Consider the following 57,671-nt stretch of genomic DNA (forward strand, 5'->3'; position numbering starts at 1 on the left):
ATCAGAGACAATGCCGCAGGTAAAGGGGATAATCCATGCCGCAGGAGTGTTGGATGACAGTGTGATATTAAACCTTAATGCCGAGAAATTCAGAAATGTCATGAAACCAAAAGTCTATGGCACATGGAATCTACACAGGAAAACATCTGATATGAATCTCGACTTTTTCGTATGTTTTTCATCGTTAGCCGCTATGACAGGCTCTAAGGGACAGGGTAATTACGCCGCAGCCAATGCCTTTATGGATGCGCTTATGCGGTATAGGAGAACTTTAGGGCTTCCCGGCCTTAGCGTCAACTGGGGAGCATGGGGCGACACGGGTATGGCTTCAAATCTTAGTGATACTGAAAAGATGCGTTTACGCCAAACAGGTGTTGGCACTATTTCAACTGAAGATGGTCTAAAACTGCTTGAAGACTTAATCACAGAGGGTGCAACAAATGCCGGAGTGTTCCCAGTGGACTGGAGCAAGTACGGAGCAGAAGTATATAGTGGGAAAATGCCACCATTTTTCGATTTTGTAAAGGTTAGCGATATAACAAAGTCCTCCGCAGATATTGTCGATTTTTCAGCTGATAATTTCAATAAGGTGTCGCAGGATGAGCAAATACAGCGGATTACGGATTATATAAGAGAACGGGTATCGGCGGTACTTGGTATGAAGCAGCCTCAGGATATAGGCTTGCGGGTACGTCTGTTTGATGCAGGCATTGATTCTCTTATGGCTATAGAGCTAAAGAATCGTCTTGAGTCAGGTTTTAAACTTTCGCTTCCTGCTACCCTCGTGTTTGATTACCCCACAGTTGAGGCCCTTACTGAGTATATCTGCCGAGAGCTTGGAATTTTAGAACAGACAGAGGCAGCGGATAGCGAATCGTCAAAAGACATCGAACTGGATTCATTACTTGATGATATAGATACAATGAGCGATGAGGAACTAATGAAGAGATTCAAAAAGTAATCGTTATATGTTACAATGGCAAAGAGCTTATTTGTTGAAAAATATTATTGAACTTTTACAAAATTAAAACAAAAACATGGAACAGGTAAAAATCAAGGTAAATTTGGTAGGTTCTAATGAGGAGCTTCTTGTAACTCTTAAAGAGAATATTACCGATGATGGCTATAGCGTATGGCGGGGTGCCGAAAACGGCTCATCTATAGTAATTGACGAAAACAGAAACGGAGCCGTAATAAACGTTGAAAAAAGTGATAATATAGCTACCGATACTGAAGGTATTATTACCGAATTCCTAAAACTCAGGAATCAATCTAACGAAACAGCCTCATCAGGAATTGAGCCTACAGATGAGGGCTCAGTCAAAAGTGAACCGCATCCATACGACCCTGAAAAAATAAGAGTAGATACTAAACCATTTTCTTTAAAACAGACATATGAGCTTATTGAAAGTGGAGATATAGATTTATCCCCTGATTTTCAGCGCCACTTTGTTTGGAAAGAAATCAAGAAACAGTCAAGATTGATAGAATCTATAATGCTTAGAATCCCAATCCCTGTGTTTTATCTTTCTCAGGACAATGAGGGCAGATTTCAGGTTGTTGACGGACTGCAACGTCTTACAGTTATCAGACGATTTATAAACAATGAATTTGCGTTAAGAGATTTGGAATATCTTACAGATTGTAATAATTGTTTTTATAATTATAATAACGGTGGAGAACCAAAAAAGATATTGCATCCCAAATATACAAGAAGAATTGAACAAACCCAGCTGATTTTCAATATTATTGATCCACAAACCCCTTTCAGAGTCAAGTATGACCTTTTCAGAAGAATAAATGAGGGCGGCACGCCGTTAAATAGTCAGGAAATCAGAAATTGCATGGCTAAACCTTATATTAGGAAATTTATTGATGCACTTGCCAACTCTGAAGATTTTATAATGGCAACGGATAACAGCATAAAACCTTTAAGAATGCAGGATCAGGAAATGGTATTACGTTTTATCGGTTTTTATTATATAAAAATATTAGGGAAATCAAGTTATAACGGAGATATGGAAGATTTATTGGATAAAACTCTCGATAGTTTAAATAAGGAAAATGAACATGTATTAAATGAAATCAAAGAATCGTTTACAAGAGCCATGAAAAACTCTTCTCATTTGTTTGGCAAGACTGCATTCAGAAAATGTTTGCCAGAGCACATAGCTGACGGCGCAAGAAAGCAGTTTTTAAATAAGCTATTGTTTTTGACATGGTCTGTTTCTTTGGCGCAATTTGATACTCAAAACATTGAAAAAAACAATGATGCTAACTGCCTTGTTATTCCTCATGCCAACGAACTTCAAAGGAATAATGATTATACTGATTATTATTATGCTTTAACTCATGCGACAAATGACAAAAAAAATGTGGATTCTGCATTTGAAAGAGTGCAATCTATAATTAAACAATACATAAGGTACTAAAATGCTGAAAAAACTAACAATAAATAACTTTAAGTGTTTTTTAGATGAAACAATATCATTCAAAGATTTAACAGTATTAGCAGGCGCTAACGGGGTTGGTAAGTCAACTGTTATTCAGGCTTTATTGATCATAAAGCATACGCGTGAAAAATATCTTCGTTATAATTTTAAAGATTGTCCATCTTCAAAATCAGACTTTGCACCAATAGAGCTAAACCATACATATATGATGAATCTTGGTAATGCGGAAATGGTTATAAACTCAAAATCAGAAATAAAAGAAATAAAGCTTTCATATTGTGCTGATTCTGATTTTAAAGCTGATTTTGTATATGGCCTCGTACCAGATAAATTAATAATATCATTTAAGAACTTACAACAAAAATTTAAAGGTAATACAAATCCAAATGATGATCCTTTTGTTCAAACTGATTTTAACTATCTAAATGCAGAGAGAATAGGTCCAAGAAACATTCAATCCATGGGGTATCAGGAGTTTATAAATACCGGCTATCAAGGCGAGTTTACAGGACAGGCTATATCTACAGCTGAAAATAAAAATCTTACATTGAAAAAAGATGATAAAAGACTTTTTAGACCAGAAGATAACGAAGAGATACAGCTTGCATTAAGAAAACAGATTGAACAGTGGATGGACTTTATAATACCGGGAATACGTTTGAACGTGGAATCGTTTCCGGCAATAAATACTGTAAGAGTTTCACTTAAAAAAGAGGGAATGGATACTGGATTTTTACATCCAAACAATATAGGATTTGGGATAACGTTTGTACTTCCTATAGTGGTTACAGGACTTATTGCTTCAAGAGGCTCTATGATAATAGTGGAAAACCCTGAAGCTCATTTGCATCCTTACGGGCAATCCAAAATAGGGCAGTTTTTGGCTGCTGTTGCATCTCAGGGAATACAGGTGGTAGTAGAAACGCACAGCGAACACGTTATAAACGGCATAAGAGTAGCTTCTTTAAAAAACTTTATTACACCGGACAAAATATGTATCAACTTTTTTAGTCACAATAAAGAAAAACAAGCACCGGATATAACTGAAATTACGGTTGATGATGAGGGCGATCTTTCCAAATGGCCTCGTGATTTTTTTGATCAGGAGGAAAGAGATTTGGCAGAAATCCATAGACTTAGAAAAAAGAGAAAATCTAACAATATATGAATACTGTTTTTTATTTATTCAACAAGTCTTTCAAAAATATCAACAATCTAACAATTGAAGAGCTTGGCGAAAAAATTTATGATTTTTTTGAATTGTGCGATAACATAAAAGATTCCGGTGATGAAATTTTCAAAAGTAATTCTATATATGAGGAACAGTTTTTTGATAATTATGCGCTTTATGAGATAATGTATAAAGAGAGAGGAATAGCGCTTAAACCTGAACACAAGAGAGCTTTATTAAAACTTGATCACATTACTAAAACCTCCTTTAATGATGTTCAGATGACCGAACAATTAAATGAAACTACAGAAAGTAATTTATATGGGCTTCTCTGCTTCAATAGAATTGAAACTCCAGATAAAATTGACTCCAGACTACTTATCTCTGTACAACAAGATTGGTATTCTTTTCATAGATATTATTTATACATTTTTTATATTTCTGAAGAGAGCTTTTTTGAAAGATGTAGAAAATATTTCCCTGAGCTGTTTTTTCATGAAAGAAATAGATATGCGCTAAAAACATTAAGTGGCGGCCTTGAGCTCTTCTCAGAAACAATAGTATCTCATTTAGAGAAGCTGAACGATGAATTCAGGAAATATTATAATTATCAGTCCATAGCTCAATCCATTGATAAAATAATACAAGCATTTTGTTCGGCAAATAATATCAAAGGCTCATTACAAGGGGAAAATCACGATCAACTGTATTTTGAGTTTTACAATACCCAAACAAAAACCCTCGAAAAGATATGCTGTGACCCTCATTTAAAATTAAGAACGCCTGATAGACCTGGCAATACCCAAAGATATGAAAACCGTATATATTTCCATCAAGGGAAAAAAGGCGTACAAGGTGGAAAAATACTGATAGGCCACATTGGTGAGCATTTATAGAATGCGGAGTTAACTACAAGGAGATTATGACTGATCTATCAAAACGAATTCAGGGGATGTCGCCTGTTAAGCTTGCTTTTGCGGCAGAGCAGATGGCATCCAAGTATGAGATACTTAATGCCGAACCTATTGCCATAATAGGGATTGGGTGCAGGTTTCCGGGCAAGGCCAATAATCCGAAGTCGTACTGGACACTTCTTAAATCGGCAACAGAGGTAAGAACAGAGGTTCCGGCAAGCAGGTGGGATATAAATGAATACTACGCCTCTGACCCCGATGCTCCAGGTAAGATGTACTGCCGATACGGTGGTTTTCTTGATAACGTTTATGATACCGATGCGCACTTTTTTGGTATTTCTCCAAGAGAGGCTGTAACGATAGACCCGCAGCACAGGCTGCTTTTAGAGGTCGCATGGGAGGCGCTGGAACACGCCGGAATCCCTGCCGAAAAACTTTATGGAACTCCTGTCGGGGCTTTTATAGGGGTTAGCACTTTTGAATATGCGGCAGTAAAGATAGGGTTAAACGACCCAGCCAAAATAGACGCCTACTACAGCACCGGAGGATATCTTAGCATGTGTGCCGGGAGGTTGTCCTATACGTTTGGTTTTACCGGGCCCTGTATGTCAATAGACACAGCCTGTTCCTCCTCTTTGGTAGCGGTGCATCTGGCCAGCCAAAGTCTCAGGCGCAGGGAGTGCTCGCTTGCTCTTGCCGGAGGAGTTAATCTGTTACTTTCCCCCGAATTAAGCATTAGTTTTTCAAAGGCGCGGATGCTCTCCCCTGAAGGCCGCTGTAAGACTTTTGATGCCGGAGCGGATGGTTATGTGCGCGGCGAAGGGTGTGGCGTTGTAGTTCTAAAACGTCTTTCCGATGCGCTCTCTGATGGAGATAACGTCCTTGCGCTAATCAGAGGCAGCGCTGTTAATCAGGACGGACCTAGCGGCGGACTCACTGTGCCTAGCGGCCCTGCTCAGGAACGCATAATACGCAAAGCACTTTCTGATAGTGGTGTGGAACCCGCAGAGGTCAGTTATATAGAAGCCCACGGCACAGGCACATCACTTGGCGACCCCATAGAGGTTGGAGCTTTAGGAGCAGTTTTTAAAAATGTAAAAACAAAATCCGATCCGCTTTTAATTGGTTCAGTTAAAACTAACTTCGGACATCTGGAGGCTGCCTCAGGTGTTGCAGGGCTTATAAAAGTAGTGCTTTCTATGCAGCACGGGAAAATCCCACCGCATCTGCACTTTAAAACCCCAAGCCCGCACATTGATTGGGCAGCTTTACCCATCGAGGTGGTTTCAGGCGGGCACACATGGAGCGGTAGAAAAATTGCCGGAGTAAGTTCCTTTGGGGCAAGCGGAACAAACGCTCATGTGGTATTGGAGGAGGCGCCTCTGCATAAAAAAACGGAGTCCAATCTCAATCGGCCTGTTCACATACTAACCATATCGGCTAAAACCGATGAATCCCTCACTGAGCTAAGCAACCGATATAAAGAAATATTGCAATCCTCAGACGTTACGATTAGCGACATTTGTTATACGGCAAACGTTGGACGAAATCATTTTGCCAAGCGCAGATTTGCCATAGGTGAAACTGCTGATGAGTTTATTAACGGGCTATCTGAGGCACAAGAAATACAGTTACCAGATGAACGTCCTAAGATTGCATTTCTTTTTACAGGACAAGGCGGACTTTCACAAAACATGGGACGCAGCCTTTACGAAAGCAGCCCTGTCTTCAGAGATACCCTCACAGAATGTGACAGGATATTGCAAAAACACATGGATGTGCCGCTTTTGGAACTGATGTACGGAGGAGTTTCAACTGAGGTTCTCAATGAGACAAGGTACGCTCAGCCTGTTCTATTTTCTCTTGAATATAGTTTATACAAGTTATGGCAATCGTGGGGAGTTGAGCCGGGAGCATGTTTAGGCCATAGCATAGGTGAATATACTGCTGCTTGTGTCTCAGGAGTGTTTTCGCTTGAGGATGCTTTAATGCTTGTAGCTCTGCGTGGACAATTAATGTGGGAGGCCCCCGGAAATGGCACAATGGCAGCGGTGTTTGCAAGTGAAACTTTGGTGCTGGAGGAGTTATTTTCTGATGATGTCTCCATAGCAGCGGTTAATGGCCATGACAGCATTGTGATTTCAGGACTTAAGGATAGTGTAATGGAAACGTGCAAGCGTCTTTCAGAGCGTGGCATAAAAAGCAAAGAACTTATAGTCTCACACGGGTTTCACTCACGCTTGATGGAGCCGGTATTGGAGAGTTTTGCTCAAACTGCTGACAAAGTTGTCTATCACAGAGGCAAAATACCTGTTGTATCAAACGTAAGCGGAGATTTTTATCGCGGCGAGGAATTAAGTACCCCCTACTGGGTTAAACACCTTAGAGGCACAGTCAGGTTCTTAGCAGGCATTGAAACACTATATAGGGACGGTTACCGGGTGTTTTTGGAGTTGGGCCCTGGAACAGTGCTTCTTGGCATGGGCAGAAGGTGTGTTGATGATAAAGCAACTGCATGGCTTCCATCCTTAAGAGCGAGTCAGAATGACTGGCGGCAAATACTAAAATCCCTCGGAGGACTATACGTCTGCGGAATGGATATAAACTGGAGAGATTTTAACGCTCCCTACGGCTATAAGAAAGTTACAACGCTGCCAACATATCCATTTGCGCGCAAACGATATGAAATAGACAGATCTACAGCCTCTAAGGTAAAAGAGCTAAAGTGGAAATCTCCCGGTATAAAAATGATGCTTCCCATGAGCACGGAGATTCGGTTTGAGTCAGTCTTTAGTGCCGTAGTTCCGTCTTATATCCCCGACCATCGTATATTCGGCAAACTAATAGTTGCCGGAGCGTCTCACATCTCTATGGTGATACAGGCTGCAAAAGAGGTCTTTGGCAGCGGACACTGTAAGCTTGAGGATTTTGTTTTTCAGCAGCCAGTTGTAGTTCCGGAGGACGGCACGCTAAATCTCCAACTTATCCTTACTCCGTTACAGAAAGATGTTTACACGTTTCAGTTGGTAAGCGCCTCAAGTAGTGACATTGGTAACGAGTCATGGAGCACACATATAACCGGTAAACTTGAAAAATCAAGCTCTGAGGCTCTTAGCTCACATGAGGTGATGCAGATTGATAAAACAATTAAAGGCTGGCAGGAAATTAATATAGAAGAATTTTACGAGGAAATAAATAAATCCGGTCATCACCTTGGAGCGTCTTTTCTTTGGAATAAACACATTTGGCATCATAAGAAAGAAGCCTTTAATAAAATGCAGTGTCCTCAGTTTGACGGCAATGCTTATGAATATCTCCTTTACCCAGGGCTCATAGATTCCTGTGTGCACTTTTTTTGTGTGAATGGCCCTGAGGCGGTATTTGGTAAAGAAACGGCAGATACCTTAAAGCATGAGTACATCTACATACCTTTTTCCATAGAATGCGTGGACTTTTATCAGCCGCCAACTTCAGGGCATACACTATGGTGTCATACAATATTTAATGATAATGAAAAATCCATTAAAAGCATAACCGGTGATATCACACTCATTGATGAAACCGGACAAGTGATAGCGCAATTTACAGGGTTTACTGCAAGACAGTTTAGCCGTGCCTCTATTGCTTTAGATGAGTCACATGAGGATTTTCTTTACGAGACAGATTGGGAAAGAAAAGAGATTGAGCAAAATTCTGAGTTACCGGCAATTGACGGTACATGGGCGATATTTACTGACAGAGAAGAGGTTGGAACGCTCCTGTCATCCCTGCTTAAAGAAAACGGTTTAAATAGTATCACTGTAAGACCCGGCACTGCATACAGAGAGCTTTCCAACAGTGGAGGCTATGAGATAAACCCTCAGTCTGCGAGCGATTTTGAGAAGTTCTTTTCCACAATCGAAAAACTCTCCGGTGTTGTTTACCTATGGAGTGCCGGAGTGGTTGATACAAAAGACGAGCAGGGCAATATTGGAGTTATTACACTACTTCATACAGTACAAGCACTTGTAAAACATGGCAACGCAAAGCTTATGATCATAACCCGCGGAGTGTGGCCTGTTTTGGAAGATAAAGACACCAGCACAGGTTTTTGGCATTCGCCGGTGTGGGGTTTTGGGCGGGTAATGTTTCTTGAACACCCGGAACTTACCGGCAAACTGGTGGATTTAGCAGCAATTACCGGACAAGACGAAAATCTGTTTCTTTACAATGAACTGTTTTATGGCGGAAAAGAACAACAAACTGCTATGAGAGATGGCATCAGATACGTTTGCCGCCTTAAGAGACGTAAGGCTAAAAGTGCCGGCAGAGCGTCAGCATCTGAAAACACGGCACTAAGGCTAACTGAGTACGGCAGGCTGGATAAACTGGAGTTAAAGCCTGTTGGAAGAGAAAATCCCTCTGAACACGAGGTGGAGATAGAGGTAAAGGCAGCAGGGCTAAATTTCCGTGATGTTCTGAACGCTCTCGGAATGCTCAGAGAGTACACCGGCAATAAGGCAGCAGAGGATGTAACGTTAGGCTTTGAATGCTGTGGAGTTGTCAGCCGTATCGGTACAGGTGTAAAAGACATAAAACCCGGCGATTCTGTTATAGCAGCGCCGGTAAACGGAGCATTTTCAACCTACACTATAGCCTCATCATCGTTTACAATGCTAATGCCTGAAAACATTTCATATGAGGAGGCTGCCACTATACCAACATATCTAACCGCATGGTATGGCCTGATAGAGCTAAGCGGGCTCAAAACTGGCGACAGCATACTGATTCATGCAGCGGCAGGGGGAGTGGGGCTTGCTGCTGTAAACATTGCAAAGATGGTTGGAGCGGATATTTATGCTACTGCAAGCCGTGGCAAATGGGATTTTTTAAGGGCACAGGGCGTTAATCACATAATGGATTCCCGGAGCCTTGATTTTTCCGATGAGATAATAGCTCTCACTCAAGGACGTGGCGTCAGTGTCGTATTAAACAGCCTTAACGGCGAATACATCCCTAAAAGCCTTAGGGTGCTTTCAAATGGTGGACGTTTCATTGAAATTGGCAAAATTGGCATATGGACTGAGGAGGATGTAAAACGTCTCCGGCCAGATGTGTCATACTATACATTCGACATGGGCGAAGTATCGCAAAAAAAACCATCCGCTGTAAGAGACATGTTACAGCAAATTTCATCTCATGTCAGCTCAGGAGAGCTAAACCCCCTGTTTCATAAGGTGTTTCCGATTACCGATGCTGTGTCGGCATTCAGATATATGGCGGCAGCAAAACACACCGGAAAAGTGGTAATTGACACATCAGCAAAAACAGGATTTATACGAAATGATGCAACGTATTTGATTACAGGCGGACTGGGCGCTCTGGGACTTGAACTATCAAGCTGGCTTGTAGAAAGGGGAGTGCGTCACATAGTGCTGACAGGCAGACGTGTGCCAGGTGAGAAGGCACGTGAAAAAATCTCCCGTCTTGAAGCACAAGGAGCCATTGTTGTGGTAATTTCAGCCGATGTCTCCTCTATGGATGATGTTGAGCGGCTTTTTAGTGCCATAGCTAAGACGATGCCGCCTCTACGCGGGATAATACACGCCGCCGGAGTGTTGGATGACAGTATGATTTTAAATCAGAGTGTAGAGAAATTCCAAAAAGTGATGGCTCCAAAAGTTTCCGGCACATGGAACCTGCACCTGAAAACGCTTGATAAGAATCTCGACTTTTTTGTTTGTTTTTCATCGGTTGCTGCCCTGATTGGGTCAAAGGGCCAGAGCAATTACGCTTCTGCCAATGCCTTTATGGATGCACTGATGCGGTACAGGAGAGGCTTAGGGCTTAACGGCCTAAGCATTAACTGGGGAGCGTGGGGCGATGTTGGCATGGCCTCACGTCTTGGAGAGACTGAAAAGGCGCGGTTAGAGCGGCAAGGAATAGGGAGCATTCCACTTAAAGAGGGCCTAACGGCACTTGAAACTTTCATTACTGAAAATGTTGTCAATGTCTCAGTGTTGCCAATAGACTGGGGCAAATACGAAACTCATGTGTATGCAGGGGAGATGCCGCCATTTTTTGACTCTGTAAGAAAGGTGAGTAAAGAAGTGAAGCCAACCGTAAATGTTTTAAGTTTTTCGGATGAACTTATCAAACTGCCAACGGATCAGCACTTAAAGCAGATAACCGCCTACGTAAGACAACAGGTATCGGCAGTGCTGGCACTGGAGTCATCGCAGGAGATAGGTTTGAGGGAGCGGCTTTTTGATGCAGGCATTGATTCTCTGATGGCCATAGAGCTAAAGAATCGTCTTGAAGCGGGCTTTAAACGCACTCTTTCAGCAACCCTGGTGTTTGATTATCCCACAGTTGAGGCTCTTGCAAAGTATCTGTATGATAGTTTCTCCGCTGTACCGGATAAACCAATTATAAAACCAGAAGAACAGCAGCCTGATGAGCTATCCTCCGACCTGTCTGATGACGACATAGCGCGGCAATTGGCAGAGGAACTTCAAGACATTGACAATAAAAAGCGCTGATAAAACAGTCTAAGAACTAATCGTAGTCGGTCAGTTTAATTTTGGGCTTACCGATTTGGACAATACCAATTACACTTTTATTCTTACCTTTTAGGTTATAATTTTATATAACTTATGACAAATTTGATTTTTCGATAGAATAAATGTATCGGGAGGTGAGTATTGAAGCTTGATGAATTAAAGATGAAATATCCCGTAGGATTTGAAAAAGCAGTTCATATCACTAAGGATGAATTGGAACAGCAGATTCGTTTAATGGCGGCACTTAAGATGTTTGAACTCGGAAAGATATCATCCGGCAGGGCTGCGGAACTTGCTGGTATGTCACGTGTTGAGTTTTTTGAGGCTTGTGGCAGATATCGTGTAAGTGTTTTTAATTATTCCAATGAGGAGATTGGAGATGAGCTGAAAAATGAACTTGATACTATAGAAAAAATTTTCAAACTATGAAAGTGATTTCAAATACAGGACCCATTATTGCACTGGCAAAGATAGATAGATTATCACTTATTAAAAGACTATTTGAGAAGGTCTTTATACCACCTATGGTCTATAAGGAGTTATGCGCAAAAACTGGAGACGAATGGGAGTCAATTGAAGAGGCTTTAGATGACTTTATTGTAGTTAAAGAGCTTCCCTTGGTAGATGAATCAGTCAGACTAACTCTCGCCGATCTTGATGAAGGTGAAAAACAAGCTGTAGGTCTTGCCTCCGTAATAAATGATGAAAAAATACTGCTTATGGATGACAGAGCGGGAAGAAAGGCTGCTCAAAAACTAAATATAACAGTGACAGGAATTGTGGGTATACTACTTGCTGCAAAAAAAAGAGGACTAATACACAAGGTGTCGGAGATTCTTGAGGCTGTCAGAGAAAACGGATATTGGCTTTCAAATAAGGTAATTGAGGTAGCTGCAAAACTCTCTGGTGAATAGATAAAAAAGAGCTTTTTTTTCGAGGGCAGGGCAATCTCATCTTTAATAAGTTCAATACGAACATATTTTTGCATTTCACTATAACTATCGTAAATATGATACCTATCTTCATTTTTATATATTTTCCAAAATGCAATACACTATCTTTTCTGGAGAAATCATAAGAACTTATGTTACAGTGGGGTAAAAAAAGGAAAGGTGGAGGGAGTTTCAGAGGAGATTCTCTTCCCTGAAACCCCTTCCACCTGTTTGGAGGATTGTGTAGGGGAGTATTAAATAAGGAGGGCGGGGGAACCCTCCTTAAGATGTTAGCATTCTACGCTGTCATACTTGTAGTGCTTGTACTTGAAGTTGAACCTGTGATTCCTTCTATCAATGCCTTATACTTGTGAAGCATGCTTTGCTGTGGATTGGCATCATTTAGCTCTTTTGCGCTTAATTTACCATCTCCGTCAGTGTCAAGGCTTTTGAATAAGTCACTTGTAATGCCGGCTGCTGTTGCTTCTTTAGAGCTTAAAGAACCGTCTCCGTCTGTATCAAACTGACTCATCATGGAGGATGTCGCCTGATTTATCCGCTGGCTGTAATAAGCATTTGTCAGTTCGTCCGCTGTTACATAACCATCACCATTTTTATCTATAGAACTAAAGGCATCGCTTGAAAGTCCTTTAGCTGTGAATTCCGTGGACGATAATTTGCCGTCTCCATCTGTGTCAAGACCGCTAACTAAATTTTTTGCATCACTATTTATAGAACTTTCGTCCGTCTTCGCTGCACTTGATAAGTCACTTAAAAATGAGCTTGTGGATGAACTGGAGGATGTGTTTCCTCCTAATGCATTCAAAAAATCATACGGTGATAACCCTGAACCAACTGCACCTACTGTTGACATATTAACCTCCTTTTAACGTTTATCTCTATCATTCCTGTCTGTCTTGCCTTCACTTTACAACTGTTATAATATTAGCAAACATCATGCCAAACCAGTGGATATGCGGGTTTATAGTATTTTACGAATGAAAGGAAAGATAAAAGAATATTATGTGAGGCAATATTTTCCAGACAACTCGGAAAGAATTTCCCGACTGCAACTCGGTATAAATCTACAACTTAATAAGTGTAAGCAAAAAAAAAGAGAGAAGATACACTCTTCTCTCTCTCATCTACGGATAACATCAAAAATTATACACAATTAACAGAATTCACACATGCTCTACCTTAAACGCAACCTCCGCTTTTACTCTGAAGACATCAACATTCTCATCCTTCATTTTAACATCGAACTCAGTAACCATAATACGTGTGATGCCTCTTAGGGTTTTTTGAGCTTCTTTGATTACATTCGTTGTTGCCTCCTCCCAGCTTTTGGGGGACACTCCCACTAATGTGATAATTTTAGAAACCATTTTGCCCCTCCTTTTTTAAGTGTTTTTAAGGATGTCGAGCATAAGGCTACTGGAATACGTAAGGTGAACTTTAAATCCTGCGTGAATCTGCTACAAAAACCACCGCTCTCTCTCAAAACCGGTAAAGTGTGCGAAGATTGCCATTTCTGCATGCCTAATTAACCTAAAGACTTCAATTTCTTCTACAAGCAGATTCAAGCTGTTGTTTTGCTTCCTCCGCTATGGTGTTTTTTGAACATTTCTTTAATGTCAATAACACCATTCATTACCCCTTGCCAGAAACGTTTCATAAAGTAGGTAAATTTTTCCATACCTACCTCCTTTTACCCTCCCTTTTAGTGGTTAAACAACTGAAGAGTATTATGCAGAAAAATAATCTCCGCACTTATATTATACAACAATACTACAACGATTATCTTATTTTTTTGTCAAGCTATTAAAACAGCCTGGGATTACGTCTTTTTAATGCTGCACAACAACCCTCTTAACCGGTAAGAACCAAAGGCAGGGTCATAGGGGGGAGTATCTGACGTTAACACATTGGCATTGGAGCGAAACAAGGAGTCCTCATCGGGGGCAGATGCGGTAGAAATATCCTCAGGAAACCACCAGCCATGCTCCACACTTATAACTTTGGGAGCAATATCCACAGTAACTTTTGCTGTCATGCGGATTTCTCCGCGGGGGCTCGACACTGTCACCCGATCACCATCTGCCACTCCGGCTGCCTTAGCGGTTTCCGGATGCAACTCAACCAGCGGGTCAGGATGGCGCTCTCTTAGTCCCTTTATTTGTCTGTGCTCACTGTGGAAAAACTCACGGCATCTGCCGCCGGTTATTAACACATATGGGTAGTCATTTAATAGCTCCGGAGTGCTAACAGGACTTTCCGGAGGTTCCACATAATCGGGAAGAGGAGCATAGCCCATCCGCTTTAACACTGAACTATAGAGCTCAACTTTTTTTGAGGGCGTACGAAACCCTTTTGTCTTGTACTTATAATACTCATGCGGCGGACAATGTGACCCTTTTTTAGCAAGCTCTTCAAACCCTGTTCCAATATTGCCAAGCTGATGGTTAAATATGTCCATGTAAGACATATCCTGAGAGGGCAGCGACAGGCGTTTAGAGAGCTCATCTATTATCCACTCATCCTGCCGTGCACTGTAGTATGATGTCAGAGCGCGCTGAGCATAGACATAATTTTCAACAACAAGCGGTATTCCCATAAGATGATTAATTTCAGGCCAAAAAGCAGCCGGCAGCACATAATCTGCCTGAAGTGCAGACGGAGTCATAAATAAATCTGTGGCTACAAGCAGGTCAAGTTTTCTAAGCGCCGATAAAGTCCTTTTTGGATTTGACACGGTAAGAAGCGGATTGTTACCAAATAACAGAAGCGCTCTCACCCGGTAGGGAATCCCCTCATCAATAGCCTTAAAAAGCCCGGGGATGTGAGCCGATGGCATGTAGGCACGCCAGCCGCTTAATAGTTTAAATTCCTCAGCGCCAATCCTTTTTTGCGAAGACTCGGCTGGAAGTTTATCTTTTAACACGGGATAGTTCTTAAGTATATTCATTCCTAAAATATCACCGCCGGGGACATCAAGATTACCGGTAATTGCCCGTAAAATTGCAACGGCGCGTACTGTTTGAAGAGAGTTAGAGTTTTGCTCTAAGCCTAAGCCCCAATCTAAAATGCCAGGTTTTACAGAGGCATAAATCTCTGCCGCTTTCTCTATGTCTTTAGCCGCTACCTGAGTTATCCCCTGAGCCCACGCAGTTGTGTACTTAGACACGTGGTCTTTAAGCTCACTAAAACCAACAGTGCACTGCTCAATAAAATCGCTGTCATAAAGATTCTGTTTCATTATGTGGTTAATCATGGCAAGAGCAAGGGCAGCGTCTGTGCCGGGTCTTAATGGTAGCCAGAGTTTACACCTTTTCCCTGTTTCTGTCCTTCTTGGGTCAACCGAAATGGTTTCACACTCACCGTGCAGAGCCCTCATGACAGCCGGAGCAAGCTCTCCGTCAGCGCTTGTTACAAGCGGGTTATGTGCCCAGAACAGGATACACTTTGGCTTAACGCTGCCATAGTAATCCCCAACGACAAAGCCGCCATAGGTCAGATGGCTCACCGTTATCCGCGGAATAAAACACTGCGCAAGCCCTGGCTCATACCAGTTAGGGGTGCCAAGGGCGTTAGCAAAGCGAACCACGTGCATGTAGTGGTGGCGACCGGTGCCCTGGCCAATAGCAATAGTTTCAGGGCCGAAAGTGCTTTTTAACTCTGAGACTTTCCCTGATATTTCATCTAACGCGTCATCCCAGGAAATCTCTGTCCATTTGTTTTGGCCACGCTCTCCAATTCTTTTTAGGGGAGTTTTAAGTCTGTCCGGGTGATTTGCTATCTCGTGGGCTTTAAGCCCCTTTACACACATATAGCCGCGGCTTATGGGAGAGTCTGGGTCACCTTTGACTTTAACTACCTTGCCATTTTCCACATAAACAAGAGCGCCACAACCTCCGTGGCATGAACGGCAAACGCTTCTGTGTATCACCTCAAATCAACCTGTTAATTTGAAATCGAAAATCCGGTACTTGAACTTTTCTTTCCATGCTTTATAATGTCTAAAACATCGGGGGTCAGGATAATTCCGCTTTCAGCCGAAACTATAAAACCCAAAATGCTTGATACTCTGGTCAGGCTGGTTACTACGTCAGCCATAAACGTAGTCGGCACAAATACAATATCGTTAGACCTCAGGTAAATATTTTGAGTCATATCACCTTTAAATGCTTTTTTTATGTCAAAGGTGGCAGTCTCACCTTCTCTTACCACTACAACACCGGATTTATTAGCATTCGTACCAAACCCGCCACATTTAACTATCGCCTGAAGCAATGTCATGTTCTCCTCCATCGTAACCACACCGGGAGTGGTAACCTCGCCTGCAACAATCACCTTATGGCTTGAAAGAGTAGTTGGATTGACCATTACCATTGGATTTACTATATATTCCTTAAGCCGGTCTGCCATCTCAGTTTCAAGGGTTTTTACGGTTTTACCCCTGACATCCACATCCCCAATGAGAGGAAAGCTGAACTTGCCATCTACGCGTACCCGTATGCTGCTTATTGTAAGGTCGTCATGTCTGTGGACTTTGACAGAGAAAATGTCGCCAGGACCCAGAGTAAACTCCGGCTCTTTCTGCAGTTGAGCATCAAGCGAAGTGTTATCGCTGAGGCTGTTATACGCACTAAATTTGGATGATTTTGAGGGGGTTGAACAGCTGAAAAGTAAAAAAATAAAAATAAGAAGCAGAAGCATTTTAGCCGTAAACTCTGATATTTTCGTCATAATCAACCCCTTTGAAGCATGATATTAATACCGGATGCTACCATAAAAACAGTGTTTAGTGCAAGCGGTTTGAACACTGAGTGGTATTACAGACAGGCTAAACATCCTTACTTTTTCAGATTCTTGATCGCTGAAGCTGCTGCTTTAATAAAAAAATGGATAAGCCCCTTATAGAAAAAGATTTTTTTCCGGTAGCCTAATTTTTTTACAGAAGCGCCCTCATGGTGAATTGCTGCTGCATCTTTACAGAGCCCGATTTTATAATCTGTGTTTTTATAAAGCCTGTAGCACCAGTCAACATCGTTAAAGAAAATTGGAAATCGTTTTTCATCCAGCTCTCCAACCTGTTGCCAGCAGTTGCGCCTTACCAAAAGGGCAGATGCCATAGGCTGCGGCACCTCCTCCGTTTGCAGATGTTGCTTGTGGGTGAGTTTCCACTTTTTAAATCCTCCAAGCTCCTCTATCCCAACTTTCTCTAAAACAATAGAAGCAACTGAGGGAAACCTTCTGCAGGAAATCTGAAGTTGCCCGTCAGGATAGTACAAAAGAGGGGCAACAGCTCCCGCCCATAGCGAAATCTTCAAGAAGTTAACTAACTTTTCAGTTGTATCAGGATATAGCGCCACATCGTTGTTTAACAGAAATATATACTGACCGGAAGATGCGTTGACCCCCTGGTTAGTGGCCTTAGCATATCCTAAATTAGTATCGTTTCTAATCCAGGTGATTTCCTTAAACTCTGCTTGTACCCTCTCCTGGCTACCATCTGTTGAGGCGTTATCAACTACAATTATCTCTTTTTGAAATGTTCCAACTGATTTCTCTATGGACTTAAGACATTGCATGAGGAGCTCTGCGTGGTTCCAGTGAGGTATGACAAACGATACGGTTTCCATTAAAACTCCGAGGAAAAGTACCTGTCAGCTTTCTTTCTTATGCAAGAGCGTGTTATATATATCCTGAAGCTGTTGGAATTTCATATTCTCAGGGTCTATTCCATTTATTCGGGTGATGAATTTCTCGCATTTAAACAAATATTTGTCATCCCGTCCCTTTTTCTGCATATACCCAAGCGTAGCTCTCAGAGCATTTAGATTTATGACGAAATTTGAAGTCATCCCATCAGCAGCCTTTTCAAACAGATCGATAGCTTCTATGAACATGCCCTTATTAATCAAATCAACGCCCTTGTTGTTGATACTTATGATTTCAGCCTTAGTGTCTGCTACAAAGGCAAGTCCCTCCTCACCCATACCCAAATCCTTAAAAGTTTCCTGTACCTGACTGAGCACGCCATCATCGGAGTGGTTGTTTCTAACGACACTTTTCATCATTTCCATGCCTTTGTCTTTTTCGCCTGCCGCAATAAAAGACTGGGCTATCTCAATGGCAACATCAGGAGAAACTCTGCCATCAAGCTTAGTGTATATTTCTTCAGCCTGTTTTAATGACTCCACAGCCTTTTCCTGTTGCTCAGATTCAGAGTAAATATGGCCTTCTATAAGAATCGCCTGAAGCAGAACCTCGTCATTGCCGGGAAAGTCCGCCCGCACCTCGCTGACCATATCGAGGGCTTTACCTGCATTACTCTTCTTAACTAAAACCTTTGCAAGCTGTGTGTAATCAGAGGCATCCTTAAAGAGAGATGTTTTCCCAAGCTTAACGGCAGTTCTTAATGATGTCTCTGCTTTATTGAGGTCTTTATTTTTAAAAGCAATGTTGCCCAGTGCCCTTTGCCTGAGTATTGCCTTAGGTGACTGATGCACTGCCTCTTCTAAGGTTCCCTGAGCGCCCCTTGTGTCACCCAACCGCTCAAGTGACTTAGCAAGCCAGTCATAAGCAGGTATAAACAGGTCATTTTCAATAATGAGTCCTTTAAACGTGTCACGGGCCTCGATGAATCTTTCTGTAAAGTAGTACACCTTTCCTAGATTATACACTGCCCATAGCACTCTGTACATATTCAACACCTGCAGATAAACCTTTTCTGCCTCAGTGTAATCAGGCTTCAGCATATTGACCTCGCCCTTTACCTTTAAGATATCTAAAAGCTGCTTAGGATATTTCTCCATTAACTTATCACATAAAACGAGCGCCCTGGAATAATCCCTGCGGGATATTGCCTCATCTATATCGGCAAACATCTTTTTCTTCTCATCCACGGCTTTTATCCGCTGCACAAGGGAGGCGCTTGTAAAGGGTTTTATCAGATATCCGTCCGGATGAAAGTCCATCATACTCATAACCATATTAATTGTGTTTTCAGCCGTTATCATTATAAATATTGTGGAAAAACCGACTTTATTATTGTATTTTAACTCTTCAAACACTTGTTGGCCATCTTTCTTACCATCGCCCAGATTATAGTCACAGAGGATTATATCATAGTGTTTGTGGGAAACTTTATTGACGGCTTCGGCTCCATCCTCGGTTGTTTCAACAAGCTTAGCACCAAGCCCAAGCAGGCTTCTTCTTAAATAGTCCCTGAATTCCTTGAAATCCTCAATTACAAGAACTTTTTTCTCTACCAGGACAAGCTCTTTTGCCTGTTCTCTGCTGTATAATACTCTTCCCATTTAGTTAATTTGAATCACTCTGATTTAATTTATCGCTCCCTGTATGAATAACATAAGCCAACCCGTAACAGATCACCTTCAATACCAAAATTTATCCCCCTTTGTACGCTTTGATATTATACATAAAAAATAAATCTTTTACAATGGCTGCCGAAAAAAATTGATAAGGTCTTATGGAGAACTAATTTGCCGGGTTTTCTTTACAGCTTTCTTATTTATCAGGTTTTTTGTTATACTAGGGGCTGTGGATTTTTTGAACCTTTCAAAATTCCGAAGGCCAGGCAGATACATTGGCAATGAGGTAAATATAACAAAAAAAAGAGGGCTTGTCAGATTTGCCCTGTGTTTTCCTGATCTTTATGATATAGGTATGTCTAATCTGGGGCTAAAAATCCTCTATAAAATCATAAACGACATTCCCTACGCCTCAGCCGAAAGAGCTTTCAGCCCGTGGATTGACCTTGAGGAATACCTGAAACGAGAGGGCATTCCTCTTATGACTTTAGAAACTGCCACCCCGCTCAATAAATTTGATGCCGTAGGATTTACACTTCAGTACGAGTTGTCGTATCCCACAGTCCTTAATATGCTCTCTATGGCCAATATCCCAATAAAAGCCGGGCAACGTAACCACACACACCCAATTGTGATAGCCGGAGGCCCGTGCACTGTTAATCCGGCGCCGGTTGCCGGATTTTTTGACGCATTCGCTATTGGAGATGCCGAGGATTCAATAAAGGAAATCACCGAGGCAATTTATCTCCATAAATCAGAAGGAGATGGCAAACGTGAGAGTATCCTTAAGGCGCTCTCTGAAATAGAAGGAGTTTATGTGCCCGGGTACTCATCAAAACCTGTTAAGAGAAGATACATCCTCAATCTTAACGACTCCCCGTATCCGTGTGCATTCCCCGTTCCATTCACTGAAGTCGTCCATGACAGGATAAACATAGAGATCGCAAGGGGTTGTAGTTGCAGCTGCAGATTTTGTCAGGCCGGTATGATTTATCGTCCGGTTAGGGAACGTGACCCTGAAACAATTATGAGGCTTGCTGCTGAATCTGTTGCTGCAACAGGCTATGACGAGGTGTCCTTTACCTCTCTGAACTCAGGAGATTATTCAAATCTGCCCTATCTGCTTAAACTTTTTAACCGTAAGTTTAAAGACAAAAATATTTCGTTTTCATTACCATCCCTTAGAGTAAGCTCTGTAACAGAGGATGTCATAAGGGAAATCAAGGTGGTGAAAAAATCTGGCTTTACGATAGCCCCTGAGGCAGCCACCTCAAGGCTAAGGCTTGTGATTAATAAGGATTTTGGGCAGGAGGATTTTGAACGCACCCTGTACTCCATATTTAAGGGTGGTTGGCTTAACCTTAAAATGTACTTTCTCACAGGACTTCCCACAGAGACCGATCAAGACATAGAGGCAATCCCAGGGATGGCTGCAGAGGCTATGAAAATTGCCAGAAAACACACCGGACGCTCTGTAAACATTAGTGTTGCAGTGTCGCCCTTTGTACCCAAAGCTCATACGCCGTTTCAGTGGTGCGGGCAAATTCCAATGGATGAAATAAACAGAAAAAACAGTTACTTAAAACGGGCACTTTCCCGAAAAGGGCTCAAATACAAAGGGCATGATGAAAGAATGGCACTTCTTGAAGCAGTCATTGCACGCGGAGATGAATCGGTCTCCCCGCTTATTGAGGCAGCCTGGAATAGCGGCGCAAGACTCGATGCGTGGACGGAGGTTTTTGATTTCAATAACTGGGCTAATGCTGCCGAAAAAACAGGACTCGATTTAAATGCTCTTGCTGAAAAATCCATAAAGCCAGGGCAGCCCACTCCGTGGAGCATAATTGATACCCAGGTAACGGATGATTATCTAAACAAAGAATACGAAAAGGCTCTCTCAAGTGAAAAAACTGTGGACTGTAAACTTACTTGCAACGCCTGCGGAGTGAAATGTAAAAGCGGCCAGTTCCTCTCTGATGTCAAACCCGCCGAAATATCTGACAGAACACCTGATTCATTCAAAACCCGGTATAATCCGGTAAAAGTGCGGATAGTGTTTTCTAAGACAGGAAACATGAAATACCTCTCACATCTTGAGCTCCTGACCACCATACTGAAATCTCTGCGCAGGGCTCAGGTTCCTCTTGTTTATTCAAAGGGGTTTAATCCCTCCCCTAATGTGGCCTTTTCGCCGGCGCTTGGCGTAGGAGTGTCCGGGGAGCGGGAGTTTTTTGATATGGAGGTTACACCTCCTTTTAATTTAAACCGTTTTAGAGACATTATAGCTCAAAACATGCCTCTTCCTATAGCAGATATGTTTTTTATCCCTCTAAACACACAGTCTCTCTGTAAGTTTATAACAGCCTACAGGTATGAGATTAAAAACATCGGCTGCAGTACTGAAGACATACAAAGCCGGATAAACACAGAGGAAAACAGGTGGATTTTACCTATACTGGTACGATTTGATATAATTAATGGTAACCTTGAAGTGCTGCTAAAAGACACAGACAAGGCGATGGTGAAATTATCAGCTTGTGTAAAAGCATTGACAGGTAAGGAGTTAGAAGATGTGGATGTATCAAGAAAGGCTATGTACGGCTGGCAAAGTGACTGGGTTGAACCCACTCAACAAGTGCAGGGTTAAGGAAACAGATGGCAAATGAAATCATAATAAACCACACCCTTGATGAGGTACGGGTGGGGGTGTTAGAGGGCGGGCAGCTTGTTGAGTTTTATGTGGAGCGAAAAAAAGAAGCCAGCATGGTCGGCAATATTTATAAGGGCAAAGTGGTAAAGATACTGCCCGGTATGCAGTCGGCATTTGTGGATATTGGACTGGAGAAAGCCGCGTTCCTTTATGTAGCCGATATTAAAACCGAATCAGAAGATTTTACAGCTTTTTTAGAAGAGACCGATGTTCCGATAGAAATTCCAACACGAAAAAGCAGAGGCGAGCTTACAATCAGCGAACTTATTCAGGAGGGACAGGAGGTAATAGTACAGGTATCAAAAGATCCGATAGGGACTAAGGGTGCCCGCAGCACTTCTTACATAACAATTCCCGGGCGCTACCTCGTGCTTATGCCGACAATCGAGCACATTGGAATATCCCGCCGGATAGAAAACCCCGAGGAAAGACAGCGGCTTCGTTCCATCGTGGAATCAATAAAACCTAAAGGGTATGGCCTTATTGTTAGAACAGCAAGCGAGGGCGCCAATCAGGAGGAACTCCAGCATGATATGGAGTTTTTGATGCTCGTTTGGGATAACATTCACAAGAAAAAGGAGAAAGTTTCCGCCCCTGCGCTATTGTACAGTGATTTAGACCTTAGCTTCAGAAGTGTCAGAGACCTACTCAGTAACGATGTCGAGCGCCTTGTCATTGACTCAAAAGACGAGTATGAAAACATACTTGATTTTGTTAAGAATTTCTTCCAAAAGCTGCTAAATAAGATAGAGCTTTATGACCGCAAAGAGCCCATTTTTGATGCCTTTGGCATAGAGCTTGACATATACAAGGGGCTTGACCGCAAAGTGTGGCTAAAATCCGGCGGCTACATCGTGATAGACCAGACGGAGGCCATGACGGTTATTGATGTAAACACCGGTAAGTATGTGGGCAAAAAGGATCTTGAAGATACGATATTAAAAACAAACCTTGAAGCCGTAAAAGAAATAGCGTACCAGATACGGCTAAGAAACCTGGGCGGCATAATCATTATAGACTTCATAGACATGGAACTGCAGGAAAACCGTGACAAGCTCTATCTTGCCTTTGTTGAGACAATGAAAAAGGACAGAGCCAAAAACACCATATTTAACGTATCGGAGCTTGGCCTGATTCAGATGACAAGAAAGCGGATACGGGAAAGCCTTGGACGCACACTTTGTGAAAGCTGTCCGATGTGCGAAGGAAAGGGGTTTGTCAAATCCGCTAAGACGATAAGTTATGAGATATTTAGGCGATTAAAGAAGGCTCCCATCCACAAGGGCGCAAAGGTGGTTATATCGGCCCACCCCATAGTGGCAGACTATCTGTCTGATGAGCAAAGGGCTGGCCTTGAGGAGTTTGAAGTTACCCATGATGTAGCGGTAATAGTAAAGGCAGATTCGCGGTTACACAGGGAAAATGCAGAAATATCCGTGGTATGATTCAAAAGTCAAATCCCGATCTTGCAGATGAAACAAAATATTCAACTCTGGTTTCTTATCTAAAATCGTTAAAAAGTGTTGTGTTAGCTTACTCAGGCGGCGTTGACAGCACTTTCTTACTAAAAGCGCTCTCCGATGCCCAAATTCCTGCTCTTGCCGTGACAGCCAAATCCCCCTCAATGCCGGTTGATGATTATAACCGGTGTGTCAGTATGACTCTGGAGTTTAAAATACCGGCAAGGACAATTGAAACGGATGAGATGAAAGATGAGCGATATGTTGCCAATACGCATGAGAGGTGTTTTTACTGTAAGAGCGAGTTATTTACTAAATTAAGAGCTGTTGCTGAGGCAGAGGGCTATGAGTATGTGATAGATGGCTCTAACACTGATGATCTAAGCGATTACCGGCCTGGGTTTAAGGCAAAGGAGAGGTTCAGAATAAAGAGCCCCCTGATAGAAATTGGAATTACTAAGGCTGAAATCAGAGCATTGTCGCAGCGCTTTGGATTAAGCACATGGGATATGCCCTCATCGCCGTGTTTAGCCTCGCGGCTTCCTTACGGAGAACGTGTGACAGAAGAGGCACTCAGAATGATAAGTGAAGCGGAACATGTGTTAAAGGCGCTTGGCTTTGGTGAGCTTCGGGTGAGAAAACACGGTGATATGGCTCGTATCGAGTTACACGAGGGCGACATAGAAAGATGCACTCGTACCGATATAAGAGAGAAGATCGTACAGGAGTTAAAATCTATCGGTTTTCTCTATGTATCGTGTGATTTGGAGGGCTACGTAAGCGGCAAGTTAAACCGTGCGCTTAAGAAAGCGAAACTATGAATGATACTGAATTTATACATAACATAAACCTTTGTGTAAAGTGTGGCGGGTGTAAGGCAGAGTGTCCGACCTACTTTGCATCGTCAAAGGAGATGGAAAGCGCCCGTGGCAGGATGCGCTTACTTAAGGCGTTTCTAGGCGGAGAGCTTGCGCCCGGCAAAAAACTCAGTGAAAAGATCTTCAGCTGCCTGCTTTGTGGCGATTGCTCAAACCGCTGTCCGTTAAACATAGACATCCAGGAGGTGATTTATCATGCCCGATATCTGCTTAAGAGTTATGACAAAAAGAGGAGGTTTTATCGCCCGCTTACAAAGATGCTCTTTAAAAATACTGACTTCTCTGTAAAACTCTACAAACCGTTTCAAAAGTATTTTAATAAGCGGATGGTAGCGGACGGGTTGATACCAGAGGATGTGGAGTTTTGCGAAAATCAGTTTAAAAAGACCAATATTTTTTTAACGAAAAATAAAATCGGACGTGTCGCCGTGTTTTCCGGCTGTACGGCCAAGCATGTGTATCCGGAGCTTTCCTATTCGCTGGCAAACGTGCTTAACGCGTTAAACTATGAGGTGGTGTTTCCCAACACAGAGGTCTGCTGCGGTGCGCCGTTTAGAGCTCTTGGATTAAATGATACCGCTATAAAGTATGCAGAGAAAAATTACAACACTTTCAGCAAATTAAACGTAGATGCCATAGTGTCCCTGTGTCCAACCTGTGTGGTAGCACTAAAGAAACACTATAAGCTCCTCATAGGAAAAGAGTTTGACAATGTCTATGACATAGCAACTTTCTTGAAAGAAAAACTCACAGGCCATATTACAACAAAATCAGGGATTGACCTTGATGTCTCAGTCCATGACTCCTGCCATGACAGAAATGAGTTAAAAACAGGAGAGATTACAAGAGCAATCTTAAGCGGCATGGGGGCAAAGATAATCGAGCCGCACAAACAAACATGCTGCGGCTTTGGCGGCACATTTAGTTTATTCTACAAAGACATGTCAAACGTAATCCTGAAAGATACGTTAAAGGGACTGGTTCAAACCGGCGCTAAAGCTTTTGTAACAACTTGCCCAAACTGCATATTTCAACTGAGTAAACTAATGAAAGATAAACCCATATATCACCTTATCGAGCTCGTTGAAGAGGTTCTCATGAAAGAGCAAAAAAAGGATTAACAGATTCTTTATACTATCATGTATGAGACTTAAGGAACTTTTAGATAGTTATTATAATTCTTTTAACTTTAAGGAAAGAGTCTTAAATGACCCCATAGAGTTTCCCTCTTTGTACAAAACCCCCGCTGACATAGAGGCCGCAGGGCTGATTGCCGCCTCTTTTGCCTATGGCAAAGTGACTCTGTTTAAGCCGGTAATACGACAAATCCTCGAAAAAATGGGTGGGAGCCCTTATGAGTTTCTCATAAATTTTAATGTTAGAACACAGGGTAAATTATTTTCAGGCATATCGTACAGATTTAACCGTAATGAGGATGTGTTGGCTTTTTTGTTTGTACTTGGTGAAATTCTAAAAAATTACGGCTCTGTAAAAAGACTTTTTTTAGAGAATTTTAATGGCAGCATCTATGATTCAATAAACGGCTTTGTACAATACGCTGTAAGCGTAAATACAGAACCGGTTTATGGTAATAACCAAAAAACAAATGGTTTTTTACAATTTTTCCCAGACCCGGCAAAAGGCAGCGCATGTAAGCGAATAAACATGTATCTGCGGTGGATGGTACGCAACAGAGACATAGACTTTGGACTTTGGCCTGAGATACCGGCCTCAGCTCTGGTAATTCCCCTTGATACACATATATCAAAGGTGGCACGCTGTCTGGGGCTTACAAAGCGAAAAACCAATGACTGGAGAGCTGCCGTTGAAATAACTCAGGCTCTTAGCGTCTTTGAACCCCTCGACCCGCTCAAGTATGATTTTGCACTTTGCCACCACGGCATATCAGGCAACTGTAAGGGTGTTGGCGATACTGAGTGCGATAAGTGCTCCTTTAAAGAGTTTATCAAATAAGCTTCGGACATTAAATTGGTATATTTAACAGAAACTTAACTTTGCATTTTATTATTTTACTTCAAACTTTACGGATTTTATGTTAAAATCTTAGAACTATGTTTAGCAGTAATGAACAAATAGAGGCTTGAAATGAAGAAAAGCAACATTCCTGATTTTACAAATGTAAGGAGATATCACCTCTCTGAGAGAAAAAGCAAGGTTTGTGTTTCAAAAGCAGGAACCCCTTATAGTCCAGGAGGCAGTTTCAGGGATTTTCTGAACACCCTTCCTGATATTTTAGCGGCGGGAGACTTCAACTCTGCAGCTAACGCCATTGTAGAGGCAAGAAGTAATGGTGCCTCCGTAGTGCTTGGCATGGGAGCACATCCAATAAAAGTTGGACTGTGTCCGGTCATTATAAATCTGATAAATGAGGGGCTAATTACTGCTATTGCCACAAACGGCGCCTCGGTAGTTCATGACTTTGAGTTGGCCTACATGGGTTACACATCGGAGGATGTCTTAGAGCAGCTTAATGACGGGAGCTTTGGTATGGCTTATGAAACAGGAGTGTTTTTAAATGAGGCTATCAATAAAGGTGTTGATGAGGGAAACGGCATAGGGTACTCAATCGGAAAATACATAAACTCTGAACCCTCGATGAAGCACAGTGAGAAAAACAGCATTTTTGCCGCCTGCTTCCGTAAACAAATTCCAATAACCGTCCATGTTGCCATAGGAACTGACATAATCCACATGCACCCGGAGGCTGACGGAGCTAAAATCGGGCTGGGAAGCATGAGAGATTTTCGAATTTTCACTAGTGTCGTTTCCGGGCTAACTCACGGAGTGTTTATAAATCTTGGCTCTGCCGTACTAATCCCTGAGGTGTTTTTAAAGGCTCTGACACTTGCAAGAAACACCGGCAGCCGTGTTGACAACTTTACGGCCATAAATATGGATTTCATCCGGCACTATAGAGCCCATGAAAATGTACTTAAAAGACCAACCGCAAATGGCGGCAGAGCAATAAGCCTCATAGGGCACCATGAGCTGATGTTTCCGCTTTTAGCGGCGGCGGTGCTTGAGAAAAAAGCGGATTATTCAGCCGCATAGATTTATTTATAAAAGAGGAGTATTAAGTTTTATGGAAATAAAAAAAATGTTGGATGAATCATCTCAGTATGTGATGGAAACCTATAAGCGCTTTCCGGTGGTGTTTTCTAAGGGCAGGGAAATGCGCCTGTGGAGTGTTGACGGGAAAGAGTACCTGGACTTTCTTGCAGGTATTGCCGTTAATGTCTTAGGGCATTGTCATCCTAAAATTGTAGTAGCTATCCAAAAGCAGGCACAGAGGCTGATTCACGTCTCAAATTTCTATCACAACGACGTTCAAATTAAACTTGCCCGGCTTTTGATAAAACACTCGTTTGCCGACCGTGTGTTTTTTTGTAACTCCGGGGCAGAGGCAAATGAGGCTGCTATTAAGCTTTCCAGAAAGTACGCCAAGGCACACCACGGTGAGCACTGTGTAAACATTATAACAGCTCTGAATTCCTTTCACGGGAGAACTCTTGCCACAATAACAGCTACAGGGCAGCCTAAATTTCAAAAGGGATTTGAACCACTTGTGCCAGGCTTTAAGTACGTGCCGTTTAACGATTTTGAAGCTATCGAGGATGCCGTTGATAAAAACACTTGTGCCGTTATGATTGAACTGATTCAAGGCGAGGGCGGTGTGATTGTGGCCAGTGAGGACTATTTAAAAAAGCTGAGGGCTCTGTGTACTGAAAAAGGGGTTCTTCTGATTTTTGATGAGGTTCAAACCGGCATGGGACGCACCGGCACACTGTTTGCCTACGAACACTACAAGATTGAACCAGACATCATAACACTAGCCAAGGGGTTAGGAGGCGGGGTTCCCATAGGAGCCTGCATGGCGCGTGATGATGTTGCCAAAGCCTTTGAGTACGGTTCTCATGCCTCTACTTTTGGCGGTAACCCGCTGTCCTGTGCCGCAGCCGTTGCAACCCTTGAGACACTCCTTGAAGACAGCATTATGCTCACTGAGTGTAAACGTCTCGGAGACCATCTGCAAAATTCTCTCTTAAACTTGAAAGACAAGTTCCCTAACATAATAATGGATGTACGAGGACGGGGGCTACTGCTTGGAATGGAACTGACCCGTGAGTGCAGTCAGGTCGTACAGGCGTGTTTTGAAAGAGGAATACTGATTAATTGCACAGCTGGTAATACGCTGCGCTTCTGTCCACCTTTGATTGTAAAAGAAGAGGACATTAACAAACTCATAGATGTACTCAATGAGGTTTTGGCGAGGTTATCGTGAAAAGAGATTTTTTGACCTTTTGGGAACTATCGAAAAATGAAGTTGAAAGCATACTTGAGCGTGCTGCATGTTTTAAAGCAGGAAATACCGGCAATAAGAGCTCCCTCAGCGGCAAAAGCATAGGACTGTTCTTTGAAAAATCATCAACACGTACACGGGTTTCTTTTGAGGTGGGGATATATCAACTCGGAGGGCAGCCTGTTTACATACGCAGCGGTGACAGCCAGGTGGGGCGCGGCGAATCAATCAGCGACACGGCGCGGGTGCTCTCCCGCTACTTTGACGGACTAATTGTACGCACATACGCTCAGGTACGGCTTGAGGAATTTGCAAAGTATAGCACGGCGCCTGTAATAAATGGTTTGAGTGACACACATCATCCCTGTCAGGTGCTGGCCGATTTGCTTACCATAAAGGAAAGAAAAGGTAAGTTGCAGGGCATTAAATTAACATACCTTGGAGATAGCAATAATGTTACAAATTCGCTGATTGAGGCCTCACTACGAATGGGAATTGTGCTGTCCATAGCATCCCCGGCCGGGTTTGAGCCTAAGCCTGCTATGATGAAAAAACTCCATGACTTAGACTATCAGGGAATAAAGATATACAACGACCCTGTTGAGGCTGTAAAACAAGCCGACGTGGTTTATACCGACGTGTGGATAAGCATGGGGGATGAAGAGACAGGTCAACAAAAAAAGAAGGACGCCTTAAAACCGTTTCAGATTAACGATGCCCTTTTAAAACATGCAAACCCTGATGTCACAGTGCTGCACTGTTTGCCAGCCCACAGAGGGGAGGAAATAACCGACAGTGTCATAGACGGCCCGATGAGTGCCGTGTTTGACCAGGCTGAAAACAGGCTGCACACACAGAAGGCTCTGTTAGAGATGCTAATCGGTTAGCTTTGGAGTTACCCACTTTGGCGGCTGGAGTTTCTATAATTCCTCTGGGCGGTGTAGAGGAAATCGGGTTGAATATGACAATTTTAGAGACAGACGATTCTCTTATAGTAATAGATGCAGGGCTTATGTTTCCAGAGGAGGGAATGCACGGCGTTGATTTTGTTATACCCGACTATTCGTACATTTTAGATAATAAGGATAAACTAAGAGGAATAATTATAACCCACGGACATGAAGACCACACGGGGGCACTGCCATTTCTCCTTAAGGATTTAGGCCCGGATGTGCCAGTCTATGGTACGCTTTTAACCATAGGGTTAATCAAGGATAAACTCAAGGAATATAATGTCAAGGACTTATTGTTTATAATAATTAAGCCGCGGGACAGGATAACACTTGGCGACTTTACGGTAGAATTCATTCGTGTTGCACACAGTATAGCTGATGGCGTGGGGCTTGCCGTTGAGACCCCTTATGGCACAATTATTCACACGGGCGATTTTAAGTTTGATTCAAGCCCAGTGGATGGCGAGTTTCTGGATATATCGAGATTTGCGCATTATGGTGAAAAAGGTGTGCTGCTTTTGATGTCTGACAGCACAAACGCCGAGCGTGGAGGTTTTACCCCGTCAGAGAAAGTAGTACGGGCTGCCTTTGAGGATGTCTTTGCAAAGGCTGCAGGACGAATAATTATAGCTACATTTGCCTCAAACATCCACAGAATTCAGCAGGTGGTGGATGTTGCGGTTGAGTTTGGTAAAAAAGTTGTTTTATGCGGCAGAAGCATAGTGTCAAATGTACGTATAGCAATGGACCTGGGCTACCTGAGAATACCCTTTGATACGTGTCTTAAGGTTGAAGAGATTAAAAACCTTAAACCCGGAGAGACAGTCATCGTAACAACAGGGAGCCAGGGAGAGCCCATGAGCGTGTTAACCCGAATTGCCCGCAATGAACATAAGCAGATAAAGGTTAAAACCGGAGACACTGTGATAATCTCAGCAAAGGCAATTCCAGGCAATGGCAGAGCGGTTGGTAAAATAATCAATCAACTGTTTAAGATAGGAGCAGATGTAATTTATGAGAAGGTGGCAGATGTACACGTCTCAGGACATGCCTCGGTTGAAGAGCTTAAACTGATGCTTAATATAACCAAACCAAAATACTTTGTACCCATTCACGGTGAGTACAGACACCTTCACCGCCACGCATACGTGGCCAAAACTCTTGGCATTGCTGTAGAAAACATATTTTTACTGTCTAACGGTAACGTGCTTGAAATCAACCAGCAGGAGGGAGTTCTTGCCGACGGGGTAACTGCAGGGAGAGTTTATATTGAAGGAAAAAACCTCTGTGATATTGGCGATCTGGTGCTTAAGGAACGGAGGCGGCTTGCTCAGGACGGCGTTGTCATAGTGCTCATTTCAATAGCGAAGGAGGACGGGAGTATAGTCTCAGGCCCCGACATTATAACACGAGGTTTTGTCTTTGAAAGCTCCTCAAAAGAGATTATGGATGAGGCCAGAGCTCTTATTCTTGAGGCTTTTGCCACTTTTGATGACTCCTTTGTAAAAAGCGTATCCAATATATCTGCAAAAGTTAAAAGCATTCTCAGAAAGTTCATAAGAAATAAGACTGAAAAAAGACCGATAATTATGCCGGTTATCGTAGAGGTGTAGTTGCACCAAAAATTTGACATTACGTTAAAAGGTTTGTTGAAAGATATACCTGTCAAGTTCCTAAAAATTTTATCTGGTTTTGATAGTGGAAAATTTCTTGATACTCAATTGACAAATGTAAATATCCTGATTCCTGACTTGTTAATAGAGCTTCCTGACTTAACTATTTTACACGTAGAAATTATGAGCAATCCTGAGAAAATGTTGAAGCGGATGTTTCTTTATAATGCACTTATTTTCAATCACTATGACAGGTTACCAAAACAGATACTTTTGTATGTTGGTGACAAACCTTTAAATATTGAAAACAAGATAGGAAATTATTCTTTTGAGATTGTTGATATAAAAGACATAAACTGTTCTGAGTTACTTGAAAGTGACAAACCTGAAGATATAGTTTTAGCGATATTGTGTAAATCCGAAAACATAGACGTTACTGTCGCTAAGATATTGGAGAAACTATCTGTGCTACCATTAAAGGACAGAGAAGATTATATTTTGAAATTACTCTATCTATCCGACTTAAGAAAATTATATACTAAAATAAAACAGGAGGTAGAGAAAATGCCTATAACAATTAACTTAGAAGACAGCGATATTTATAAGGAAGCTGTGGAGAAGGGATTGTCTAAGGGTAAACTGGAGGGCTTGTTTGAGGGTAAACGCGAGGGCTTGTTTGAAGGTAAACGCGAGGGCTTGTTTGAGGGTAAACGCGAGGGGTTAATAGAGGGCATTGAAGGTATGCTTGAACTCAAATTTGGCATCAATGGACTTGAATTAATGAATATTGTCAGAGCTATAAATACATTAGATAAATTGGAGGAGTTGAAAAATCTTATCAGGAAAGCCGGTTCGGTGGATGAATTGAAAGAGTTTTTGGGGAAGAGTGTGTAAAAATACTAAAAAATGCTGAATAAGGCTGATATAACAGAAAATCTAAAGAACACTGTTTATTTTTTATCTAAGGAAATAGGCCCAAGGCCATATAGTAACCTTAATGCCCTGAATAAAACCTCCGACTACATTTCAGCATCTCTTAAAAGTTATGGATACGATGTGTCTTATCAACCATACAAATACAAAGGAAATAATTATAAAAATATATACACTGAAATTAAAGGAAACAAAACGCCGGAAATATCAATTGTAATTGGTGCTCATTATGATACAGTATCTACTACTCCGGGGGCTGATGATAATTCAAGTGGAGTCGCCGGCTTGCTTGAGATAGCAAGATTATTAGAAAATTCCACCTTTGATAAGACAATTCGTTTCGTTGCATTTACACTTGAGGAACCGCCGGCTTTCATGACTAAAAATATGGGGAGTTATGTTTATGCCAAAAGTCTGAAGGAGAACAATGAAAATGTCGAATTAATGATATGTTTAGAAATGATTGGATACTTCAGTAAAAAACAGAAATACCCTCTTCCTGTTCTTAAGTGGTTTTATCCCCATGAAGGCGATTTTATTTTACTTGCCGGTGATACTAACTCACAGCATTCCATATCAAAAGTAAAAAATGGCTTTAGAAAAGGAACCGTCATGCCTGTTGAATCCATTACTGCACCCAGGTTTATACCCGGAATTGATTTTTCGGACCACAGATCCTTCTGGAAATTTGGCTACAATGCCATTATGGTTACAGATACGGCATTTTACCGGAATCCAAATTATCATAGATCAACAGACACGCCGGAAACATTGGATTATGACAGTATCACCGAAGTTGTATTGGGGCTTAAATCAGCAATATGTGAAATAGCAAACATTAAGATGTGAATAATTGATATTCATTATTTGCTGTTAAAGCTGCTTTATATATTATGAAAATATTCATGTATGTTATTATAAGAAAATAGAATAAAGGGATTTTAAATGCCACAATATTATGACATTACACTGAAAAGTATCTTGAAAGAGTTGCCACGAAAATTTATGAAGATATTAACTGGATTTGAAACGGCAAAATTTCTGGACGTTCAATTTCCTGACATTAGGTACAGGCAACCAGATTTGCTGGTGGAACTCCCAGATGACACGTTGTATCATATGGAGATGCAAGCACAAAATGATGGCAACATGGATTGTAGAGAACTGGAGTATTATCATCTGATATTCTGCGAGTTTAGGAAATCTGTTACCCAAGTGGTTTTATATGTAGGCTCAGAAAAACTGAAGATGAGTAACGAAATTAAAGCAAAAGGTTTACATTTCACCTATCAGATAATAGATATCAGAGATATAAATTGCCGAGAACTTCTTGAAAGTGATGATCCGGGTGATAATATTTTGGCAATCCTTTGTAAGACAGATGATGCCGATGGAACAATAAAGGGAATTCTTGCAAAATTATATGAATTACCGCCTGAGGAAAGAGAAAACTATATTCTAAAATTACTAACCCTGTCAAGGCTAAGGGGTTTAACAAAATCCGTAGAAAGGGAGGTTAAAAAAATGCCGGTAACTATTGATGTGAGTACAGATGTACTTTATTTGGAGGGCATGGAGAAGGGCTTACTTGAGGGTAAACAAGAAGGGAAGTTAGAAGGGTTACTTGAAGGTGAACGGAAAGGCTTACTTGAAGGTGAACGAAAAGGCTTGCTTGAGGGAATTGAGTTAGGACTTGAACTTAAATTTGGTTCAGCCGGACTTGAGTTGATGAATACAGTCAAAGCTATGAATACTATAGATAAACTGGAAGAATTTAAGAATTATATCAAGAAAGCCGGTTCAGTGGATGAATTGAAAGAGTTTTTAGGAAAGAATATATAAAGCTTACAATAGTGCCGACAGATGCGATTTGTATTCTTTATGGAGTTGTACTGGGGCTTAAGTCCACAATATGTGAGATAGCAAGCGTTTAAACCTCCAATGCCATGGTAGTTTATTTCAATTTTAAAAATTCCTCATGTGCAGTATTTACAGCATAATGAATCTGCTCCTCCGTGTGATTTGCCATAACGAAAAATCTTACTCTTGTTGCATCCTCGCTAACAGCAGGAAAAAGTATCGGCATTGCAAGAATTCCTCTGTCAAATATGGCATTGGCAAGCTTGAGTGTTTTTATTGAGTCACCGATAATGACGGGTATTATGGCTGTACCATTACTGGTTCCGGTGTTAAGTCCTTTTTCCTTTGCGAGTGTTAGAAAGAGGCTTGACAGATAATGCAGACGGGCTACCCGATAAGGCTCTTTTTTTATCGTTTCAAGTGAGGCTATTGCAGCAGCCGTATTTGCCGGTGTTATGCTGGTTCCAAAAATATATCCAGGTGTTGTCAATCTGAGATATTTAATCAGTTCCTTCGAACCGGCAATGTATCCCCCACAACTCCCAATAGCCTTACTTAACGTCCCCATCCACACATCCACATCTGAGCGGTTAACGTTATAATGCTCTCCAACTCCACCGCCATTTTTCCCCAAGACACCTATCGAATGAGCCTCATCTATCATAAGTAATGCCTTGTGGCGTTTCTTTATTTCAATAATTTTGGGAAGATTCGGAATATCCCCGTCCATGCTGTAAGTTCCTTCTATAAGAATAAGAACTTTCTTATACATGGCTCTCTCTTTCTTTAAAATAGCATCGAGAGCCTCCCAATCATTATGCGGGAAAGTTATTTTTCTTGCACCCGACAAAAGACTTCCCTGAACAGCGCTCATGTGCATATAAAGATCATGTACGATTAGATCACCGGAGCCGACCAGCGTTCCAACTATGGTTTCGTTTGTACCAAACCCGCTTGGCAACACCAGGCTGTCTTCACAGTTAAGGAATTCAGCCAATACCCTCTCCAGTTTCTTGTGAAGCGGGGTTAATCCTGTTATTGGATTAGTAGCTGAAACTGATGTGCCATATGTTTTGATAGCGTCTATAGAGGCATTACATACCGAACTGTCACAAGACAGCCCCAGATAGTTGAAAGTTGCAAAGTTTATCAAGTCACTGCCGTTTATGTTCATAGTGCTTCCGGCCATACCGTTATTGACCTGAAAGTACGGATTTCTAATTCCTAACGATTCCCACAGGGCTAATCTGTTACTCCATTCTATATATTTCGGAAACTTATCGAACCGGTAATATTGTTCATCTATTTCATCCAACACAACCGTTTCTTTGGCAGATATTTCCAAAACATCATCCGAAACAGGTGTAATCCTATCAGAAGGCAATTTCAACGGAGTTTCACTTATAACAGGCGCTTCACAAGCAATATAGGCTGCTAACTTCTCTATAGTCGGGTATTCATAGAATAGCCTTTCTTCAAGCGAATGCCCCAACGCTGATTGCAAATCAGCCATTATCTGCACAACCATAAGGGAATCAATGCCGTATGTGAATAAGTCCCGTTTGTTGTCCATTTCTTTTGAGGGGATCTTCAGATGTAACGATATTTTACTTACAAGCCATCTGTCTAATTTACAAATATCCTTATCACAGCCATCGAGTTTTTCACACTGATCTTCAACTGATTCATCCCTTACAGGTTCTGTATCTTTTAACGCCCACAACTTTTCTATCTCCCCTGTTTCATAACCATGACGCAACCGATGACGTTGAATCTTACCGCTTGATGTCATTGGAATACTATAGGGACGCAGCAACACAACGTCATAGACAGATAGTTCATGCTCCTCTGCTACAGCCTTACGTATCGCATTGGCAATAACCTCAGGTGGAAGAACATCGGCATCTCCATGTGATTGGGATGTTTTGTTTGATGTCTTTTGATGTACGCTGCAGGCATTTCCAGCTATAGATTCTCTGTCTTTTAAAATATCTCTCAAGCCAGTTAAATATCCACTATTTACCTCTATGGCGACAATAAGCTTCTCTTCTCCGTTTACTTCTGTAGAAAAAGCACCACAAGCACCCACTCTTATTGGTCTTGTCCCATTTACATCAAAAGAAATCTCATCTACTGTCCACTCTATATCCTGAGGATAATAGTTCTGTCCACGGATTATTATCATATCCTTGATACGACCAGTAACAAACAGACTGCCATTAAATATAAACCCGGAATCACCTGTCCTTAAAAAAGGACCGTCTCCGGTATCGGATAAATATGCCTGAAAGGTTTGTTTAGTCGCCTCAGGATTATTCCAATACCCTTTTGCCACATTTTTGCCAGATATCAATATCTCACCAATCTCTCCGACAGGTTTTGTAGCGTTGGTCTCAGGGTCGGCTATAACAATCTTTTCGTCAAGCCATGGCTTGCCATTTCCAACTAATATCTTTGTTCCTTTCCCGTTATTACCTTCATTACCTGTTAAAACCACACGATTACGTTCAAGTTCATTTGTAAGTAAAGATTTATACACCTGTAAGTCCCCACGCTCTCCGCCGGTTGCAAACAGCGTAACCTCGGCAAGTCCATAAGCCGGATATAGCGTTTCTCTTTTAAGTCCATACGGTGAGAATGCCTCGTAAAAACGATCCATTGTGCTGCTGTTAACCGGTTCAGAGCCGGATAGGGCAATCTTCAAGTGCGATAAATTAAGTCCTTGTTTTTGTTCATCCGTTATTTGACGTGCACATAGTTCATATGCGAAGTTTGGTGCAAGAGTTACAGTAGCTTTATAATCGGATACAGCTTTAATCCAACATATTGGTTTCTGTAGAAAAGAGATTGGGGCCATAAAATAAAGACGCATCCCCATATAAATAGGGGAAAGTACCTGACCTATCAATCCCATATCATGAAACAGAGGACTCCACCCAACGGCAATGGAATCTTCTGATAAGTTAATTGCAGATTGGAGCATTAGTTCATTATAAATAATGTTTTCGTGGGTTATCATTACTCCTTTAGGTTTAGCTGTCGATCCGGAAGTGTATTGGAGAAAAACTATATCGTCTGCATTAACCAAATTTTCCCAATAGTCTTTTGCGTTATCCTCGCTAATGGTTTCTGTTGAGACCCATGGTAAATCTTTTAGTGACAGATCCTCTTTATACATTGGTTTTATTTTATTTACGATATTGGATTTGCTAAGAATAACGGATGGTTTGGAATCATCTATTATGGATTTAAACCTGTCAAGTTTTTGATTCCTTTTTGGGGGATAAGCAGGGACAGCAATAATGCCGGCATAAACACAGCCAAAAAACGCACAGATAAAATCCAGGCCGGATGGGTATGCTAAAATCGCTCTTGATCCTCTATGGTATGACCTTTGAAGTTCAACGGCAATTGAACGGGCTTTCTTATCAAGCTCAGCATAAGTCAAAGATATGCCGTTTCCCTCACCATCAGGTAAGAAAGTATAAGCAACCCTATCCGGATGCTTATTTACTCTAAACCGGAGTAAATCAACCAATGTTGAGATATTACTAAACTTGTCAGTCATTATTTTTTTTCCTTTTATTTATTCTCACTAATATATTTCCATTTAACTACTACGCATTTAACCCAATCTTCTTCTTATAAAACATCTCTACAACCTCTCTGTCGAATGGATTTACAATCATACCTGCATCGGCAATGACTGATTGCCCATTGATAGCGCTTGAGCTGCCGCTTAATAAAAACGCTATCACGTTGGCTATTTCTTTTGTTTCAATTGCTGCTTTTCTAAATGTTAAAGCATCTGTATAAAGAGATAGTTTTATAAAGTCTGGAATTCCTGCGGCTGAAGATGTTCGTATGACGTTTGATGAAACAACATTAAATCTAACCTGTGAAAATTGACTGAACGACTGTGCAAGATATACCACTGACGATTCTAAAGCAGCTTTTACAGGAGCCATATAACTGTAGTTTTCAATAGCTATTTTAGTAAATGGAACAGAAAGTGTAACCACTGAGGCGTTGTTATCAAGTACGTCTTTGAAAGCACAAGACAGACTGATTAAAGAGTAACAGGATATGTCAATCGCCTGAAGGAAATCCACCTTTCTTGTCTCATGAAATGGTTTAAGTCCTTCCGAAAAGTTGGCAAATGCTATAGAGTGTAACATTCCGTCTATTTTACTATGTTTGCTTGAGACATCTTTATAGAGAATTGCTATCTCATCCTGGTTTTCTACATTACAAGTAAAGATATCAGTATCTGGTATAAACTGTTGTACTTTTTCTTTTACGGTAGCGTCTTTTACTACATAAATACACTCTGCTCCTTCATCCACAAGGCACTTTGCTGCAAAATATGCAATGCTTTTTTTATTAAACACTCCCACAATCAGAAACTTCTTGCCCTCTAACTGCAAAAAACTCATTTTAGTTTTGCCTCAAGATAATCTACTGTGCTTTTCATGCTTTTTAAATGTGGAAAATCCTCATCTGGTATTTCTATTGCGTATTTTCTCTGAAGTGCCATCACAACATCAAGAAAATCCATGCTGTCCATCTCCATCATGTTACTAAATGGCAGCTCTGTGTCCTCAATTGTGGAACAATCTACCTCAGTCATAACGTCCTGCATTATCCCTATCACAACATCCATAATTTCTTTTCTTGTCATTTCGCATTTCTCCCGTTTGTGTATGTTTTATTCATATTTTTTTATTATAACTGTAGAATTAATACCTAACATTCCAAAGGAATTATTTAGAATATATCGTATCCCGTCTAATTTTATAGGCTCATTTCTTACTATATTTGTAATCATACATTCAGCATCGAGATTATCTAAATTTAATGTGTGATGAATAAAACCATCGGTAAAAGAGGGCAGTTCACCAGCAAGCTCAAGTGCCCCAGCAGCTCCCATCGTGTGTCCAATATAGCTTTTAGTGTTCGTAATATAAACACTGTTATGTTTACCGAATATGTTATAGATAGCCCTGCCCTCTGTTTTGTCGCCCAGAGGTGTTGACGTTGAGTGAGCATTTATAATGCTAATATCCTGCGGTTCAAGTACTGCCCTGCGGAGAGCCTTAACCATACATTGCTCCTGCCGCTCCTGATTAGGTGCTACATAGTCTGAGGCGTCCGTATTTATCCCATAGCCGACTAACTCACCATAGATTTTTGCCTTTCTTGCTAAAGCATCATCTAACCTTTCCAGTATGTATAAACAACCGCCTTCCGATATTACTATACCGTTTCTATCAGTATCGAAAGGTCTGCAAGCCTTTTGAGGGTCGTTGTTATTAGCAAGGGCACCTTCATTTCTAAAGCTTGCAAAACATAGAAATGTTCTTATACTTTCAGACACCCCACCGCATATAGCCAAATCAACCTCGTCTAACATAAGCATTTGTGCACCGTGAATAAGACCAATGTTACCTGCTGCACAGGCTGCTCCTAAAGTGTAATGCGGTCCGGTTATTCCAAGATTAAGAGCAATCTCTCCTGCAGGATTATTTGATATAGTCTTTGGATTAAAAAGATGGGATACGTATTTCAGATTGTATCCGTAATCCTTTATAGCCATTATTTCCTCTGTTGCTTCTGCTGCACCATGCTCGGTAATTCCAACATATATTCCTATATTGGATTTATCCAAAACGGCTAAATTAATACCTGCATCTTTTAACGCCTCATGAGCACAGTATATGCCGATTGATGCTGCTCTGGTACCTCTTCTTCTCTCTTTTTTTGACTGATATTTGCTTTCGTCATAAACGCAAACGCCAGCTATAACCTCACCCATAAGTTTCTCTTTATAAAGAGTAACACCTGATTTGCCCTCAAGGAGATTTTTCCTGAACTCGGCAAGATTGTTACCGTTAGGCGATGTTAAACCCACTCCTGTAATTACAATTCTTTTGTTTTTCATTCTCTTTCAGTCACATTTATAAATGTAATAAAGTCTCCTCTATGAGGTTCCTTACCAATGATTTGACAGATATTATTTCGTTGCACCGATGAGCATTCGCGCCAGCAAAAGCAAACCCTTCATCGAGGTTACCTTCGGCAGCATTAAATAAAGCCTTGGCAATGCAGTAAGGAGCAGTTTTAGGGTCACAGGTTTTTAAGCAAAGATATGTACATTTAAAAGGAATAGTTTCCCCTTTGAATATCCTCTCCACAAATTCGTTTCGAATAACCCTACCAGGCAGCCCTACTGGACTTTTTATTATCACTAAATCTTCTTCTTTCGCATCTAACCATGCCTGTTTGAAATTCTCATGGACATCGCATTCATATGTACAGACGAACCGGCTTGCCATTTGAACACCGGAAACACCTAATTTTAGATATTTCGCAATCTCACCGCCATCAAATATCCCTCCTGCCGCTATTACAGGAATTGGCGGAGTGTATGAGTTCGCAATCTCAAGGATATCAGTTACAATCTGCTCAAGACTTTGTGCCTTATTCTCTACAATATCTTTATAAGTAAACCCAAGATGACCCCCTGCCTTAGGGCCTTCAACTATAACAGCATCGGGTATCTTGTTATAATTGTGGCTCCAAAATTCACATATAAGCTTAAATGTCCTGACTGACGATACGATTGGTAACAGCTTGACATCTTTTCCATCAAGGTATTTGGGGAGATCCACAGGCATACCTGCACCGGAGATAATTATATCTACACCCTCTTCAACTGCGGCTTTAACGAACCGTTGATAATCAGATACGGCATACAAAATATTAATGCCTATTATCCCGTTAGTTAAACTCCGCGCCTTCTTGATTTCGTCTTTTAATGCCTTTACTCTAACCTCACCATCTGCATTGTTTTTACCAGATATGGTATATCCTAATCCCGTAGCGGCAATTACACCAATGCAACCCTCATTTGCAGCAGATGAAGCCAATCCAGCAAGAGATATTCCCACACCCATCCCGCCTTGAATTATCGGAACTTCAGCCGTTAAATTCCCTATTTTTAGTTGTGGCAGGCTTTTACTCATAACACCATAGTGACACCAAACGTGGCTTAAAAAGATTCTGGAGTTGATTGAAGCAAATACAGGTTATGTATATAACGAAAGCATAATTGAAAGATACATATTTAAATTTGAATAGAAATTTTCTTAATATTAAAGGAGCACTAGAGAGAGAGAGAGAAGCAAAAAATACGCCATTTTGCACTCTTTAATTTACAAACCAACATCTTCCCTCCCAAAAACATTTTTTAAACTACTACAGGATAATAAACAAATAAAAATGCAATGTCAAGTAAAATTTTCTAATATTTTTAATATGTTACAAAAGTAGCCAAAAATGCTAATATAATTGAAATAGAGACAGTAGGGCTGATACCGCAGTATTATGATATTACTCTGAAGAGTATTTTGAAAGCGTTGCTATGAAAATTCTTGAAGATATTGACTAGATTTGAGACTACAAAGTTTCCTGACATGCTATTTTCTTACAAAATTATATGAATTGCCACTTGAGGAAAGAACAGACTATGTTTTAAAATTACTAACCTTGCCAAGGCTAAGAGTTTTGAAAGAATCCGTAAAAATGGAGGTTCATAATCTTATCAGGAAAGCCGGTTCAGTAAATGAATTAAAGGGGTTTTGGGTAATAATGTATAATATTGTTGAGCTAAAAATGCTAAGTTTGGCCATAACTGAAATAGAGTAAGTTTTAACGCACTTATTCATGTTCAATAGACAGTGTAAACCCTTGAGATGAAATATGAAATATATTTTGCGTTATCAAGTACATTATACGAAATAATTTAATGGAGGGAATGTAGTGGAGATATTTCAGGCAATTGTTTTAGGTATAGTGCAGGGAGTAACGGAGTTTTTTCCGATAAGCAGCACGGCTCATCTGATTTTAATACCGTGGTTTTTTGGATGGACCGGGGCTGTGGATTCACTTGAGTTTGATATTGCTCTGCATGTTGGCACTTTGCTTGCGCTTGTTACGTTTTTTTTCAAAGACTGGTTGGAAATGTTTTTTAAAAAACACAAGAGAAGGCTTCTTTATCTAATTATAGTGGCAACTGTACCGGGAGCAATAGCCGGTAAGCTGCTTGATAAGTATGCAGAGACCTCGTTAAGAAGTCCGCTGATAATAGCGGTTAGCCTGATTGTGGTTGCGATAGCTATGTTTATTTCTGAACGGGTTGGAATCAAAGTACAGACAGCTGAAAAGTTAAGTTACTTAGATGCAGTGTTAGTTGGCATAGCACAGGCTTTTGCCATAATTCCAGGAGTGTCACGCTCCGGTGGCACTATTACTATGGGTATGTTTTTAGGAATGAAAAGAGATGAAGCTGCAAGGTTTTCTTTTTTAATGTGTACTCCGATTGTAGCAGGGGCTGCAGCTTTGCATGGGTATCATATACTGAAAGCACATAGTGCAGGCTTTAACATGCCGATGTTTGTCTTTGGTGTGCTTGCCTCTTTTATATCAGGGGTGTTAACAATTAAATTTCTACTGTCTTTTTTTAAGAGATTTTCATTAAACGGTTTTGTTTATTACAGGATTGTTCTTGCTCTGGTAATAATAGCTACGATGGTATGGCAGAAGTCGTAAAGGGAATAAAGTATGAGATAAAGGGGCTTATAGCCGTATTATTAGCGCTCTTTACGGCAACGTCTCTGCTTACTTATAACAAGTGGGACCCCTCCCCTTTTACCTATACCGATACATCCGCCAGTAACTATTGCGGCGTTGTCGGCTCATACTTTGCAGACATATTGCTGTCTTTTATTGGCAGCTGTGCGTTTATATTCCCGTTTTTTCTGTTTTACTATGGGTTGAGGAGGCTTCTTGGCTCTGTAAAGAAAAAAGAAAACCTTGTTGGCACACTGCTTTTGTTAATTACGCTGCCTATGGTTTTCGCTCTTGTTGCCGATACATTTAACACAATGGCAGTGCGTGGAGGGTTATTTGGCGTTGTTTTGATTAATATTCTAAAAAAACCATTCTCTCCGGTGTTTGCATACATTGTGACACTGTCGGTTTTTTATACATCAATAGCTCTGATGCTGCCGATTAACCTGACATCTATATCTTTCAGACGGAATCCTAAGGCAAAGAGCGATCCAATTACTGTTGCCACTGGTGAGACTCCTAAAGACAGCGGCATAGAGCCAGACTTTAAAATCATCAAACATAAAGAGGAGCCGCCTGAGGAGGAAAGGAAACACACAGTGGCAGTACGGCAGTTTAAGATGATGCCGGAGGTGCGCGAGGGCCAGTACACGCTTCCTAAAGTGGAATTGTTAAGCAACAATGATACTGAAAAGTATGAACTCACCAGAGAGGAGTTGATCCTGGCTGCCGACATTTTAAAAAACAGGCTTTCGGATTTCAATGTCGATGGGAAAATCTCTCAGGCACACCCCGGCCCTGTTATAACCATGTATGAGTTTGAACCGGCACCGGGTGTTAAAATCAGCAAAGTGGTGTCCCTCTCTGATGACCTTGGGCGTGCTATGGGCGGAATTAAAGTAAGAGTGTCATTAATACCCGGCAAGACCCCAATAGGAATAGAGGTGCCTAATGAAAAAAGAAGTGTGGTCAGCCTAAAGGAAATTATAGCGTCAGACAGGTTTGTTAAAAAGAGTTCACTGTTAACACTGTGTATGGGTAAGGACATCTATGGTAACCCTATAGTGGAGGACCTTGCCAGAATGCCGCACCTTCTTGTAGCTGGAACAACGGGCTCAGGTAAAAGTGTAGCCATAAATTCGATGATTATGAGTATCCTTTTTAAAGCTAAACCCTCGGAGGTAAAAATGCTGATGGTTGACCCGAAACTCCTTGAGCTTTCAATCTATGAGGGAATACCACACCTGATTTCAAATGTTATAACAAGCCCTAAAGAAGCCTCAGACGCTCTAAAGAAAATGCTGCTTGAGATGGAACGCCGTTATCGTCTGATAGCCGGACAAGGGGCAAGAAACATAGAGATGTTTAATGCCTCAGTGGCCGATGAGGAAAAACTCCCCTACATTATAGTGATCATAGATGAGCTGGCAGATTTAATGTTTACGGCGGCAAAAAATGTGGAGGACTCAATTGTGCGCCTTGCGCAGATGGCACGAGCATCCGGGATACATCTGATTGTGGCCACACAGAGGCCCTCAGTGGATGTCATAACGGGGATAATCAAGGCTAATTTCCCGTCAAGGGTGGCATTTATGGTGTCCTCAAAGGTTGACTCAAGGACGATTCTGGACACTCACGGGGCGGAAAAGCTGCTTGGCCGCGGAGACATGCTGATGCTTAGCCCAGGCGCTAAGATAACCCGCGTACACGGCGCTTTTGTGGATGAAAGTGAGATAAAAGCTGTCGTTGATTTTGTTAAATCACAGGGACGGCCGGATTATTCTATTTTTGAAAATCTGATAATGGAGGAGGCACAATCTGCCGACACTGACGCCACAAGCAGTGACAAAGATGACGTGTATAAAGATGTAATCAAGTATGCCCAAACTATGGGAGAGGTATCAATATCCTCAATACAGAGACGGTTTAAGATAGGCTATAACAGGGCGGCGCGTATAATGGATATGCTGGATGAGGACGGACTTGTAGGGCCTCCCAAGGGTGCAGGGAAACCAAGGGATTTTGTTTCCAATTGAATTGTTGGACTCCTCTCCAGTAACAATATGTGTGGCTTACTGCGCTGCTTTACTATGCCTGAACGTGTTATCTTCAGAACTTAACCGGCGCTAAATGTACCAAATAACGTACACTTACTCCTTGCAATTATTCCGCTTAAGCTCTACGCGGCGGTTCTTTGCACGGTTTACGTCTGTTGTGTTTGGCACAAGCGGTTTTGTATCGCCGTAGCCCTTAGCAGTAAGCCTCGCAGGAGATACTCCGTGGTTGACAAGCCAGGTCTTAACCGAATTTGCCCGCTCATCGGATAACTTTAGATTGTAGGCGGGTTTGCCTATGTTGTCGGTATGGCCTCCTATTTCCGCAACGTACTGCGGGTCGTTGTTAAAAAGTGCTAACACCTGGGTCAATACCGGTTCGGAGCCGGGGGCAATTGTAGCCTTGTCGAAGTCAAAATTGACGCCATAGATCTCCAATGTGCATTCCTTAGGGGTTGGCCCCCCTGCCTGCACCGTTATAAGCTCATAGGAACCCGTTGCTTTATCGTTTCCGGATGTGTGTTTTACGATATACCACAGCTCACCCAAATTGGTCTTATTTGTTGCTACCGTGTAATAAATATTTTTTGGATCGGAGACCACAGAAGCACTAATTGTCTGAAGTGCGTTTTGATAATTCTTCTTAATTACCAACGGGGTGGGGGTTCTTGATTTATCGGTTAGCGTGTAGTTTGTTACAAGAACGTGGCCTGCTATGATTTTGCTACCGCCTGGAAGATCGACCTTTACGGAATCGAAATCACGATAACTACAGTTGTCTATCTTAAAATATGAAAACTGTTTAATCAGCCACGGCGGGTTTTGGCAATCACGGTTTTTTGCATTGAGCGGAGCCGTCATAGCCTGTGCCTGTACCTCTTGCTCGAACGAGCGTACATTTACGGTAGTAAGCATGTATGATGTAGTTGAATCGTCATTGCCACTACCATGCTTATAAATGTACCAAAACTCGCCATACGGAGTTTTTTGAGTAAACACCGCATGATTAACATTGTTTGGATCGGAAACGAGTTGAGCGCCAATAGTTTGTAGGGCATTATTATAATTATTCATGACCGCAGCAGCAGTCGGAGAGTTCTTTTCGTTGGTTATAGTATACGTGACAGTGACACGAGCGCCTTCTACTGACTTTTCACCACCGGGCAAGTCGAGCCTGACAACGTCCCAGCCTTTGTTTTCACATGAAGCAAGCTTAAAATCAGAAAACTGTTTAACCAGCCACGGCGGGTTTTGGCATGTGCTGCTTTTAGGGTCAAGAGGCGCTTTCATAGGTTGAGCCTGAACCTCTTGCTCAAGCGGACGCACTTGCACGGTCGTCAGGATAAATCCATCGGTTGAGTTCTCGTTACCGCCACCGTGGGTGTAAACAAACCAGAACTCCCCTTCGGGGCCTTTTTTTGTCATTACGGCCTTGTAAATGTTTCCTGGGTCGGAGACGAGTTGAGCGCCAGCGTTTTGAGCTTGTTTGACATAGTAGGACAAAGCATCTGCTGCTTTGGGGGTTTTTGCCTTATCTGTTAGTGTGTATGTAATTGTGCTGCGATGGCCAGATACCGATTTTTCTCCCTGTGGAAGATCAAATTTTAGAGTAGCCCATGCCTTATCGTTACATGACGTAATGGTAAACCCTGTAAGGGGTGAGGATGCCCAGGACGGCGCCTTGCATCCTGCAGCATTGTCGGCTTTGGCAACACTGGATAACCCAACAGTAATGAACATAATGATGGTTGCCGATAAAAGCCAATATTTAAAAAAGCTATTCTTTTTCATTTCAATCTCCTTTTTACAAAATAACGCTAATTTGGTTTAAATGTTAAGATGTATAAAGTGTATAGTATGCAATCGGCCTATATTATTGTCAAGAGGTCTCAAGCTGGGCAGCTTCAGGATTCTATGGCCTTTTTCAAAACATAAGAGGCAATCTTACACTGAAAGCAGTACCCACACCCTCAGACGATTGAAGTGACACTTTAGCGTTTAGTACATCGGCAAGCTCCTTTACTACGGCAAGCCCTATTCCCATCCCACCCGATTGCTTACCACGGTAGTAGCGGTTATAAACCAGTGGTTTTTCACTGTCAGAAATCCCTCTGCCTGTGTCTTTAACTGTTATGATAAGTTCAGCCTCTGACATTTCATAAGAAAGTGTTACGCCTCCCTTTTCCGTAAATTTGATGGCGTTTGAAAGGAGATTATGAAAGATAATTGAGAGCTTTTCTTTGTCTCCCATTATTTTTATATCATTGCCGGCATCGGACAATGTAAGAAAAATGCCTTTTTGGGCAGCCTGAGCCATAAAGGGTTCAATCATATCTCTTAAAAATGGTACAAGTGTAAATTCCTCATAAACAGGTTTCCTGAAAAAAGTCTCCTCTGCCCTTGCAACATCCTCTATGCCCTGAACAATTGAGGTAAGCCTTTCCACTTCTAAAGCAATAACGGTATGACACTTTCCGGGGTTTTCGTCAGCCACACCATCAACAACAGCCTCAACGTTTGCTCTCATAATCGTAAGAGGAGTTCTGAGTTCGTGTGCTATGTTAGACATGATTTGTTTTCTCTGCTCATCTTCGCGCCTGAGGGCTGAAGCCATGAAATTAAACGCACTGGCCAGATCGCCTATTTCATCTCTGGTTGTAACAGGAATGCTCACATTAAAATCACCACTGCCTATTTTTGCCGTTGCCGCTATCAACCGCTTAAGCGGTGTTGAAAGAAAAACGCTAAAGAGCACCGACAGTATAATTGCCCCGCCTCCGGCTATTAAAAAGGATATTAATAAAAAATGTTTACCACGTTTTTTAAACAGGTTTTCTTTTAAAGACGGAAAGCCGTAACCGGTAATAGGCCATATCCACACAGAAGCAAGAAGACTACCGTTTACCATTATTGGGTAGTCCTTGTAGTGCTCCCCTTTTTTCCCTGTTTTTAAAATATCCTCCATGTTACGTGTCATAACACTATGGTGTCCGCTAAAAACACTCTTTGCGTCCATCACTACGTTACCGTCTTTATCTAAAATTTCCACATAAAGCCCCAGCATAAGTCCCCAGTGCACGGCATCGTACAGAAGATTCCCACATCCATTCCCCTCTGTTTGATACGCATCTTGCACTGTTGAAACTACCCATGAAATATTTTGAGTCTCATTTGCCGCAACATAGTCGTTAAAGTCTTTTGTAATTAACCACTTAAAAATCAGATTTGAGATCAGGGCAATTATTATAACAGTCGCAAAGGATAAAAACAGTTTAGTCCTCATCCCTTACCCCTGAAAAGCTGTAACCCTCGCCATAGACTGTTTTAATAAAAACAGGATTTTTATTGTCATCCCCAAGTTTTCGCCTGAGATTTTTAACGTGTGCATCCACTGCCCTGTCTGAGCCTTCAAAATCATATCCCAGTGCTATACTTAACAGTTGCTCACGGCTGAGCACTCTGCCGGGATGCTCAGAGAGTGCTGTAAGTATCTTGAACTCAGTTTGAGTTAAGGGTAAAACAGTGCCGTTTAAACTTGCCATTTGCTTATCAATCAGAAGACATCCGTTATTAAAAGAAGTTGCAGCGTTTCTGTTACCTGAACGCCTAAGATGTGACTTCACCCTTGCCATTAACTCCCGGGGGCTGAAGGGTTTTATAACGTAGTCGTCTGCTCCGGATTTAAACCCCTTTAAGATGTCCTTTTCATAGCTCTTTGCCGTCAGCATTATTATGGGGATGTCCGAGTTTTCCCGTATCATTACCGCTATGTCTTCACCGTCCATATCGGGAAGCGTGAGATCAAGAATGATTAAATCAGGGCTGTGGCTCATCATGTTAAGGCCGTCAGAGCCGGTTTGGGCATACAACGCCTCATAGCCCTCCTTTTTAAGATACATAATTACAATTTCGGCTATGTTTTTTTCGTCTTCTATTAGTAAGATTTTTTTCATTTAGGAGTTAAACAAGTTTATCATCTATATTATAAAAAGACAAGAAATTTATTTCCCTGTCCTGAAGCCCTTAATTACATGAACCAATTTCCAGATATCCAGTGAGGTAAGGGCATTATTCCATGCAGGCATACCGTAAGCTTTTGAACCGTGTGAAATTAAATTATAAATTTCACCATCCGTACTACCGTGCCTGAACTTCCCGGATGTAAAATCAACAGCTTTCATAGTCTCCCCACTGCCGTTGCCTCTACTGCCATGACATGCGGCACAGTGGGCTGCATATAGCGATTTACCCTCCTCCATCGCTTTAGCGTCAGGCTTTACAGGGTTTTTTAGCTTTTGATACTTTTTATGGCTATGCGCACCACTTTGATGACCATCTGAGTTTTCCTCATGAGCATACACAAAAACAGCTGCCATTAAAACCAAAGTCAACACTGTAATCAGTACCGTTTTTCCAAAACTATTCATAAACTGTGTAACCTCCTTATTTTTCTAAGACTTCTGCAAGAAATATTTGTTTTAACTCAAACTACTGTCTATTATAAGAAAAAAATGTGAATAAATTATGAATTTTCTCCTCTTTAATAAAGACTAATTGTATTCATATTTTATTCATAATTGAGTGTTACTATGAATCATTGTCTAAGAAGGAGGGGGCAATAGGACAATATCAGTTGTTTTGTAAATAAAAAAAATATAGGAGGTTTCAATGAAAAATGTTAATTCAGTAAGGTTGTTTCTGATTTTGTTAGCAATAACTGTAACAACTCTAATGGTAGGAGGATGTGCCGGGTTAGAACAGGCACATCATGAATATTTGATGAAGGGAACTATCTTAGAAAAAACAGGCGATGAGGTGTATCTTTGTATAGGTACTAAAGATGGAGCTCAGGTTGGCCAGGAATTGAACGTGTATCTAACCAGAAGAGTTATCGGCAAGGGCACACACACAGATTGGGAGCGTGTGTTTACGGGAAAAGTAAAAATCACGGAAATTGTTGATGAACATTTTGCAAAAGGTAAGGTTATCTCTGGAACAGTTAAGGAAAATGATATAGCCGAATTGTGATAATGTTTATTGCCTATGTAGATAACTCCGTTAATAGAAAAACTGGATTCCTGCTTTCGCAGGAATGACAGAAACAGATAATCCCATCCTCTGTCATTCCCGCCTACGAGCGGGAATCCAGTCCCTTTTTCTACTTTGAAAAACATAGAAACATGCCTACTTAGAAACCTGAAAACACTCTGCCGGAATTAACTCCGTAAACATTTAAACTTTTTAATGCAGCCTCACAGAAAATTCATAATTTATTCACAATTGTGTGATAGGATAATAATAGATTAAAAAACAAAAACAGGGGGTACAACAAAATGAGAGTTTCTAAAATTAAGTTTCTGACACTGTCGTTACTGATGATTTTAGTCTTATCATTAGCTGTTTATGGTAGTGGTATGGCAATGATGGGTGGTGGCGGCGGTTCTCAAGGCAATGGTGGTGGCATGGGCAATGGCGGTGGCATGGGCAATGGCGGAGGTATGGGCAATGGTGGTGGCATGGGCAATGGCGGAGGTATGGGCAATGGCGGAGGTATGGGACATCAACCCCCACCTGATAATAGAACAGGTTCAGATATGGGAAATGGCCACTTATATTAGTCGTATAACTCTGCTGAATATATAAAAATCCCTCTATGAGCAGTCTTTTAGACTGCTCCGACTGGGGTTAGTTTTCACCTTAAAATGCCCAGTCATAGTCCTCTTCCTCTACGACTTTTTCCTGTCCGGAAATGTAATATGTGGGATCATATATTTTTATGCCAAGCTCAATGGCTGCTGCCTCATCGGCGCCAAAGATAGAGGCATAGTCGCCGTGAAATCCATCACAAATCCCTTGAACTGAACACATTTTACACTTAGCTGAATAACAATAATCACACTGGCTTGTCCTTACCAGCGCATTGTCTCTGTAAAAGTCCTCCTCACGGTTGCCTCTGCCCAGTTTTTGTTTGACCGTGTTTACGGCAAAACTAATCTCCCGGTAAAGCGCCTCTATCGGGGCACGTGTGTGTGGATATGTCCGTATTAACTTCTGAACGGCATCTGTTGCAAACTTAAGTGCTACCGGAAACTGCATAGTTTCAAGCGATATAGTCCTGCGGTCCACAGGTTTTGTAATCTCTCCATCTCTCATTCTCTGGGGCTTTAACGCTGTCCATGACCATGAGACATAATCCCATTCATGAAGGTCATAGGGATTTTGTTGAAAGTTATATATGTTTTTTCTATGCCTTTCCTCTGCCATACACATTGGCAAATACCGGACATTACACTCTATCCCGACATCCTCAAGATAATCCATTGCAGGAGTTAGATACGCTTTTACATCCGTATAATTTGCCACATTTCCATCCGACAGTTTATCGCTGTTGTGCTGGTCCTCAAACGGATTAAATGTTATAAAGTTTACCACTCGTGCTCCTGTATTATGGGCTAACTCTGAAATAGCCATAAGCTCAGGCAGTGTTGTTTTACTTAACACACAGTTAAATCTAAACGGAATATTCTCAGCTACGATGTTCTCCAGTGCCGCCATCTGCTTTTTACTTGCTCCCTTTACTCCGACCAAAGAGTCATAGTTATCACCTAACCCGTGCACACTGATAAGCAGATCTCGTACGCCGGCTGCTTTTAACTCGCTGCACCGTGTCCTTTTGCAAAGCAATACAGCGTTAGTGATAAGGGTCGGTAAAAGCCCGATATTGCGGCAGTGTTGGGTAAGTTCCAAAATTTCTCTGTACAGCGTCGGCTCACCGCCCTGAATATCTATAGCATTGTTGTGGTAAAAATCAACAAGACAGGAGCATATTGCCTTTGCCTTTTCAAGTGTCATAAAAGGATGCTCTTTGTGTGATGCTGATTCTATCCTTTCAAGAAAATAACAGAATTGACAACGCAAATTGCATGTCTGCCCAAGCCACAACACTGCCCGCTTGTTTAACACCCGTTTATGTGTTTTCTTATATCCGTTGGTTCCGGTATTCATCCTCTGGCCCTCATAGTACTCTACAACTATGTCTTAATTCCTGTAAATATAAAAATATATTTTCTTTAACCATTTTAGTGAGCCGATTTGCTTTCTAAGTCTGTCTGAGCCGCTTTCGCCAATAACGAGTCTTACAGCTATTATAAGGATATCGTTAAACATGAAAGGATATACACTCATCCCTTTTAACATCATCATGAGTCCTTTCAGGTAATGCTTCTGACAGATACATCTGTCGGCATTAAGCATAAACACTTTGGAAAGTCTCTTTCTAAACTGAGAAGAAGGCACGCTATGGCGGTATTTTTCTATCACTGCGGCCTCATCTGTAACCATCCTTTCAACGTGTTTTGATATATTGCCCTCATGTATTCTAATGTTTACAAGGGCCCTTTGTGTGCCCATGATTTTATAGTGTTTCAGTACCCTAAGCCAAAGGTCGTAGTCCTCAGGGCCTTTAAGGGATTCATCAAAGAGGCCGCATTTTTCAAACACCTCACGCTTTACCAAAACCGTAGAAGGCATTATGAAATTAATCGTACTAAAGAGCCGCTGAAAGCTGACCGGTTTCAAGTCGTCAAATCTTGCGGCATTTCTGTTTACATCAAGCAGACCGGTATCGCTAAAGGTGTTGTAGTCGCAAAACACCATACCGGTATTGTCTGACAGATATAGGATTTTAATCAGAGATTGCAGCATATCACAGTTCCAGTAGTCATCGGCATCGCAAAAGGCGATGCAGTTTCCGGTTGCAAGAGCAAGCCCTGCGTTCCTTGCTGCCGAGGGACCATTGTTTTTTTGATAAACATATTTAATTACGCCTTGTTCAGCTAACGGCGCTAACACAGCTTTGGTATCGTCGGTGGAACCGTCGTCAATTACAAGCGTTTCAATATTTTTGTGGGTTTGACTGAGTATGCTGTCAATGGCTTTGCACACATATTTGCTGCGATTAAATGTGGGGATTATCACTGTGACCTTTACTGTGTCTCCGCCGTTATCAAACATCAGGTTGCACCATCTCTCTACTTGTTTTTTAGCCTTTCATATACATCCTCAAACATCGAGGCTATCTCTTTGAACACTGCTAAAATATTGGGATCAAAGTGATTTGGCTTTGTTCTGTTATCACCTTCTGTTATAATTTTAAATGTGGTTGTATGGTCAAAGCAGGGTTTATATCCTCTGCGGTTTCTGAGTGCATCGTAGCAATCTGCTATAGCTGTAATTCTGCCGCCAATGTGTATGGATTCATGTGCCAGCCCGTAAGGATAGCCACTGCCATCCCATTTCTCATGATGTGTCATAGCTATGACGCGTGCCAGTTCAAGTCTTTTGTGATTCCCTATAATATTGGCTGCAAACACTGGATGTTGTTTCATCTCAACCCACTGCTCATGAGTTAATGCCACGGGTTTTCTCAGGATGTCCGGATGTACGTGGATTTTACCAACATCATGCAGCGTTGCCTGAAGCCTTATATCTTTTACAAAGGAATCAGGCATGTTCATTTTCTTTGCTAACAGGGCACAGTACTCTCCCACTCTGTAAATGTGATTCCCGGTGTCATCATCGTTTGCCTCAGATGCCCTTGCAAGAGCATGTACGGTATATTCAAAAGACTTCTCGGTTTCTTTAATTTGCACTGACAGTGACCTCATAAAAAGTGTTTGTACTACAAGAGTTTCTAAAACGGCAGCGTCGTATATAGTTACATCCCGTCCGTAATTTAGCGCAACAATTACAAGTGCATCGCTCAGGTAACAGATAAGGTTTTCAGCAGATATGTTATACCTCTTAAGGTTTTCAACAAGTGGAGCAAATGTTTTTTCCTGAGCAGGATTATTGCTGTAAAAAATGCTTGAGCTTTCTGTTCCCTCTGTCATAAACCATGCGTCTAAAACAAACGGATGCCTTTGGATTTTATTAGTATATCCATACCGATACCACTTATAATTTTTTTTATCCTCGATAACTCGCACAAGTATTATCAGGGGCTTATCATACATTTTGTCTGACTTTCTGACAATCTGCTCCACCATCATATCCAGCACGGGCATAAATCTGAAATTTAGCGTGTTCACCGATTTAATAAGACTCCCACCAGCAACGGTCAAACTGTTAATGTTGCTGTAGGCTGCCTTAAGCGCATCATTTAACTGCTTGACTTTAAGAAGGTTGGCAATCCTTGCCAGTACCTCATCTTTATTGAAAGGTTTCGTTATAAAGTCCTCAGCCCCTGACTCTATGCCGGTTATTCTGTCTGACTTAGAGTGTAAAGATGTCAGCATTATTACAGGAATGTCTCTAAGGTCATCGCTTTCTTTAATCTCTTTGCATACATCAAACCCAGTCATTCCTGGCATCATTACGTCAAGAAGAACAAGATCAATTTTCACGGATTTGATTTTTGTAAGTGCAGATTCACCATCAGCCGCCATAATCAGCTCATAGCCCTTTGGCACTAGTATGTTTTTAAGAAGGTGGAGATTTACCTCCTCATCGTCAACACAGAGGATTATAGGTTTATTGGGATTCATGAATTTGACTCAGGACTTTTTTTACAATCTCAGGCAGTGCCCTGGTATCAAGTGGCTTCGTTACATATCCGTTAAACCCGGCCTCAAGAGCCTTTTCTCTGTCTCCTTTCATAGCAAAAGAGGTGACAGCAATTACCTTGAGGTCTCTATGTTTTGGATTGTCACGCAACTGATGCAGAACCTCAAAACCATCCATAAGCGGCATTTGTATGTCAAGAAGCACTACATCAACCGTATGTTCCTCAATCATCCTCAGCCCCTCAACCCCGTCTGCAGCCTCCCACACCTGATAGCCATTAGCTTTCAATATCTGTCTCTCAAGTGCCCGATTCTGCTCGTTATCTTCTACAATAAGAACGTTTTGCATAACGCAAGCCCTCCTGTTCTGTTGACGGATGTATGCATCATGTGCTCTGGCTGACAGGAAGTGTAAATATAAATTTACTTCCTGCCCCAGGCACGCTCTCTACCCATATGCTGCCTTTGTGAAGTTCAACCAGTTTTTTTGTAAGAGCCAACCCAAGCCCTGTACCTTCATATTTCTTGCTATAAACGGATTCCAACTGGGTAAACTCTGTAAATAACTTTGGTATATCCTCAGAGCTTATCCCTATCCCTGTGTCAATGACACTTACCTCTACGTCATTGGTGTCAGGTATTTTTCTTGCAGCCACAGTTACCGTGCCGCCTTTGGGAGTAAATTTTACTGCATTACTAATAAGATTAAATAGCACCTGTTTGATTTTTCTCTCATCAACCTCTAGTGGAATATTCATATCCGGTGACATCTCAACTGTTAACCTAAGTCCATTTTTCATTGCTCTCTCTTTGTGCATGATAAGCGATGAATCTATCAGTTCCCCTAAAGATAGCAATTCAAATTCTGTTTCTAACTTTCCTGATTCAACCTTAGAAAGATCCAGGATGTCGTTTATCAGGTTTAACAGGTGTCTGCCGGCTGAAAGTATGTACCGGATATTTTCGTGCTGCTGCTCATTAAGGGGCCCTGGCAGTTCATCCTCCAAAACCTCCGAAAACCCTATTATAGAATTAAGCGGAGTTCTCAACTCATGGCTCATATTGGCAAGAAAATCAGACTTCACCCTGTTAGCAGTAACTGCCGCCTCTTTTGCCTCTATTAGCTCTTTTAGCGCTCTGATTCTGTCTGTGATGTCCTCCGAGATGCCAAGCAGATATTGCGTATTTCCTCCGCCGTTTAATATAGGTATTTTTTTTGTATGGAGAATTCTCTCACCTAAAATTTTCGTTTTTATCGGTTCCTCAGGAATGTCAACAAGCTGCTTACTAACAATTACTTCCATGTCTTTTTCTGTAAAGAAATCGGCCTGGTTACGAGAGAAAATGTCGTGATCAGTTTTACCAATTAATTCATCTTCTCCGTAACCCAACAGTTTTTGTCCTGCCTTGTTGACTCTTACAAAACGCAGTTCTGTTGCATCCTTAACAAAAATCATGTATGGGATGTTATCTATTATGTTAGATAAAAATGCTTCACTATTCCGTAATTTTTCCTGCATTTCTTTCCTTGCAGTGATGTCCCGTGCAGCTCCTATGTATTGAATTACTCTCCCATCTTTGTCCCGGACCGGAAATCCACGGCCCCAAATCCACCTGACAGTGCCGTCCGGGTGAACGATACGGTACTCGTTATCAAAGGGTTGTCCGGTTTTTAGAATTTCCAGTTCGGCGATAACCCGTCCAACGTCATCCCGATGGATGGCATCTAAGAAGGACCTTGGATTTTCATACAGACTTGTCATTGAGCGTTTCCATATACGCTCGTATCCGGGGCTGATATAATACATCTTTTCAACTTTCGGATCTGTTATCCAGAAAACCTCGACTATATTTTCTGTAATAAGCCTGAAAAATTCCTCTTTTTCCCTCAGATTTTCATTAGTATTCTGAAGCAGCATATCTGTCTTATGCTTGTAGATAGCCATATCTATAGTAATTTCGAGTTCCTTTTGTGTAAAAGGTTTAACTATGTAGCCGTAGGGTTCCGTAATCTTAGCTCTTTCCACAAGAGGCTGCTCCGTGTGGCTTGTCATGTAAACGACAGGTATGTGAAAAGTATTGTAAATATAAGAGGCAGCTTCTATGCCGTCCATTTTCCCTGCCAATGCTATATCCATAACTACAGCATCAGGTTTGTTTACTCTTATGTTCTCGATCGCCTCCTCTGCCGAGGTTAACATTGAGGTTATCTGATACCCTCTTCTGTTTAAATATTTACTTATAATCCCGGTAGTAACCGGATCGTCATCCACAACTAATACCTTATTAGCAGCCATAACTTTCACCCCCCCTCAGAAAAATTGCTACACTGTGGCGTCTGTATCAGTGCTTACATTTAAACCTATCAGAAACTCAGCACAGCCGTCAATATTATGAACCGTTAAACTGCCGCCCATATTGGTCTCAATTATCGTTCCGGTTTCATAAATGAAGGAGAGCAGAAGAATTATTTTATGCTGAAGCTTGATATTCACAGACCCCCTCCTCATGAGCATTTCTGGCAAGACATTCTACTCATGCCTCCAACCCCTGTCTTTAAGGGCAGCAGTGACTGAAGCCACATATCCCCACTCCTAAGTGAATAATAACAAAAACACGGAGTACTTTGCAATATTTATTCAATAAAATACAGCAATCTCGTGTATAATATGAAACGTGGTAAAGAAAAAGAGTAAAGGAAATTTTCTTAAAAAGGCACTTTATTTATTAATAACCGCTGTGCTTATTTATGTAACGATTTTTGGTTTCTATCCGCGGTATAAAAAGCAAATTTCCCCGCTCGTTAGAAAGGTTCCGTACTTAGACAAGATTTACAAACCTGTCGGCACTCCGATAAAAGCCCGCGTGGTTAGAGTATATGACGGAGACACGGTTGTTGTGGCTCCGTTTGAGGGAAACAAGCGCTTTATTTGCCGCCTTTACGGAATTGACGCTCCTGAGGTCTCAAGCATGTCGCAAAAAGGACAGCCCTTCGCTGTGGAGGCTTTGCAGGAATTAAAAAAGTTAGTTTCAGGATACACGGTTGAAGTTACCACTACAGGGGATAGTTCTTACAATCGGGAGATATGTCTGATTACCAGAGACGGACTTGACATAAATCTTGAAATGGTAAAAAGAGGATACGCATGGGCATACGTTAAGTATCTAAAGAAGGAGGACTCAGGCAGGTACGTGGATGCCAAAATTGCGGCAAGTGAAAAGAAACTCGGACTGTGGCGGCAAAAAGACCCCGAGCCTCCGTGGGAATTCAGAAAAAAACATGAGTTTAAGTAAGCGGAGATTTTTAAATTTTATACCCTTTATTATAATAGTGTCGTTATTG

46 protein-coding genes (1 of these 46 running past the window's edge) are annotated in these 57,671 nt (G+C 41.6%); 25 read left to right on the forward strand and 21 right to left on the reverse strand.

Translation table 11 applies throughout. From position 1 onward, the window contains the following. The 7 genes from HQK88_03000 to HQK88_03030 form a co-directional block, all read left to right on the forward strand. On the forward strand, positions 1–961 hold the 3' portion of the coding sequence (locus tag HQK88_03000; protein ID MBF0615767.1) for an SDR family NAD(P)-dependent oxidoreductase. Its footprint begins 3,626 nt before the window's first position; the window shows 961 of its 4,587 coding nt (coding positions 3,627–4,587); the start codon falls outside the window, past its left edge; it ends in the stop codon at positions 959–961. A gap of 76 nt (positions 962–1,037) precedes the next feature. Beyond that, the gene (locus tag HQK88_03005; protein MBF0615768.1) at positions 1,038–2,432 is read left to right on the forward strand and encodes a DUF262 domain-containing protein; all 1,395 of its coding nucleotides are present in this window, start codon (positions 1,038–1,040) and stop codon (positions 2,430–2,432) included. Position 2,433: 1 nt separating this feature from the next. After that, the gene (locus HQK88_03010) at positions 2,434–3,621 is read left to right on the forward strand and encodes a DUF3696 domain-containing protein (GenBank protein ID MBF0615769.1); all 1,188 of its coding nucleotides are present in this window, start codon (positions 2,434–2,436) and stop codon (positions 3,619–3,621) included. Then, a complete protein-coding gene (locus HQK88_03015; protein ID MBF0615770.1) occupies positions 3,618–4,520 on the forward strand; it encodes a hypothetical protein in 903 nt (300 codons plus the stop codon). The genes HQK88_03010 and HQK88_03015 overlap by 4 nt, the downstream gene beginning before the upstream one ends. A 26-nt stretch (positions 4,521–4,546) precedes the next feature. Next, the gene (locus HQK88_03020) at positions 4,547–11,059 is read left to right on the forward strand and encodes an SDR family NAD(P)-dependent oxidoreductase (GenBank protein MBF0615771.1); all 6,513 of its coding nucleotides are present in this window, start codon (positions 4,547–4,549) and stop codon (positions 11,057–11,059) included. 162 nt (positions 11,060–11,221) lie between these two features. After that, entirely contained in the window at positions 11,222–11,509 is a 288-nt protein-coding gene (locus HQK88_03025; GenBank protein MBF0615772.1) for a UPF0175 family protein, read from the forward strand. Continuing rightward, positions 11,506–11,994, forward strand: a complete 489-nt coding sequence (locus HQK88_03030; GenBank protein MBF0615773.1) for a DUF3368 domain-containing protein — start codon at positions 11,506–11,508, stop codon at positions 11,992–11,994. The genes HQK88_03025 and HQK88_03030 overlap by 4 nt, the downstream gene beginning before the upstream one ends. A gap of 316 nt (positions 11,995–12,310) precedes the next feature. On the opposite strand, the gene HQK88_03035 is transcribed toward HQK88_03030, so the two are convergent. The 6 genes from HQK88_03035 to HQK88_03060 all read right to left on the reverse strand — a co-directional run bounded on the left by HQK88_03035 (position 12,311) and on the right by HQK88_03060 (position 19,337). Further along, positions 12,311–12,886 (reverse strand): EF-hand domain-containing protein, encoded by a 576-nt coding sequence (locus HQK88_03035; protein ID MBF0615774.1) that lies wholly within the window; start codon positions 12,884–12,886, stop codon positions 12,311–12,313. Positions 12,887–13,196: 310 nt separating this feature from the next. Further along, positions 13,197–13,400, reverse strand: coding sequence for a dodecin domain-containing protein (locus HQK88_03040; GenBank protein MBF0615775.1), 204 nt, complete (start codon positions 13,398–13,400; stop codon positions 13,197–13,199). Positions 13,401–13,852: 452 nt separating this feature from the next. Further along, the gene (locus HQK88_03045) at positions 13,853–15,961 is read right to left on the reverse strand and encodes a molybdopterin-dependent oxidoreductase (GenBank protein MBF0615776.1); all 2,109 of its coding nucleotides are present in this window, start codon (positions 15,959–15,961) and stop codon (positions 13,853–13,855) included. 14 nt (positions 15,962–15,975) lie between these two features. Then, positions 15,976–16,761 (reverse strand): polysaccharide export protein, encoded by a 786-nt coding sequence (locus HQK88_03050; GenBank protein MBF0615777.1) that lies wholly within the window; start codon positions 16,759–16,761, stop codon positions 15,976–15,978. A gap of 107 nt (positions 16,762–16,868) precedes the next feature. Continuing rightward, positions 16,869–17,657, reverse strand: coding sequence for a glycosyltransferase family 2 protein (locus HQK88_03055; protein ID MBF0615778.1), 789 nt, complete (start codon positions 17,655–17,657; stop codon positions 16,869–16,871). A 24-nt stretch (positions 17,658–17,681) separates the two neighbouring features. Beyond that, on the reverse strand, positions 17,682–19,337 hold the full coding sequence (locus HQK88_03060) for a response regulator (protein ID MBF0615779.1): 1,656 nt from the start codon (positions 19,335–19,337) through the stop codon (positions 17,682–17,684). Positions 19,338–19,581: 244 nt separating this feature from the next. Here HQK88_03060 and HQK88_03065 point away from each other — a divergent pair, with 244 nt between their 5' ends. The 12 genes from HQK88_03065 to HQK88_03120 all read left to right on the forward strand — a co-directional run bounded on the left by HQK88_03065 (position 19,582) and on the right by HQK88_03120 (position 34,062). Continuing rightward, the gene (locus tag HQK88_03065; protein ID MBF0615780.1) at positions 19,582–21,999 is read left to right on the forward strand and encodes a DUF2344 domain-containing protein; all 2,418 of its coding nucleotides are present in this window, start codon (positions 19,582–19,584) and stop codon (positions 21,997–21,999) included. A gap of 8 nt (positions 22,000–22,007) precedes the next feature. After that, positions 22,008–23,507 carry an Rne/Rng family ribonuclease gene (locus HQK88_03070; protein MBF0615781.1) on the forward strand — a complete coding sequence of 500 codons (1,500 nt, stop codon included), beginning with the start codon at positions 22,008–22,010 and terminating at the stop codon, positions 23,505–23,507. Next, positions 23,504–24,343 (forward strand): ATP-dependent sacrificial sulfur transferase LarE, encoded by an 840-nt coding sequence (gene larE / locus HQK88_03075; GenBank protein ID MBF0615782.1) that lies wholly within the window; start codon positions 23,504–23,506, stop codon positions 24,341–24,343. The genes HQK88_03070 and larE overlap by 4 nt, the downstream gene beginning before the upstream one ends. Further along, on the forward strand, positions 24,340–25,521 hold the full coding sequence (locus HQK88_03080; protein MBF0615783.1) for a (Fe-S)-binding protein: 1,182 nt from the start codon (positions 24,340–24,342) through the stop codon (positions 25,519–25,521). The genes larE and HQK88_03080 overlap by 4 nt, the downstream gene beginning before the upstream one ends. Positions 25,522–25,543: 22 nt before the next feature. Beyond that, positions 25,544–26,374 (forward strand): TIGR02757 family protein, encoded by an 831-nt coding sequence (locus HQK88_03085; GenBank protein MBF0615784.1) that lies wholly within the window; start codon positions 25,544–25,546, stop codon positions 26,372–26,374. Between the two features lie 132 nt (positions 26,375–26,506). Beyond that, a complete protein-coding gene (locus HQK88_03090; GenBank protein ID MBF0615785.1) occupies positions 26,507–27,472 on the forward strand; it encodes a deoxyhypusine synthase family protein in 966 nt (321 codons plus the stop codon). A gap of 31 nt (positions 27,473–27,503) precedes the next feature. Further along, positions 27,504–28,703, forward strand: a complete 1,200-nt coding sequence (locus HQK88_03095) for an acetylornithine transaminase (protein MBF0615786.1) — start codon at positions 27,504–27,506, stop codon at positions 28,701–28,703. Continuing rightward, positions 28,700–29,608: an ornithine carbamoyltransferase gene (gene argF / locus HQK88_03100; protein MBF0615787.1), complete on the forward strand. Its 909-nt coding sequence runs from the start codon at positions 28,700–28,702 to the stop codon at positions 29,606–29,608. The genes HQK88_03095 and argF overlap by 4 nt, the downstream gene beginning before the upstream one ends. A gap of 2 nt (positions 29,609–29,610) precedes the next feature. After that, positions 29,611–31,287 carry a ribonuclease J gene (locus HQK88_03105; protein MBF0615788.1) on the forward strand — a complete coding sequence of 559 codons (1,677 nt, stop codon included), beginning with the start codon at positions 29,611–29,613 and terminating at the stop codon, positions 31,285–31,287. Next, entirely contained in the window at positions 31,288–32,181 is an 894-nt protein-coding gene (locus HQK88_03110; GenBank protein ID MBF0615789.1) for a hypothetical protein, read from the forward strand. A 12-nt stretch (positions 32,182–32,193) separates the two neighbouring features. Next, the gene (locus tag HQK88_03115; GenBank protein ID MBF0615790.1) at positions 32,194–33,069 is read left to right on the forward strand and encodes a M28 family peptidase; all 876 of its coding nucleotides are present in this window, start codon (positions 32,194–32,196) and stop codon (positions 33,067–33,069) included. A gap of 156 nt (positions 33,070–33,225) precedes the next feature. Then, a complete protein-coding gene (locus HQK88_03120; GenBank protein ID MBF0615791.1) occupies positions 33,226–34,062 on the forward strand; it encodes a hypothetical protein in 837 nt (278 codons plus the stop codon). A 112-nt stretch (positions 34,063–34,174) separates the two neighbouring features. Here HQK88_03120 and HQK88_03125 read toward each other — a convergent pair whose 3' ends face one another. From HQK88_03125 to HQK88_03145, 5 genes are read right to left on the reverse strand one after another with little or no spacing between them, the layout of a single operon-like run. Then, positions 34,175–37,648, reverse strand: coding sequence for an aminotransferase class I/II-fold pyridoxal phosphate-dependent enzyme (locus HQK88_03125; protein MBF0615792.1), 3,474 nt, complete (start codon positions 37,646–37,648; stop codon positions 34,175–34,177). Between the two features lie 49 nt (positions 37,649–37,697). Further along, a complete protein-coding gene (locus tag HQK88_03130; protein MBF0615793.1) occupies positions 37,698–38,516 on the reverse strand; it encodes an SDR family oxidoreductase in 819 nt (272 codons plus the stop codon). Beyond that, positions 38,513–38,761: an acyl carrier protein gene (locus HQK88_03135; GenBank protein MBF0615794.1), complete on the reverse strand. Its 249-nt coding sequence runs from the start codon at positions 38,759–38,761 to the stop codon at positions 38,513–38,515. Before HQK88_03135 ends, HQK88_03130 begins: the two co-directional genes overlap by 4 nt. A gap of 27 nt (positions 38,762–38,788) precedes the next feature. Next, on the reverse strand, positions 38,789–40,021 hold the full coding sequence (locus tag HQK88_03140) for a beta-ketoacyl-[acyl-carrier-protein] synthase family protein (protein ID MBF0615795.1): 1,233 nt from the start codon (positions 40,019–40,021) through the stop codon (positions 38,789–38,791). A gap of 16 nt (positions 40,022–40,037) precedes the next feature. Further along, a complete protein-coding gene (locus HQK88_03145) occupies positions 40,038–41,105 on the reverse strand; it encodes a nitronate monooxygenase (protein ID MBF0615796.1) in 1,068 nt (355 codons plus the stop codon). 541 nt (positions 41,106–41,646) lie between these two features. Between HQK88_03145 and HQK88_03150 the strand changes: the two genes are divergently transcribed. From HQK88_03150 to HQK88_03160, 3 genes are all read left to right on the forward strand, one after another. Beyond that, complete coding sequence (locus HQK88_03150) at positions 41,647–41,787, forward strand: hypothetical protein (GenBank protein MBF0615797.1); 141 nt, start codon at positions 41,647–41,649, stop codon at positions 41,785–41,787. Between the two features lie 114 nt (positions 41,788–41,901). Continuing rightward, on the forward strand, positions 41,902–42,690 hold the full coding sequence (locus tag HQK88_03155) for an undecaprenyl-diphosphate phosphatase (protein MBF0615798.1): 789 nt from the start codon (positions 41,902–41,904) through the stop codon (positions 42,688–42,690). Next, positions 42,675–44,747, forward strand: coding sequence for a DNA translocase FtsK 4TM domain-containing protein (locus tag HQK88_03160; GenBank protein MBF0615799.1), 2,073 nt, complete (start codon positions 42,675–42,677; stop codon positions 44,745–44,747). The genes HQK88_03155 and HQK88_03160 overlap by 16 nt, the downstream gene beginning before the upstream one ends. A gap of 114 nt (positions 44,748–44,861) precedes the next feature. Here the strand turns inward: HQK88_03160 and HQK88_03165 are convergent, their stop codons facing one another. The 4 genes from HQK88_03165 to HQK88_03180 all read right to left on the reverse strand — a co-directional run bounded on the left by HQK88_03165 (position 44,862) and on the right by HQK88_03180 (position 49,192). Further along, complete coding sequence (locus HQK88_03165; GenBank protein ID MBF0615800.1) at positions 44,862–46,556, reverse strand: OmpA family protein; 1,695 nt, start codon at positions 46,554–46,556, stop codon at positions 44,862–44,864. 133 nt (positions 46,557–46,689) lie between these two features. Beyond that, on the reverse strand, positions 46,690–48,048 hold the full coding sequence (locus HQK88_03170) for a HAMP domain-containing histidine kinase (protein MBF0615801.1): 1,359 nt from the start codon (positions 48,046–48,048) through the stop codon (positions 46,690–46,692). Next, complete coding sequence (locus HQK88_03175; GenBank protein ID MBF0615802.1) at positions 48,038–48,718, reverse strand: response regulator transcription factor; 681 nt, start codon at positions 48,716–48,718, stop codon at positions 48,038–48,040. The genes HQK88_03170 and HQK88_03175 overlap by 11 nt, the downstream gene beginning before the upstream one ends. Before the next feature lie 48 nt (positions 48,719–48,766). Continuing rightward, the gene (locus HQK88_03180) at positions 48,767–49,192 is read right to left on the reverse strand and encodes a c-type cytochrome (protein MBF0615803.1); all 426 of its coding nucleotides are present in this window, start codon (positions 49,190–49,192) and stop codon (positions 48,767–48,769) included. 241 nt (positions 49,193–49,433) lie between these two features. Here HQK88_03180 and HQK88_03185 point away from each other — a divergent pair, with 241 nt between their 5' ends. Continuing rightward, entirely contained in the window at positions 49,434–49,793 is a 360-nt protein-coding gene (locus tag HQK88_03185; protein ID MBF0615804.1) for a hypothetical protein, read from the forward strand. Positions 49,794–50,098: 305 nt separating this feature from the next. Then, positions 50,099–50,383, forward strand: coding sequence for a hypothetical protein (locus tag HQK88_03190; protein ID MBF0615805.1), 285 nt, complete (start codon positions 50,099–50,101; stop codon positions 50,381–50,383). A 79-nt stretch (positions 50,384–50,462) separates the two neighbouring features. Here HQK88_03190 and HQK88_03195 read toward each other — a convergent pair whose 3' ends face one another. From HQK88_03195 to HQK88_03220, 6 genes are read right to left on the reverse strand one after another with little or no spacing between them, the layout of a single operon-like run. Continuing rightward, the gene (locus HQK88_03195; GenBank protein ID MBF0615806.1) at positions 50,463–51,770 is read right to left on the reverse strand and encodes a radical SAM protein; all 1,308 of its coding nucleotides are present in this window, start codon (positions 51,768–51,770) and stop codon (positions 50,463–50,465) included. Positions 51,771–51,803: 33 nt separating this feature from the next. Next, positions 51,804–52,778, reverse strand: a complete 975-nt coding sequence (locus HQK88_03200) for a glycosyltransferase family 2 protein (protein MBF0615807.1) — start codon at positions 52,776–52,778, stop codon at positions 51,804–51,806. Between the two features lie 17 nt (positions 52,779–52,795). Continuing rightward, positions 52,796–54,310 (reverse strand): response regulator, encoded by a 1,515-nt coding sequence (locus tag HQK88_03205; protein ID MBF0615808.1) that lies wholly within the window; start codon positions 54,308–54,310, stop codon positions 52,796–52,798. Next, positions 54,297–54,677, reverse strand: a complete 381-nt coding sequence (locus HQK88_03210) for a response regulator (protein ID MBF0615809.1) — start codon at positions 54,675–54,677, stop codon at positions 54,297–54,299. Before HQK88_03210 ends, HQK88_03205 begins: the two co-directional genes overlap by 14 nt. Before the next feature lie 37 nt (positions 54,678–54,714). Beyond that, positions 54,715–56,625, reverse strand: coding sequence for a PAS domain S-box protein (locus HQK88_03215; protein ID MBF0615810.1), 1,911 nt, complete (start codon positions 56,623–56,625; stop codon positions 54,715–54,717). A gap of 27 nt (positions 56,626–56,652) precedes the next feature. After that, positions 56,653–56,823, reverse strand: a complete 171-nt coding sequence (locus HQK88_03220) for a hypothetical protein (GenBank protein ID MBF0615811.1) — start codon at positions 56,821–56,823, stop codon at positions 56,653–56,655. 181 nt (positions 56,824–57,004) lie between these two features. On the opposite strand from HQK88_03220, the gene HQK88_03225 reads away from it, so the two are divergent. Beyond that, complete coding sequence (locus HQK88_03225) at positions 57,005–57,622, forward strand: thermonuclease family protein (GenBank protein ID MBF0615812.1); 618 nt, start codon at positions 57,005–57,007, stop codon at positions 57,620–57,622. The last annotated feature ends 49 nt before the right edge of the window (positions 57,623–57,671 follow it).

This window comes from Nitrospirota bacterium, from assembly GCA_015233895.1.
Classification (GTDB): Bacteria; Nitrospirota; Thermodesulfovibrionia; order Thermodesulfovibrionales; family Magnetobacteriaceae; genus Magnetomonas.

Coding starts and splice junctions, on each gene's coding strand:
- HQK88_03005 (MBF0615768.1), top strand. CDS start 1,038: ATGGAACAGGTAAAAATCAAGGTAAATTTGGTAGGTTCTAATGAGGAG.
- HQK88_03010 (MBF0615769.1), top strand. CDS start 2,434: ATGCTGAAAAAACTAACAATAAATAACTTTAAGTGTTTTTTAGATGAA.
- HQK88_03015 (MBF0615770.1), top strand. CDS start 3,618: ATGAATACTGTTTTTTATTTATTCAACAAGTCTTTCAAAAATATCAAC.
- HQK88_03020 (MBF0615771.1), top strand. CDS start 4,547: ATGACTGATCTATCAAAACGAATTCAGGGGATGTCGCCTGTTAAGCTT.
- HQK88_03030 (MBF0615773.1), top strand. CDS start 11,506: ATGAAAGTGATTTCAAATACAGGACCCATTATTGCACTGGCAAAGATA.
- HQK88_03035 (MBF0615774.1), bottom strand. CDS start 12,886: ATGTCAACAGTAGGTGCAGTTGGTTCAGGGTTATCACCGTATGATTTT.
- HQK88_03040 (MBF0615775.1), bottom strand. CDS start 13,400: ATGGTTTCTAAAATTATCACATTAGTGGGAGTGTCCCCCAAAAGCTGG.
- HQK88_03050 (MBF0615777.1), bottom strand. CDS start 16,761: ATGACGAAAATATCAGAGTTTACGGCTAAAATGCTTCTGCTTCTTATT.
- HQK88_03055 (MBF0615778.1), bottom strand. CDS start 17,657: ATGGAAACCGTATCGTTTGTCATACCTCACTGGAACCACGCAGAGCTC.
- HQK88_03060 (MBF0615779.1), bottom strand. CDS start 19,337: ATGGGAAGAGTATTATACAGCAGAGAACAGGCAAAAGAGCTTGTCCTG.
- HQK88_03070 (MBF0615781.1), top strand. CDS start 22,008: ATGGCAAATGAAATCATAATAAACCACACCCTTGATGAGGTACGGGTG.
- larE (MBF0615782.1), top strand. CDS start 23,504: ATGATTCAAAAGTCAAATCCCGATCTTGCAGATGAAACAAAATATTCA.
- HQK88_03080 (MBF0615783.1), top strand. CDS start 24,340: ATGAATGATACTGAATTTATACATAACATAAACCTTTGTGTAAAGTGT.
- HQK88_03085 (MBF0615784.1), top strand. CDS start 25,544: ATGAGACTTAAGGAACTTTTAGATAGTTATTATAATTCTTTTAACTTT.
- HQK88_03090 (MBF0615785.1), top strand. CDS start 26,507: ATGAAGAAAAGCAACATTCCTGATTTTACAAATGTAAGGAGATATCAC.
- HQK88_03095 (MBF0615786.1), top strand. CDS start 27,504: ATGGAAATAAAAAAAATGTTGGATGAATCATCTCAGTATGTGATGGAA.
- HQK88_03115 (MBF0615790.1), top strand. CDS start 32,194: ATGCTGAATAAGGCTGATATAACAGAAAATCTAAAGAACACTGTTTAT.
- HQK88_03120 (MBF0615791.1), top strand. CDS start 33,226: ATGAAGATATTAACTGGATTTGAAACGGCAAAATTTCTGGACGTTCAA.
- HQK88_03125 (MBF0615792.1), bottom strand. CDS start 37,648: ATGACTGACAAGTTTAGTAATATCTCAACATTGGTTGATTTACTCCGG.
- HQK88_03130 (MBF0615793.1), bottom strand. CDS start 38,516: ATGAGTTTTTTGCAGTTAGAGGGCAAGAAGTTTCTGATTGTGGGAGTG.
- HQK88_03135 (MBF0615794.1), bottom strand. CDS start 38,761: ATGACAAGAAAAGAAATTATGGATGTTGTGATAGGGATAATGCAGGAC.
- HQK88_03140 (MBF0615795.1), bottom strand. CDS start 40,021: ATGAAAAACAAAAGAATTGTAATTACAGGAGTGGGTTTAACATCGCCT.
- HQK88_03145 (MBF0615796.1), bottom strand. CDS start 41,105: ATGAGTAAAAGCCTGCCACAACTAAAAATAGGGAATTTAACGGCTGAA.
- HQK88_03160 (MBF0615799.1), top strand. CDS start 42,675: ATGGCAGAAGTCGTAAAGGGAATAAAGTATGAGATAAAGGGGCTTATA.
- HQK88_03165 (MBF0615800.1), bottom strand. CDS start 46,556: ATGAAAAAGAATAGCTTTTTTAAATATTGGCTTTTATCGGCAACCATC.
- HQK88_03170 (MBF0615801.1), bottom strand. CDS start 48,048: ATGAGGACTAAACTGTTTTTATCCTTTGCGACTGTTATAATAATTGCC.
- HQK88_03175 (MBF0615802.1), bottom strand. CDS start 48,718: ATGAAAAAAATCTTACTAATAGAAGACGAAAAAAACATAGCCGAAATT.
- HQK88_03180 (MBF0615803.1), bottom strand. CDS start 49,192: ATGAATAGTTTTGGAAAAACGGTACTGATTACAGTGTTGACTTTGGTT.
- HQK88_03185 (MBF0615804.1), top strand. CDS start 49,434: ATGAAAAATGTTAATTCAGTAAGGTTGTTTCTGATTTTGTTAGCAATA.
- HQK88_03190 (MBF0615805.1), top strand. CDS start 50,099: ATGAGAGTTTCTAAAATTAAGTTTCTGACACTGTCGTTACTGATGATT.
- HQK88_03195 (MBF0615806.1), bottom strand. CDS start 51,770: ATGAATACCGGAACCAACGGATATAAGAAAACACATAAACGGGTGTTA.
- HQK88_03200 (MBF0615807.1), bottom strand. CDS start 52,778: ATGTTTGATAACGGCGGAGACACAGTAAAGGTCACAGTGATAATCCCC.
- HQK88_03205 (MBF0615808.1), bottom strand. CDS start 54,310: ATGAATCCCAATAAACCTATAATCCTCTGTGTTGACGATGAGGAGGTA.
- HQK88_03210 (MBF0615809.1), bottom strand. CDS start 54,677: ATGCAAAACGTTCTTATTGTAGAAGATAACGAGCAGAATCGGGCACTT.
- HQK88_03215 (MBF0615810.1), bottom strand. CDS start 56,625: ATGGCTGCTAATAAGGTATTAGTTGTGGATGACGATCCGGTTACTACC.